This window comes from Streptosporangium sp. DT93 (assembly GCF_049844535.1).
Lineage (GTDB): Bacteria > Actinomycetota > Actinomycetes > Streptosporangiales > Streptosporangiaceae > Streptosporangium.
The window spans coordinates 290,524-346,824 of record NZ_JBNCLF010000002.1 but is presented as its reverse complement, the minus strand read 5'-3'; the positions used below and the strand labels follow the sequence as shown (position 1 = coordinate 346,824).

Below are 56,301 nucleotides of genomic sequence, written 5' to 3'. Positions count from 1 at the left end.
CTTCAGCCAGTACTGGAACGCCTGGACGAACGTGATCGACCGCATGCCGCCCGACATGACGTTCACCGCGACCACCGCGGCCACCAGCACTCCCCCGGCCCACTCGGGGGCGCCGGTGATGGCCCGCAGGACCAGGCCCGCGCTCTGGAACTGCGGCATCAGGTACAGCCAGCCGATCAGCACGACGAGCACGCCCGCCATCCGCCGTACCGCCATCGACTCCAGCCGCGCCTCGGCGAAGTCGGGCAGCGTGTACGCGCCCGAGCGCCGCAGCGGCGCCGAGACCAGCACCAGCAGGACCAGGTAGCCGCCGGTCCAGCCGACCGGCAGCCAGAGCATGTCCGCGCCGTAGGTGAGGATCAGCCCGGCGATGCCGAGGAAGCTCGCGGCCGACAGGTACTCGCCGCCGATGGCGGAGGCGTTCCACAGCGGGGAGACGGTCCGCGAGGCGACGTAGAAGTCGGAGGTGGTCCGCGACAGCCTGATGCCGAACGCGCCGATCAGCACCGCCGCGACCACCACCAGCACGACCGCCGTCATCCCGTACGCGGTGTTCATCCGGTCTCTCCCGGCGGTCGGACGGGGGACCTTCGCCCCGGGTGAGGGATCAACGGGCCCTGTCCACCAGCTCGGCGAAGTGGCGCTCGTTCCGCTCCGCCTGCCGGACGTAGAGCCAGGCGCCGATCACGAACGCCGGGTAGATCAGGCCGGCCAGCACCGCCCAGGGCAGCGGGATCCCCAGCAGGCGGACCGCGCGCAGGTCGGGCACCAGCAGGAACAGCAGCGGCAGCCCGCCCACCACGCAGCCCAGCACCGTGCAGACGAACAGGGCCAGCCGGAACTGGGTGCGGATCAGCGAGCGCATGTAGACCTCGCCCAGCCGGGTCTGCTCGTCGATCTCCCGGGTGACCGGGTAGCGCGGGTGGCGCGGGGCCAGGGTCCGGGGGCTCGTCACCACCTCGCGCCGCGGCCGGTCGGCCTCCTTCCGGGAGCGCTCGGCGTCCCTGCGCGAGCGGTCGGTCTCCTTCCGGGAGCGCTCGGTGTCCTTACGGGAGTGGTCGGGCTCCTTGCGGGAGCGCTCGGGCTCCCGGCGTGACCGGTCGCCGATCCACCGGCGCGGCTCGGCCCCCTGGCCGGGCTCGGGGACGCGGCTCACTCCGCCCGCCCCTTGCGCGCCCGGCGGACCAGCAGGTCCCGCAGCTCGCGGGTGTGGCGCCGGCTGACCGGGATCTCGGTCTCGCCGATGCGGACCACGCACCGGCCCGAGTCGATGTGCAGCTCGTCGATGTGCTTGACCGCGACCAGGTGGCTGCGGTGCACCCGGACGAACCCCGCCGAGGCCCAGCGCTCCTCCAGGGTGGCCAGCGAGATGCGCACCAGGTGGCTGCCGCCCGCGGTGTGCAGGCGGGCGTAGTCGCCCTGCGCCTCGACGTAGCGGACCTCGGTGCTGGCCACGAACCGGGTGACGCCGCCGAGCTCGACCGGGATGGTGTCGGGGTCGCCGCGGCCGGCGACCTCGCCCTCGGGCAGCTCGGCCGAGACGAACACCCGCCGGATGGCCTCGGCGAGCCGTTCGGGCCGGACCGGCTTGAGCAGGTAGTCCTCGGCCTTGATCTCGAAGGCGTCGACCGCGTGCTCCTCGTAGGCCGTCACGAAGACCACCCGGGGCGGGTTGGCGAACTGGGAGAGCAGCCGGCCCAGCACCACCCCGTCCAGGCCGCGCATCCGGATGTCGAGGAAGACCGCGTCGATCGGCCGCCCGTCGGCGATCGCCCGGTCCAGGACGCGCAGCGCGGCGGCCCCGTCCCTGGCCAGGGAGACCTCCGCGATGCGCGGGTCGTCCCGCAGCAGGTAGGCCAGGTCCTCCAGGGCGGGAAGCTCGTCGTCCACCGCGAGGACGCGCAGGCCGGTCACGCCCACCCCTCCGGATCGTTCACGTGCGAACTTCTCGAGGGTGGTGAATCAGACATCGCATGTCAACTCTTCGTGGTCGCGAGCGGAGGGTCCCGGCGGCGGGCGGCGACGGCTGACCGGGCACGGGCTCAACGGGCCGAGACACCCGGGTGGTACTTCGGCAGGCGGACGCTGACCTTCGTGCCCGCCCCCTTGGCCGTCTCCGCCACCAGGCCGTACTCGTCACCGTAGACCTGACGCAGCCGCTCGTCCACGTTGACCAGCCCCACCCCCCCGGCGCCCGAGCGTTCCTCGGCGTCACCGGCCAGGATGCGGCGCAGGCGGGCCGGTTCCATGCCGACGCCGTCGTCCTCGACGCTGATCCGGCACTCGGCCCCGGCGTCCTCGGCGACGATCGAGATGCGCCCGGTCCCGGGCTTGCTCTCCAGCCCGTGCTGGACCGCGTTCTCCACCAGCGGCTGCAGGCACAGGAAGGGAACCGCGACCGCCAGCACCTCCGGGGCGATGCGGAGCGTCACCTGGAGCTGGTCGCCGAAGCGGGCGCGTTCCAGGGTCAGGTACCGGTCGATCGAGCGCAACTCCTCGGCCAGCGTGGTGAACTCCCCGTGCCGCCGGAAGGAGTAGCGGGTGAAGTCGGCGAACTCCAGCAGCAGCTCACGGGAGCGATCCGGGTCGGAACGGACGAAGCTGGCGATCGTCGTCAGCGAGTTGTAGATGAAGTGCGGGGAGATCTGCGCGCGCAGCGCCCGGACCTCGGCCTCCATCAGGCGCGTCCTGGAGCGGTCGAGCTCGGCCAGCTCCAGTTGTGAGTTCACCCAGTTCGCGACCTCCTGGGCGGCCCTGACGAGCCCCGCAGAGGCGTGCCCGCCGTACGCGGCGAGGGAGCCGACCACCCGGCCGTCGGTGGTGAGCGGCACCACCACCGCGAACCTGATCGGGCATTCGGGAAGATCGCACGAGACGACCTCCGGGCCCAGGACCCTGGTCCGCCCCCCGGCGAGGGTCTTGTCGGCGTGGGTGAACGCGTCGCGGGCGTGGTGGTCGCCCTCCCCGTCGTAGACCAGGAGCCTCTTCTCGTCGGTGACGGCCAGCGCCGGGGAGCCCAGCAGCTCCCGCAGGTACCGCGAGGCCTTCTGCGCCCCGGCCTCGGTCAGCCCGGCCCGCAGCGGCGGCGCGGCCAGCGAGGCGGTGTGCAGGGTCTCGAACGTGGCCCGCTCCGCCGGGCTGCTGCCCAGCTCCCGGCGCCCGCGCAGCACCCGCCACAGCACCAGGGCGGGCACGCCGACCAGCGCGATGACCAGCAACACGGCGACGACGGGTTCCACGCTCCGGACCTTATACTCCCCACCCCGCCCGTGCCTCGTCCATGGAGATCACGGAGCTTTCCTGATCAGGACAGGGCCGGGCGGCCTCCCTCCCCGCGGCGGGCGGTGCGCGGTGAGGAGCGATGCCGGGCGACGACGGGCGACGACGGGTCACGGCATTCGGCGAAGGGCGGCGGGAGCGGGCCTCACACCGTTTCACGGAACGTGGCCCGGACACCCCGTGTCCGCCCTCCGGAGGCTGCGGACCACCCGGAACCTACAACAGTCCATCTGGTTTGTTACGGTGGGCGTCATGTCTCCACCGAACACCCCCGCCCCGGCGCGGGCGGGCCGTCGCGAATGGCTCGCGCTCGGCGTCCTCGTCCTGGTCGTGCTGCTCCTGACGATCGACGGGACCGTCCTCTACCTGGCGGTCCCGTCGCTGACGGCCGACCTCGGCCCGTCCGCCACCCAGCTGCTGTGGATCGGGGACATCTACTCCTTCGTCCTGGCCGGCCTGCTCATCACGATGGGCAACCTGGCCGACCGGATCGGCCGCAAGCGGCTGCTGCTGATCGGCAGCGGCGCGTTCGGCGTCGCCTCGGTGGCGGCCGCGTTCGCCTCGAGCCCGGAGACGCTGATCGCGGCCCGGGCCCTGCTGGGCGTCGCAGGTGCGACGCTGATGCCTTCGACGCTGTCGATCGTGCGGGCCATGTTCACCGACGCCGCGCAGCGCACCCGCGCCATCGCGATCTGGTCGGCCGGCGCCACCGCCGGGGCCGCCGTCGGCCCGCTGGTCGGCGGCGTGCTGCTGGAGAACTTCTGGTGGGGCTCGGTCTTCCTGATCAACGTGCCCGTCATGCTGCTGGTCCTGGTCGCCGGCTACCTCCTGCTGCCGGAGTCGCGCGGCGACGCGGACCAGCCGGTCGACCTGGTCTCCTCGGCGTTGTCGATCCTCGCGATCGTCCCGCTGGTGTACGCGATCAAGCACTGGGTGGGCACCGGGCTCGACGGGAGCGTCCCGGCCGGCGCCGCGATCGGGCTCCTGGCCGGGTGGGCGTTCCTGCGCCGCCAGAGGCGGCTGAGGTTCCCGCTGCTCGACGTCTCACTGTTCAGGGTTCCCGCCTTCGCCGGGGCGGTGATCACGAACACGCTGTCGATCTTCGCCTTCATGGGCCTGCTGTTCTTCTTCTCCCCCTACCTGCAACTCGTGCGCGAGTACGGCCCGCTGAGGGCCGGGCTGGCGGAGCTGCCCGCGACGATCGCCTCCATGGCCGTCATCGTCCTCATCGGCGTCCTGGTCTCCAGGCTGGGCACCGGGCACGCGATCGGCGCCGGCCTGGCCGCCGGCGCCCTCGGGCTCGCGGGCCTGGGCCTGACCGTCCCCCTGTCGTCGTACTGGGGCCTGGGAGCCTTCCTGGTCGTGCTCGGCCTGGGCATCGGCGTCTCCATGACCCTGTCCACCGACGCCGTGGTCACCGCGGTCCCCAGGGAGAGGGCGGGCGCCGCCTCCTCGATCGCCGAGACCGGCTACGAGCTCGGCGGCGCGCTGGGCATCGCCGTCCTCGGCTCGATCCAGGCCGCCGTCTACCGCGCCGCCCTGGACCTGCCCGCCGGCCTGTCGCCGGCCGACACCGCCACCGCCGAGGAGTCGCTGGCCGCCACCGTGGCCACGGTGGCCGACGACGGCGCCGTCGCCGCCGCCCGGGAGGCCTTCACGACCGCCGTGCAGACCACCTCCTTCATCGCCGCCGCGATCCTCGCGGTGTCCGCCGTGCTCGCCTGGCGGATCATCCCCTCCACCCCCACCGAGACGGGACAAGGGCATGGCCACGCCTGAACGCCGGACCCGCGACAAGGAACGCACCCGCCGCGCGATCCTGGACGCCGCCGAGAGGATCTTCACCGAACGCGGCGCCCAGGTGAGCCTGGCCGACATCGCCGCCGCCGCGGGCGTGACCAAGGGCGGCCTCATGCACCACTTCCCCACCCGCGACGCCCTGCTGCGGGGGGTATGCGAACGCTGCGTCGCCCGCATGTGGGAGGAGGTCCGAGCCCACGTCGACATCTCGGAGAACCGGCCGGGGAAGTTCACCCGAGGCTACGTGCGCGCCCTCACCGGCGACAGCGCGTACCTGGCGAAGGCCTTCTCCCCCACCGGTCTCATCGCCGTGCTCGGGGTCGTGATCCCGGACGAGGAGCTCAACCGGCGCGACGCGCGGGCCTGGAACGCGGCCTTCGAGGCCGACGGGCTTCCCCCCGGACGGACGCTCGCCATCCGTTTCGCCGCCGAAGGCCTGGCCACCGCGCTCTCCAGCCCGTACCTGACCCCCGAGCAGCTCGCCGTGGCCAGAGCGGAACTGCTCGCCCTCACCGAGGCGCCCCGGCGCCGGGGGGAGAGGAGCGTCGCCGGGTGACGATCACGCCGGGCCATCGCCATCGGCGTCGTGGCGGGCTCCGTCACCGCCATGATCATCTTGCTCGCCGGGTCGCTCACCCGGCCGACGTCGTCGCCGCCGCCGACCGGACGGTCACCGCTCGAACCCCGTCTCGAAGCGGGCCAGCCAGGCGGTGAGGAGCCTCTCCAGCTGGGCGGCCTCCTCGGGGGGCAGGTCGTCGAGGAGGCGGCGTTCGTTGCGCATGTGCTCGGTGAACGCCCGGTCGATCAGGTCCCTGCCCGCGGCGGTGAGCGCGACCACGCGTCCCCGGCCGTCGCTCTCGCTCGGGCGGCGGGTGACGAGCCCGTCGCGCTCCAGCCGGTCGACGCGCTTGGTCATCGCGCCGGTGGTGACCATGGTGAAGGCGGCGAGCTCCCCCGGCGCGCGCTCGAAGGGCGGGCCCCCGCGGCGCAGGGTGGCCAGGACGTCGAACTCCCCCTCCGCGAGCCCGTACCTCCGGTAGACGACGCAGAGCTGCTCGGTGAGGTGCCCGGCGAGACGGTGGAGGCGGCCGATCACCCCCTGCGGGCTCACGTCCAGGTCCGGGCGCTCGCGAGCCCATTCCCTCTGGATGCGGGCGACGTGATCCAGGGATTCGCTCATGGGACGACTATAGCTTCCCGGGAAGCTATAGTGTCTTCCATGGAAGCTAATGTACGGTGGGTCCTGGTCACCGCGACGGCGCCGATCGCGTGGGGGGCGACCTACCTCGTCACCGACCGGTTCCTCCCGCCCGGCCATCCCCTGTACGGGGCCGCCATTCGTGCCCTGCCCGCGGGGCTCCTGCTCCTCCTGCTCCGCAGGAGGCTGCCGCACGGGTCGTGGTGGTGGAGGTCGGCGGTCCTCGGGACGCTCAACATGAGCGCGTTCTTCGCGCTGATCTACGTGGCGGCCCAGTCGCTCCCGACGAGCGTCGCCTCGACGATCATGGCGACGTCGCCCGCCGTGATGATGCTCCTGGCCTGGACGATGGTCTCGGAACGCCCGCGGATCCCGCACCTGGCCGGAGCGGGCGTCGGCGTCGCGGGGGTGTGCCTCATGCTGTTCACCGGCACGGCCGCCGTCGACCCCGTCGGCGTGCTCGCGTCCGTGACGGCCATGGTGATGTCGTCGATCGGCTACGTGCTGGCCAAGCGATGGAACAGCGCGGACACCGGGGGTGCCGGGGGTGCCGGGAGCGTCGATGTGCTGTCGTCGACCTCGTGGCAGCTCATCGCCGGAGGGATCGTCCTGCTGCCCTTCGCCGTCGTCCTGGAGGGCGCGCCGCCCGCCCTGGACGTGCCGGCGGTCCTCGGGTTCGGCTACGTCACCGTCATCGCGACGGCCCTCGCCTTCGCCGCCTGGTTCGCGGGACTGCGCCACCTCCCGACGGGCACCGTGGGACTCGTGGGGCTGCTGAACCCGGTGACCGGGGTGCTGCTCGGCACGCTGGTCGCGCGGGAGGCGCTCAGCGCGCGGCAGCTCTGCGGCCTGGCGCTGACCCTCCTCGGAGTCCTCCTCGGCCGACCCGCCACGGCACGGCTGCTCCCGCTCCTGCGCGGCCGGCAGGGATGGCAGGGGCGGCAGGGGCGGCCGGAACGACCCGACCGGCCCGGCTCGACGGCGGACACCGCCGCCCCGGAGAGGGACCGGCAGGCCGGTGGGACACGGCCGGGCAGGACGCCGCCGGGTGAGGCGGAGCCAGGTCGGGTGGAGCCAGGTCGGGTTGAGCCTGGTCGGGTTGAGCCCGAAGGAGGTCAGCCGGTCGGCGGGGCCGAGCCGATGGCCTCGCGGACGCGGACGGCGTAGGACTCGGCCTCGGCGAGGTCGTCGTACTTCGTACGGGGCCAGAAGAAGCCGCGCAGGCCGTCCTTGCGGTTGCGGGGGACGACGTGGACGTGCAGGTGCGGGACGCTCTGGCTGATCCGGTTGTTCATCGCGACGAACGTGCCGCCCGCCTCCAGTCCTCGCTCGACGGCGGCGGCGACGCTGCGGACACGTTCGAAGAACGGGCCGACCGACGGCACCGGCAGGTCCGTCAGCGTCTCGACATGGGTCCGCGGGACCACCAGCACGTGGCCCTTGAAGACCGGCCGCGTGTCCAGGAAGGCCACGGTCACGTCGTCGGACAACACGACCGTGGCCGGACGCTCACCGGCCACGATGGCACAGAACAGACACTCCCCATCCGGCATCACGCCAGGATAGGGCAGGACCGGCCGCGCCCACGATCACCCGGCGGCGGGGGCGTCACCGCCAGGACCGGAGCCTTGTGAGGGCCGGAACCCCGGAAGGGCCGGAACCTCGGACGTGCCGAAGCCGCGCGAGGGTTCGGGGCGTGGGAGGGCTGGGACCATAAGGGGTCTGGGCAGTGGGAGGCCGGGACCGGCTTACCAGCCGACCTTGGCGCTGCCGGAGATGAGCGATCTGGCGATGACCATCCGCTGGATGTCGTTGGTGCCCTCCCCGATGGCCATCAGGGGCGCGTCGCGGTAGAGCCGTTCCAGCACGAACTCCTGCGAGTAGCCGTAGCCGCCGTGGATCCGCATCGCCTCCATGGTGGTGCGCAACGCGACCTCGGAGGCGAAGTACTTGGCCATGGCGGCCTCGGAGTTCACCGCGCCGCTCTCGGAGCGGACCGCCGCCCAGTACGTCAGCAGCCGGGCCGCCTGGATGTCGGTGGCCATGTCGGCGATCTTGAGCTGGACGGCCTGGAAGTCGGCGATCGGCTGCCCGAAGGCGTGACGCTCGCGCGAGTAGGTCAGCGCGGCGTCGTAGGCGCACTGGGACAGGCCGACCGCGCGGGCCGCGATGTTGACCCGGCCGAGCTCCAGCGCGGACAGCGCCTGCTGCATGCCCCGCCCCTCGGTCCCGCCGAGCAGCGCCGACACCGGGACGCGCACGTCCTCCAGGACGATCTCGCAGGTCTCGGTGCCCTTGTAGCCGAGCTTGGGCAGGTCGCGGCTGACGGTGTAGCCGGGGGTGCCGGCCTCGACGAGGATCAGCGACATCCCCCGGTGGGCCGGATCGGTCAGCGAGGTCTTGACCAGCACCGGCATCGGGTCGGCGTGCCGGGCGTTGGTGATCCAGGTCTTGGTGCCGTTGATCACGTAGTGGTCGCCGTCGCGGACGGCGCGGGTCTGGATGCCCTGCAGGTCGGTGCCGGCCGCCGGTTCGGTCAGCGCGATGCCGGTACGGCGGGCACCGGTCGCCAGGTCGGGCAGATAGGCGTCCTTCTGCTCCGGGGTCCCGTACCTGGCGATCATCCAGGAGGCCAGCGAGTGGGAGCCGAGCACCCCGGCCACACCCATCCAGCCGCGCGCGATCTCCTCGAAGACCAGGGCGAACGACACCCGGTCCAGTGCCAGCCCGCCGTACTCCTCCGGGATCGTGATCCCGAACAGTCCCATCCGCCCGAAGCCCTCGACGATCTCCGTGGGGTAGCGGCCGGTCCGCTCCCACTCGGAGGCGACCGGCACGATCTCCTTGTCGACGAACTCCCGCAGGGTCCGGCGGAACAGCTGCTGTTCCTCGTTGAGCTCGAAGTCCATCACGAGGTCCTTTCGGAAGGGGAGGCGACTCGCGGGGTTCTCAGGGTCCGCCGGGGCTCGGGGGTTCGGAGGCTCCGGAGGTCCGGGGGGTTGGGCTCCAAGAGGTCCGGGGTCCCCGGAGGTCGTCGGGGACCCGGAGGTCCGGGGCCCGGAGGTCCGCCGGGTTCCCGGAAGTCCCGGAGGCGCGAGGAGGTCTCAGGGGGTGAGCGGGCCGGTCTTGGCCCGCGGGAAGTAGTTCTTGTCGTGCGGGGCGTCGCGGCGGTAGACCATCACCGTGCGGCGCCAGGACATGATCTCGTCGCCGTCCTGGTTGAGCCCGCGGGTCCGGCAGGTGACGATCCCGGCGTACGGCCGCGAGCCCGACTCGCGCTTCTCGACCACGATCGACTCGGCGTACAGGGTGTCGCCCAGGAAGACCGGGTGGGTCAGCCTGATCTCGTCCCAGCCGAGGTTCATCAGCGCGGTCTGGCTGACGTCGATCACCGACAGGCCCAGCACGATCGCCACGGTCAGCCCGGAGTTGACGATGATCTTCCCGACCGGGGCGCGCTCGGCGAAGTGCGCGTTGAAGTGGTTCTGGTTGGTGTTCATCGTCAGCAGGGTGAACCAGGTGTTGTCGGCCTCGCTGATCGTGCGGCCGAGCGGATGCCGGTAGACGTCACCGACGACGAAGTCCTCGTAGTACCGGCCGAGGCCGGGTTCGTGCACGGTCACGGTCTCTCCCTGGACGGCGGGACCTCGACGCTAATCGTCTGACGTTTCACCGGTCAATGGCCGACCCGGTCATTTCTTCCTCCACGTCCGGTACGAAGTCCCTTGTCCGCTACACGGCCGCATGTCCGGTACGAGATCAGAGCCACCGCCGGGCAGACAGACGGACCAGGCACGAGACGGGCCGAGCACGAGACAGACCGGGCACGAGACAGGCAGAGCACGAGACAGACCGGGCACGAGACAGGCAGAGCACGAGACGGACCGTGCAGGACGTGCCCGCGGCAGGACGGGCGGCGAAAAGGTTCGAACCTCTCGGAAGTTTTCGTTATCCCCCCGTGGCCCGCGGGTCTCCTGTGTGGCGGCACGTACGAAGCCGCCGGACGTCCCCGCACGACTTCCCCACAGGACAAGGACCTCGTTCACTATGATCACAACCGCCTCGCGCGGCATCCGGGCCGGACGCGCGTCCGTCTCACGTCAGGCCCGGCGCCTGGCGATGACCGGTGTTCTCGTCGGTCTCCTGGGCACCTCCGTGGTGAGCGTCGCCTCCCCGGCCGCCGCGGCCGAGGTGCCCCTCTCGCAGGGTCGTACCGCCTACGCCTCCTCTGCGGAGCGCGCCGACCTGTCGGCCCAGGCCGCCTTCGACGGCAGGACCACCACCCGCTGGGGCAGCGGGTTCAGCGACCCGCAGTGGCTCACGGTCGACCTCGGCAGGTCCACCGCCATCAAGAAGATCGTCCTCAACTGGGAGAACGCCTACGCCACGGCGTTCCAGATCCAGACCGCCGCCGGCGGTGACGGCCCCTGGAAGACGGTGTACGGCACCACGGCGGGCAAGGGCGGCGTCCAGACCGTCGACGTGTCGGCCACCGGCCGGTTCGTCCGGCTGTACGCGACCAAGCGGTCCGGCCGCTACGGCGTCTCGCTGTGGGAGTTCCAGGTCTTCGGCACCGGCTCGGGCCCCTCGACCCCGACCCCGACCCCGACCTCGACGGCCAGGCCGACGCCCAGGCCGACGCCCAGCGCCACCCCGTCCGGCACCGCCCCGCCCGCCCGCGGCTGGGTGCCGGTGAACCAGGCCGCCTGGAAGAAGGCCCTGGAGGCGTTCGACAAGATCGCCCCCCAGCCGGTCCCCGCGGGAATCGTGAGGGTCCCCGAGTTCCAGACCAACTGCGAGGTGGCCAACCAGGCCAAGGACGACCCGGTCGTGCTGCCCGGCCTGCCCGGCGCCTCCCACCTGCACACCTTCTTCGGCCCGAAGGTGACGGCGGCCACCACGACCGAGGACCTGCTCGCGGGTACCACGAACTGCGACGCGCCCGGGGACAACAGCGCCTACTGGGTGCCGACCCTGATGCGTGACGGCAAGCCGGTCCCGATGAAGAACTTCCGGGTGTACTACGGCTCCCGGCTCAAGGACCCCTCCGACGTCGTGCCGTTCCCGCCGGGCCTGGTCGCGGTGCAGGGCGACGCGAAGCGGCAGGTGGCGACGCCGAAGAACGCCGGCGGCCAGTTCTGGTGCGCCGGCAGCGCGGAGACCGGACGCAGCGACGACGGCAACTGGCCCGTCTGCGCGCGGGGCGGCAACCTGATCTACCAGCTGACGTTCCAGGACTGCTGGGACGGCAAGCACATCGATTCGCCCGACCACAAGTCGCACATGGCGCCGATGAGGGACGGCCGGTGCTCCGGTACCCATCCGGTCGCGATCCCCAGCGTCTCGCTCATGGTCGGCTACGACTCCCTCGGCGGTGACGGCCTGTCGCTGTCGTCGGGCCTGCCGTCCTCGATGCACGGGGACTTCATGAACGCGTGGAAGCCCGAGGCGCTCGGCGCGCTCGTGAAGGTCTGCATCAACGCGAAGGCCAAGTGCGGCACCACGCCGGGCTGGGGCCGCTGACCCGTCCCGCCGGCCACGTCGCGGGCCCTGGCCCGCGCGGGCCCGCACGGGTCCGCACGGGTCCGCACGGGTCCGCGCGGGTCCGCGCGGTGCCGTCGCGCGGGCCCGCGCTCCCGCGCCCCGCGTGAGGATCCGAGGTCCGTACGGACCTCAGCCGGCCGGGGCGGGATCCCGGCTGGCCGGGGCGGGCCGTTCCACGCTCGGGTAGTAGACCGTCCTGAGGTTCTCCAGGTGCCTGCGGGTGGCCTCGCGGGCACCCTCCGCGTCCCCCGCCTCGACGTGGCGCAGCACGATCCGGTGCTCGCGGTCGATCGCGTCGAGCGCGGCGCGCGGCGCGCGGTCGCGGACGAAGCGCCCCTCCAGCACCTCGAAGACCGGGCGGGCCACGATCTCCAGGAGCGGGTTCCCCGCCGCGCGGAGCAGCACCACGTGGAAGTCGCGGTTGGGCGCGAAGACCTCCCCGGCCGCGCGTCCGCGCGCCCCGGCGATGCAGCCGCGCAGCGCCTCCAGGTCGGCCCCGCTGCGGCGGAGGGCCGCCAGCCCGGCCGCGGGGACCTCCAGCAGCTCCCTGATCTCGGTGAGCTGGTCGATGCCCGGCCGCATCATGTCGACGCTGGTCTCCAGGTAGGCGCTGATGTGGTCGGGATCGGGGTGGGCGACGAAGCTGCCCCCGGCCGTCCCGCGCACGGTCCTGATGAGGTTCTGGCTGGTCAGCAGGCGCAATGCCTCGCGGACCGTGCTGCGGCTGACGCCGTACCCGGCGCACAGCTCGGGTTCGACGGGCAACCGGTCCCCCGGCAGGAACTCCCCGGAGACGATGCGACGGCGCAGGTCCGCGGCGAGTGCCTGGTAGGCGGTCACCCGGCGATCGTAAGGGAAACCGGACATGTCCGGGAGTGCCCCGGCCCCCCGCGCGCACCCTCCCGACATGTCCGGCAGGGCCCGGCCCCCCTCGTGCCCCCGCCCCGGCGTGTTCCGCGACCGCCGCGGTCGCGGGGCGCGGACTACGATTCACGCTGACGGCGTCGCGCCGGGGACCGGCACGCGGGGACCGGCGCGCGGAGAGCCCCCGTGGGGCGGACGGTGAGGAGAAGACCGGTGGAGCAGGTCGTTCCCTACGACGAGTGGCGCGCGAGTGCCGACGACGCCTCCTTCAGCGAGTGGCTGCGCTCGCTGAGCGAGCCCGACTGGACCGCGGTGGTGAGCCATCCGTTCGCCGCCTCGATCACCCGGGGAGACGTGCCCGACGCCGCCATGCGGCGCTACCTGCTCCAGGACCTCCAGTTCGTCGACTCCTTCACGGCCCTGCTCGGCGCGGCCGTGGCCAGCGCGGACAGCTTCGAGTCGCGGGTGCCGTTCGGCCGGTTCCTCGGCCAGACCGCCACCTCCGAGGAGCTGACGTACTTCGAGCGGGCCCTGGAGGCGCTCGGCGTCACCCCCGCCGAGCTGGCCTCTCCCCGGCTGGAGCCGGTGACGGAGGAATTCCGGGCCCTGATGGACGAGGCCAGGCGCAGCCTGGACTACCCGGTCGTCCTGGCGCTGCTCTGCGTGGCCGAGTGGTCCTACCTGGGGTGGGCGAGCCTGGCCGTCGAGCCGCTGCCGAAGAACTTCGTGCACCGCGAGTGGATCGACCTGCACGAGGGGCCGGAGTTCCGCGCCTGGGTGCAGTTCATCCGCGGCGAGCTGGACCGGCTGGGGCCCCTCCTCGGCGAGGACGGACGGCTGCGCGTGCTCGACGTCTTCCGCCGTGCCGTACGGCTGGAACGGCGCTTCTTCGACATGGCCACCGACTACTGAACGGCCCGGGACGCGCGTCAGGTCCCGTCCGGTCCGGGGGCGGGCTCCCGGGCCGGTGCGGCGGAGCGGTAGACGCCCTCGGCGTCCACCTGGGCCGCGTGGACCTCCTCGTCGGGGGCGTACAGGCGGATCTGCACGCCGTCGGGGTCGGTGAAGCCGAGCGCGTGGCCGGCCGAGGCGCGGATGACCGGGCTGTGCGGGACGTCCAGGGCGTCGAGGCGGGCGACCCAGGCGTCGAGGCCGTCGCGGGTGACCTGAAGGGCGAAGGGATCGGCGTCGTGCAGGGCCCTGGCCAGGTCGGGGTTCTCGCGCAGCGCGATCTGGAAGCCCGCCCCGGGGACGGTGAAGCTCATGCCCCGGATCACGCCGTCCTCGTCCTCGAAGCTGATGTGGTGCTCCAGGCCGAGCACGCGCTCGTACCAGGATCGGCTCCGCTCCAGGTCGCTCACCCACAGTTTGAGATGGTGCACACCGGTCAGTACGGCGTTCAACTCGTCTCCTCAGGAGTCCGGCGTCATGGCGACGATCGTGGTGAAACGGTGGTTGCAGAATGTCGCGCGCGCCTGCGCGCGGGTGCGGCGCCGCTCGGACTGCCCGCGGTCGAGTGCCTCGAAGCTGTCGAAGCCGAGCCTGGCGGTGGCCGGGCCACCGGGGGCGATGCGGGCCGTGAACACGATCCGTCCCCGGTGCGGCAGGTGGCTCCCGGCGGCGCACCAGACGCCGTCGGCGTGCCTGCGGCAGGCCAGCACGGCGAGCCGCCTGCCGGTGGCGTCCAGGAGCGTCGCCGTGGTGGGCCCGCGCGCGCCGCGGGGGAAGCGGCCTCCCACCCAGAAGTCCCCCCAGTAGGGGGCGAAGGAGGGGGTCGGGGTCATGGTGTAGTCGAGCGTGTAGGAGATCCGGCGGCTCCCGGTCGCGCGGGGGACGGCCTTGGCCGCCACCTCGATGCCGATCAGCGGCTTCCCCCCGCACTTTTTGGCCTCCGTGACGCAGCTGGCCTGGGCCTGGGGTGGCGTCAGGGCGGCCGCGACGAGAACGAGGCCGACGGCGATCCCGAGAGCACGGCGCATGAGACCTCCGATGTGTCCTGCCCCCGAGAGCGTGTCCTGCTCCCCGAACGCTACAGGTGGCCGGGCGCTCGCGCGGGCGAGATCGGGATACCCGCCTTTCCAGCCAATAGGACATCGTACGCATCTTCAACTAAAAGCCATAAGGCATGACATGCCGTGGGACGTACCACAAAGAATTCGGAAGTCCCAGAAGGGGCCGGAGACCGGGAAGGCCGTGACGGCCGGGGAACCCGGGCGGGCGGAGAGGAGGGGGTCCGCCCGCCCACCCGGAAACGGTCAGAATACCCCGGCGAGCATGGACGTGCTTTACCGGGATTTTAACTCCCGATACATCCGTATAAATCCAGCGGTTTTCTGTATTTCGGAGGGACCGAAGTCAGCGCCCGCCGAGGCTGGGGACCGGGCGTCCGTGATCCGGCGGAGCGCACGGGGAAAGGTCAGCGCTCGCCGGGACCCGGCACCGGGCCCTCATCCTCGGCCTCGTCCCTGGGCTCGACGTAGGGCTCCTGCTCGGGCGGGTGACCCGCGGCGATCCGGCGCCCCCGCATGAGCTCGGCGTCGAACTCGGCCCCCAGCAGGATGGCCATGTTCGACAGCCAGAGCCACACCAGGAAGACCACGACGGCGCCGAGCGTGCCGTAGGTCTTGTCGTAGGAGCCGAAGTTGGCGACGTAGAGCGCGAACCCGGCGGAGACCACGACCCAGAGCAGCACCGCCAGCAGCCCGCCGGGGCTGATCCAGCGGAACCCCGGCTGGCGGACGTTGGGCGCGGCCCAGTAGAGCAGCATCACCAGCCCCGTGGCGATCAGCACCAGCACCGGCCACTTGGCGTAGTCCCAGATCGCGACCGCGGTCTCCCCCACGCCCAGCGCGTCCCCCGCCAGCCGGGCCAGCCTGCCGGTGAAGGTCACGGCCACCGCCCCGGCGGCCATCAGGACGACGAACACCAGCGTCAGCCCGATCCTGAGCGGGGTCAGCTTCCACAGCGGACGCCCCTCGCGGATGTCGTAGATCGCGTTCCCGGCCCGGACGAAGGCGGCGATGTAGCCCGACGCCGACCACAGGGCGACCAGCAGGCCGACGATCGCCAGAACGCCCCTGGCGCCGCCGCTGCCGCGCAACTGGGCGATCTGGTCGCTCACCAGCCTCGTGACGTCGCCCGGCGCGAGGATCGCGACCTGGGCCAGGATGCTGGAGATCACGTCCTGGCCGACCAGGCCCAGCAGGGAGACCAGCACGATCAGGCCGGGGAAGATCGAGAGCACCCCGTAGTAGGTGAGGGCCGCGGCCCAGTCGGGCAGCCCGTCCTGCTGGAACTCCGAGACGGTCCGCCTGAGCACCCCCCACCAGGCCCGCCTGGGCAGGTCCGAGGGGCTCTGGGGGACAAGAGCGAGCCGCCCCCGCGATGTTCCGGGAGCGGCTCTGCCGGTGCTGCGGGACATCTACTTCTTCTTGCCCCGCCGCAGGACCCTGAAGAAGATCAGCGCCAGCGCGGCCAGCACGGCGGCCGTCGCGACGGGGCGCTTGCCCGCCTCGGTGGTGACCTTGCCCGCCGCGTCCTTGAGCTCGACGGGGGTCACCTCCTTGACCCTGCCGACGACCTCGGGGGCCGCCTCCCTCACGCGGCCGACCATCTCCGGGGCGGCGGCCTTGACCCGCTCCACCATCTCGGTGGCGGTGGTCGCCGTCGCCGCGCCGACCTTGCGCAGGTCGTCGACCTTCTGACCGGCGGTCTCCTGCAGTCGGCCCTTCACATCGGTCTTGTGCACGAGTGCCTCCACGGTGTCGCCCAGTTCGCGGCGCGCGTCCTCGATGTCACGACGCACGCTCTCGGTGTCGTTCCCGCCGTCGCCTCCGACGGTCTTTCCGATCTTCGTCTCCGTCGCACCGGTGCCCGCGGCACCCCCGGTGCCCCCGGTGTTGGCGTACGGGGTGGTGTGCGCCGGGTCCGGGTCGGGGACCGCGGCGAGCGTGCCCTCGGAGGACCGGGACGCGCCGCCGTGCGCGGACGCCGGGACGTCACGGCCGTCGCCGCCGTCGCGGCCGTCACCGCCGTCGCCGGGCGCGGCGTCCGGCTGGTTCGGCGGGATGTTCAGCGACCCGCTCTCCTCCGGCGTCACGGGCTCGCCGACCTCTTTGCGGCGGGCTCCGGTGGTGCCGGCCTCGGCCTGGGGCCGCTCCCCGCCGGGGTCTGTCTCAGTCATCGGTGCGCTCTCTCCTTCACGGCGTCGATGTCGTCCTTGACGCTCTCGATGGTCCGTTCGGGAGTCGGTGGCACGGCCTCGGTGACCTGGCGCTTGCCGAAGAAGCCGAGCGCTCCGGCCACGACCAGCAGCACCGCGCCCACGATCGCCGCCGCCGCCCAGGCGGGCAGGACCTGCGCGAGCAGCAGGACCACCGCGGCGACCAGGCAGCCGCCTCCGAACAGGGCCACGACCCCGGCGCCGCCGAACAGGCCCACACCGATCCCGGCGTGCCTGCCCTTCTCGGTCAGCTCGATCCTGGCCAGGCGGAGCTCGTCCCGTACGAGACGGGAAACCTGCTCAGAAAGCTGCCGGATCAGCTCCGACGTCGGCAGCGCGTCCTTGGCGTTGGTCATGGCGTGCCTCCTCCCCCTACGGAGAGGCGTCTACCCACTCCGGCCACGGCAAACATCGTTCCGCGGCCGTGATCATGGGATCCTCCGGCGGCGGCGCCGCCCACCGGGCGGCGGGGCGTCCGCGCCCCCTCCCCGGCGGGCCGCGCGCCGCGGCGGGGAGCCCTCGCCGATCACGCGGACGGACGACCCCGGGACTACGTCATGATCATAGGGAGGCCCGCGTGTCCGGACGGCGGCAGGACGAGGGTGCGCGTGAGGATGAGCGTCTTGGGATACTGCGTGGCAGGGGTGAGCACGATCAGGAAGGCGGCACGCTAGAGATGGCACAGATCGTCGGCGGCGGTAACCCGGTCAACGACGCCGAGCGACGGGTCATCGCCCACCTGCGCGACCACGCCCCGCACGACTGGCTGCTGCTGCACAACATCGAGGTGCCCCGCGGCGACGACACCTTCGAGGTGGACGTGATCGTCCTGACCGGTCACTCGCTCTGCGTGATCGACGTCAAGGGCACCCGGGGCCGGATCGAGGTCGCCGGGACGCGCTGGTTCCCCCAGCGGCGCCAGGCGTTCGGCTCCCCGGTGACCAAGCTGCGCGGCAACGGGCGCGCGCTCAAGGGCCTGCTCACCCAGGAACGCCGCGAGCTGGGCCGGGTCTACGTCGACAGCCTCGTGGTGCTCACCGGGACCGACGCCGAGCTGATCGACCCGGCGGGCCGCGACTCCCGGCACGTCACCGACCTGGACGGGCTGATCGCCACGCTGGCCGACGTCTCCCGGATCAGGCGCGGTCACACCACCGACACCACCCCGTACGGCACCGCGATCATCGAGGCGCTCAACGGGAGCGTGCGGCGCTCCACGGCGCCGCCGAGGTTCGGCAGCTGGGAGGTCGAGGAGGAGCTGGGCGGCGACACCCGGGTCACCGAGTACCGGGCGATCAACGCGACGGTGCCCGGCAGCGAGACGGTCCTGCTGCGCGTCTACCGGGCCGACCCGCTGGCCGAGGAGGAGCCCAGGGCGGCCGAGCGGCGGCTGATCACCAACGCCTACCAGGCGCTCACCAGGATCCCGGCGCACCCGTGCGTGGTGCGTGCCCGCGACTTCTTCGCCGTCGACGACGAGAGCCGCTTCGTGCTGGTCCTCGACGACGTGCACGGCCGGGCGCTGCACCTGCACCTCACCGGCCGCCCCGGGGCGCCGTCGGACACGCTCCCGGCCGAGGTACGGCTGGACGTGGTGGAGGACATGCTGCTGGCCCTGGCCCACGTGCACGCCAACAACGTGATCCACCGGGCGCTCAGCCCGGCGTGCGTGCTGGTGACCGAGGAGGGCGGGGCGATGCTCACCGGGTTCGACTACGCCAAGCCGGGCCCGCGCGCCCACACCGTGGCCAACGAGCTGCCCAACGTCCTCGACACCCACTACGCCGCCCCCGAGTGCCAGGCGATGCCGGAGCGGATGACGGCCGCCTCGGACGTGTACGCGGCCGGGGTGATCGCCTTCCAGTTGCTGACCGGCAGGCTCCCGGCGGCCGACCCGGACGCCGAGCCCGTCTCCGGGCAGGCGCCGGTGGAGGTGATGGACCTGCTGCGGAGGATGCGCGATCACGCGCCGGGCAAGCGGCCCTGCGCCGCCGAGGCCCTGGCCGACCTGCGCCGGGCGCGGCGTCCTGAGCCGCCCGCCGCGCCGGAGGCCGCCGTGGCGGGACACCCGGCTTCCGGGTTCGTCCCGGTCCCCGAGCCCGCCCCGGCCCCCGAGCCGGCTCCGGTGCCCGCCTTCGAGCCCGCTCCGGTCTCCGGGGTCGCGAACGTTCCCGCCCCGGACGTTCCCGATCCACCCGGCGCGTCCGGGGTTCCGGGGCCGCCCGCCGTCCCGCCGGAACGGGAACCGCTGCTGGGCAGGCTCAGGGCGAGGTTCCGGCGGCTGAGGGGAAGCTGAGGGGCGGCCTGCCCCGCGGACGCGACGGTCATGGGACGGGCCGACGATCCGCCCGGCCCGTGACGGTCCCGGCGAGGCGGGGGAGGACGATCAGCGGTGGTGGGTGGAACCGCCGCGGAAGCGGTTGAGGAGCCCGCGGATCTTCTGCTGGTTGCGCGGGTCGCGGGCCATCGTCTTGGCCTTCTCCATGTTCCGCTGCCCCTGCGGGGTGCGCAGGTAGTTCTTGATGCGGTCGATCATCGAAGCCATGGTGTCCCTCCCTCTCGTGAGACCGGTCCACTACCCGGGAACACCGCCTCCAATCAGCGCCGATCCACGGCATCGGCCCACGGCCCCGGTTCACGCCCCGGTTCACGCCCCGCCCGGGGGCCGCTCAGGAGTCGACGAACTCCTCGGGGACCATCACCCGCAGGCCGTTCGGGACGGTGCGGATCGTGATCGGCGTCATCAGGCGGACCTCGCCGTCGACGTCGGCCGCCATCGGCGGGTCGGTCTCCAGGTGCATCTCGCGTCCGACCACGAAGGGGCCGCCCGCCACGCTCCGCCAGCGGCCTCCGGCGCCGCGCAGCAGGGTCTCCACCACCAGGCGCAGCCGCTTGCCCGAACCGAGCTGGTAGGCGACCAGGCGGCCGTTGTCGATGCTGATGTCCCTGGCGACCTGCCAGCCGCCGTGGAAGCGGCCGTTGGCGATGTTGAGCTGGTGGGTGAGCAGCTCGTGGCGGCGGCCGTCCACGGTCAGGAAGGCCCGGAAGGGCTTGTGGCCCGGCAGGACGGTCAGCGCGGTGAGCGGGTAGGCGGCGCGGCCCAGCAGGCGCTTCACCGTGTTGCTCACCGTGCCCGCCACCTCCACCGAGACCCCGAAGCTGGCCAGGTTGGCGAACTCGCGGTCCCCGGCGACGCCCAGGTCGATGTCGGCGACCTTGCCGGTGCGCAGCACCCGGATCGCCCCGGCGAGGTCGAGCGGGACGCCCAGGCTGCGGACGAAGTTGTTGGTGGTGCCCAGGGGCAGCACGCCGAGGGCCACGTCCCGGTGGGCGACGTGCTTGACGGCGGCGCTGAGCGTGCCGTCCCCCCCGCCCACCACGAGCAGGTCGGGTCCGGCGGTCAGAGCCTCCTCCAGGGTGGCGCGCAGCCGTTTGGGGTCGACCACGGGGAAGAGCCTGATCGGGTCGAACCCCGCGGCCCGCAGCAGGCGGACCACCTCGGGGTAGCGGCGCCGGCCGCGGCGGGAGCGCGTGTTGACGACCACGCAGATCCTGCCCCGGGTCCTGATCGCCTCGGTGTGCTCGGCCTTGCTTCGAAGCTCTCCCACGCTGCCCCTATCCGGTCGGGTCGTGCCCGTGAACATGGTAGGGCCCCGCCGTCGACGACGGCGGGGCCCTCCTGGGGGGTGCTCAGGCGATCAGGGGGTCACTTCTTCGGCGGGGTCACCTGGACGATCGCGCCGAGGTTGCCGGGGAACGGGGTCAGGAGCTTGATCTTCACTCCCAGCGCCTTGCCCTCGTCACCGGGGTTGCCGGAGCCGAGCACGTGGCCGTTGCCCATGTCGGTGCCGTACAGCTCGGTGGCGGGGGTGCCGTTCTCGTTGACCACGCGGGTGCTGTAGAGCTGGTCGCCCTTGGAGGGGACGACCACCGAGGCGTCGAAGTCGCGGTAGAACAGGCTGGTGCCGCGCGCCTCGAACCCGGGGTACCAGGTCTTGGCGTCGGTGAACTCCGAGACGCCGCGCAGCGCGCCCGTCTTGGTGCAGTACTCGCTGAACGGCTCCTCGGGCGCCTCGAAGCACTCGGTGAACGGGTACGTCTTGGCGAAGGAGAAGGCGGCGTTGGAGGTCTGCACGCGTCCCTGCATGTTCTTCAGGGTCGTGGGGTCCTTCTCGGCCGCGGTGCCGGTCCGCCGGAGCGGGTCGAAGTGGGAGTCGACCAGGATCAGGCTGCCCTTGGAGCCGATGCTGGGCGGCAGCTCCAGGTTGCCGGCCAGCGAGTTGTTGGTGTAGGTCGAGTCGCGGTACCAGACGAGCAGGCCGGGGGCGTTGTACTTGACCTTCTCCACCTTCCACGCGCCGTCACGCGAGTAGTTGGTGGTGTAGGTGTGCTGCAGGCCCTTGTCGAACCCGTCGAAGTTGCGCCACTCGGCGAGGTAGAAGCGGGAGATCTCGCGCTTGCCGTCGTTGATCGTCCAGCCCTGGCCGTGGGTGTTGGTGAAGGTGCCGCCCGCGGCGGTCCAGCCGTTGGCGCCGCCCTCGACGTCGTCGCTCCAGACGGTCTGGGTGCCGTTGGTGAGCGAGAAGTCGTCGGCGTGCCAGCCGCGCGGGGAGAAGGCCGCGTCGGTGTCGTAGGTCAGGCGGAGCTTGACGGCCGTGCCGGCGAACGGGGTGAGGTCGACGTAGTCGTGCCGCCAGCCGTCGGTGTTGCCGGTGAGGCCGTACTTCTTGTTGCCGAAGGTGGCGAGGTTCTTGTTGGGGTCGTCGTAGCCGTCGTCGGTGGAGACCAGGGCGCCGCCCTCGGTGTAGACCTTCTGCTGGGTCCAGGTGGCTCCGCCGTCGGTGGAGACCTCGATGAAGCCGAAGTCCCAGTCCTGCTCGATCTCGTAGTTGTTCCAGACCCAGAACTTCACGTCGGACCCGGCGGGCACCGGGACGTCGCGGGTGAGCTTGACGTCGGCCCACTCCTGGTCGAGGTTGGACCACCACGCCTTGGTGCCGCTGTGCGGCTCGACCATGCTCAGCGGGGCGCTCTCCAGGTTGACCCGGACGCCGTCCTCGGTGAGCTTGGGCGTGCGCGAGGCCTGGCCGATCGTGACGACGCGGGCGCGGTCACCGGGGTTGAAGACCTCGGGGTCGGCCCAGCCCAGGATCCACTTGTCCCAGATGCCCATGTGGGTGGGCATCGACTGGAAGATCGGGCCGCTGTGCGAGCCGCTGGACATCAGGTCCCAGAAGTCCACGGCGGAGGACGCCTGGCCGCTGGTGTCGTAGAGGTCCGGCAGGCCCAGGTCGTGGCCGTACTCGTGGGCGAAGACGCCGACGCCGGAGTCCTCGGGCTGCACGATGTAGTTGGAGATCTTCACGTTCTTGCCGGGCACCTGGTAGCCGCCGGCCACCGCGCTGGAGTGGGCCCAGATCGCGTACGTGCCCTCGGCGCCGCCGTCGGAGGACTTGTCCTTGCCGGCGTGGACCAGGACCAGGTGGTCGACGACGCCGTCGGGCTCGGCGAGGTTGCCGTCACCGTCGGAGTCGGCCACGTCCTCGACGTCGTAGTCGGCCCAGGGGAAGCTCGGGTCGGTGGCGACCAGGGTGTTCACCGCGTCGATGGCGAGCTGGCCGGCGCCGAGCGGGTTGTCCGGGTGGCCGCTCATGTCCTGCACGGGCTGGCCGCAGGCCCGGGCGCCGTAGTAGGCCTCGGAGTGCGGCACCTTGATCCACGGGCTGGCCTGCCCGGTGACGGTGTAGGCGCCCTTGGACATCTCCTCGTACATGTTCTTCATGGTGTGACGGGAGATGTCGATGCCCTTTTTGCCGTCCCGGGGGTCGGTCAGGTCGGTGCGGACCCGCTTGGTGATGCCCTCCTTGGTGTAGAGCATCTTGTTGAAGTGGTCGGGGCTGAAGTCGGGCACCCAGAAGCTGTTGTTGTCCTTGTGCGCCAGCGTCGCCGGGTTGGGGATCTTGTTGTGCAGGGGGCCGTTGAGCAGCGTGCCCGCCGGCTCGGTGACGCACTCGGCCGGGTCCTCGCTGTTGACGTCCAGCGGGCGGGAGAAGCCGGAGAAGTCGTCGTTGGCCTTGTCGTTGAACTCGACCAGCAGGGTCAGGAGCTTGGCGGTCCTGACGGTCTTGGACTTCTTGAAGATGAAGTCGATGGGGTTGCGCCCGGTCCTGATCGCCTCGGCCTCCCGGGAGGCCAGCACGCGCGCGGCGGCGGGGTTCCCCTCGGAGTACTTGCGGTCGATCTTCTTGGCCTGGCCGCCCCTGCGGGCGCCGGGCGAGGGCACGGCCGGGTCGTCGACCTCGGGCTCGTCCCTGGGCGGCGCGTAGTTGATGTAGTAATCGGCCGCGGTCGGCTGGTACCGCGCGACCGAGTCGTCACTGTTGGCCGAGGCACCGCCCACGGCCAGTCCCGTGACGGCCAGGCCGACCACGGGAACGATCGCGAGAAGGCGCTTGCGGGCGCCTGCTCTGCTGACTCTGCCGGACAACGTCGTCCCCTCCCTGTGCCGCGGGTTCCCCCGGGGCACGGACCTTCCGGCGCGTGGAATGAAGCGCGCCGAACCGGGACGTTAGACGAGAAAGTAAAGAAACAGTCAAGCGAATGCATGATGTTGTAAAACTGCAATAAAGCCCGCTTTCGCCCTGAATGGCGGACTTTCCGTCTGACCTGGCCGAGCGTGGCGGAACGGGACCCGGGGCGGGCTCCCGGCCCCGGAGCTCCGGAGCGCGGGACCGGTCCCACCTCGGGTCATGGGGGCGCGGGGCGGCCACCCCGCCTCAGGTCGTACAGTCCAAGCTGTGACCGCTATCTCCGAACTCGTCGCCGCGCTCACCCCGGAGAAGGTGCTGACCGACCCCGACGTGACCGGCTCCTACGCCCGCGACCGCACCTTCCTGGAGCCGGGGAGCCCGCTGGCCGTGGTACTGGCCTCCAGCCGCGACGACGTGGTCGCCGTGATGGCCTGGGCCACCGCGCACCGCGTCCCGGTGGTGCCCCGGGGGGCGGGGACCGGCCTGGCCGGAGGCGCCACCGCCGTCGAGGGCTGCGTCGTGCTGGCGCTGCACCGGATGACGGCCATCAGGGAGCTCTCCCCCGCCGACGAGATCGCCGTGGTGGAGCCGGGCGTCATCACCGCCGACCTGGACCGGGCCGCGCGCGAGCACGGGCTGATGTACGCCCCCGACCCCTCCTCGTACGAGATCTCCACCATCGGCGGCAACCTGGCTACCAACGCGGGCGGGCTGCGCTGCGTGAAGTACGGCGTCACCCGCGACTCGGCCCTGGGCCTGGAGGTCGTGCTCGCCGACGGGCGGGTGATCAACACCGGCAGGCGCACCGTGAAGGGCGTGACCGGGTACGACCTGACCGGTCTGTTCGTCGGCTCCGAGGGGACGCTGGGAGTGATCACCGCGGCCACCGTCCGGCTGCGCAGGGCACCGGCGGTCCACCCGACGACGATCGCGGCCGAGTTCGGCTCGCTCAGGGACGCCGCGGCCTCCGTCTCGGCGATCATCGCGGCCGGCTGCCAGCCGTCCCTGATGGAGATGCTGGACCGCAACACGCTCAAGGCCATCGACGACTGGCGGCACATCGGCCTGGAGGAGGCCACCCGGGCGATGCTGATCGGCCAGTCGGACGCGGCGGACGGCCCGGCCGTCGCCGCGCGCATGGCCGAGATCTGTACCGCCACGGGCGCGACCTTCGTGGCGGTGTCGTCGTCCCCCCAGGAGGCCGAGGAGCTCATCGCGGTCCGGCGGATGGCCTACGAGGCCAAGGAACGGCTGGGCACGTGCCTGGTGGAGGACGTGTGCGTGCCGCGCTCCGCGCTGCCGTACATGATCGAGAAGATCGAGGAGATCGCGGTCGCGCACGACGTGCTGATCGCCACCGTCGCCCACGCCGGGGACGGGAACCTGCACCCGGTGTTCGTCTTCGACCGCTCCCTGGCCGAGCCCCCGCCCAACGTGTGGGCGGCGGCCGACGCGGTCTTCCGGGAGACGCTGCGGATGGGCGGCACGCTCACCGGCGAGCACGGCGTCGGGCTGATGAAGCGGCGCTGGCTGGCGCTGGAGACCGGGCCGGTCACCGAGGAGATCCACCACGGGATCAAGGCGGTCTTCGACCCGCTGGGCATCCTCAACCCCGGCAAGGCCATCTGAGCCCGGCCCCGCGTCCCGTTCCCCGGCGGGACCGGTCCGGGGTGCGGCTCGCGTCTCCCCTGGCAAGGCCGCCCCCGTCCCCCGGCGGGGTCTCGCCCGAGATGCGGCCCTCCACCTCCGGGCAGGGCCGTCCGCGTCCCCCGGCGGGGTCGTCGAAGATCCGCCTCATCGCCCCCGCTGGTAGCGTTCCTCACCACGCATTCCATTCGCGGGGTCTTGTCAGGGGGCATCATGGCGGAGCCGCTCACGCCGGAGGACCCCCGTCGGCTGGGTGGGTTCGAGCTGCTCGGCCGGCTCGGGACCGGCAGCCAGGGGACCGTCTACCTGGGCCGGGGCCCGGAGGGCGAGCCGGTCGCCGTCAAGCTGCTGCACCACGGGTCGGCCGGCGACCCCGAGGCCAGGGCCCGCTTCCTGCGCGAGGTCTCGGTCGCGCGCAGGGTCGCCCGTTTCTGCACCGCCCCGGTCCTGCACGCCGACCTCGACGGCAGCCGTCCGTACATCGTGAGCGAGTACGTCCCCGGCCCCTCCCTGCGCCACCTGGTCGAGCGGGAGGGGCCCCGGCGCGGCGCCTCCCTGGAACGGCTGGCCATCAGCACCGCCACCGCGCTGGCCGCGATCCACCGCGCGGGCATCCTGCACCGCGACCTCAAGCCCGCCAACGTGCTCATGGGGCCCGAGGGCCCGGTGGTGATCGACTTCGGCATCGCCAGGGCGCTGGACTCGCCGGGGACGACGGCGACCGGGGTGACCATGGGGACCCCGTCCTACCTCGCGCCCGAGCAGCTGGGGACGGGCGAGGTGACGGCCGCGGCCGACGTGTTCGCCTGGGGGGTCACGATGGTCTTCGCGGCGACCGGCAGGCCCGCGTTCGGCCAGGACTCCATCGCCGCCGTGATCAACCGGATCCTCAACGCCGAGCCCGAGCTGGGCGCCCTGGAGGGGCCGCTGCGCGACCTGGTCGCGGCCTGCCTGTCCAAGGACCCGGCGCTGCGCCCGGAGGCCGAGCACCTGGTCGGCCGCCTGACGGGCGCGATCCTCCTCCCCGCCCCCGGCGGCGGTACGGCAGGTACCGGTACCGGTTCCCCGGTCGGCCTCACGACCGGTTCCACGTCCGACTCAGCGACCGGTACCGAGGGCGACTCCACAGCCGGTCCCAGGGGCGTCTCAGCGGCCGGTTCCGAGGGCGATTCCATGGCCGGTGCCACGGCCGGCGCACCGGTCGGGGACACCCGGAGCGGGAGTGTGCCGCTCGTGGACACGGCCGTGCCGGGAGGTCCCCGGGGCGGCGGGCCCACCGATGGGGAGCCCTCGCCGGAGCGGCCACGCCGGCCGATGCGGCTCCTGTTCGCCGGGGTGGCGGTGGTGGCCGCCCTCGGCACGGCCACCGGGGCCATGGTACTCCTCCAGAACGAGGAGAGCGCCGCGGCACGGGGGGCGATCCCCGGCGCGGCGGGGAACGGGCCAGGCCCGGCGGCCGCTCCCGGCGGCCCGTCCGAGGCCGGGCGAGAACCTCCCGTCCCCGCCGAGGACGGAACGACCACCGCGGCCCCGCCCCAGCGGTCCCGGCACGTCGCACAGCCGTCGCTGCGACCCGGCGGAGGCCGATGGGCGGAGGCCGGAGAGGGGGAACGGGAATCCGGCGGCGCCTCCTCCGCGAACCCGGCGGCCACGGGCACCGGGCCGGCCCCGTCCGCCGAACCGACGGCATCGGCGCGGCCGACCAGGACTCCCGGCGGCTCCCCGGCCCCCGGCACGTCGGGCGGACCGACCGCCACGCCCTCCGCGCGACCGACGGTGAAACCCACCCCCACGCCGACCGTCAAGCCGACGCCCGTGCCGACGGTCAAACCGACCGCCAGACCCACGACCAGACCGACGGTGAAACCCACCGTCAAGCCGACCCCCAAGCCCACCGTCAAGCCGAGCCCGAAGCCCACCCCGCGCAGATCCAACCCGTACACGGCCACCGGGGTGTGCGGCGGCGGCTACCGGGTGGTCGGCTCCCACGCGCTGGGCGGCGCCGCCACCGTCTACCTGCTCCACGACACCGCCGCGGGCCGGAACTGCGTCGTGACCATGTCGAGGTATGTGGTCCCCGGCAAGGTGGCGATGAACGCGACGCTCCGCGTGAAGGGCGGCTCCCGCGGGGGCAACCCCGGCAGGTTCACCGCCTACGCGGGCCCGGTACGCCTCCCGGCCGCCAGGAAGTGCGTGATCTGGGGCGGCTCGTACGGCTCGCTGTCCTGGAGAAGCGGCTGGAGCCACTGCGGCTGAACGCCGGGTGGCCGGACATCCGGGTGGCCGGGCCCCCGCGCGTCCGGCCGGTCATTCAGGCGTCCGGGCGGCCGAGTCCCCGGGTGTCTGAAGGCCATCACGAGATCAAGGGGGACGTCGACCCGCTCGGTGTCCTCGTCCCCGACAGGGGCGTCCGGGCGGCGGGGAGATTCGTCCCACCGTCCATGCCGGTCGCGTTCCTCACCGTGCGGCGCGTTCGCCCGGTCCCGTCGGGAATCGTCGTGACGCCGTAATTTTGTCGGACCCATCGGTTACCGTCGATTCTCGTCGGCTTCCGTTGATTTCCACCGGGCGCCGTCCGTGCTTTCTTCGTCCGCAACGCTCATCGGCCTTTGAAGTCACCGAGCGGTTTTTCTCGTGTTCACGATGCAACCGGCTCGCGGATTTCTCTTCGCGCGATTCCGTGCCGGATCGGCTTACCTTCAGGGGGTTTCCTTCCCAGGCGATCGCCGACCCCCGACTTTCGGGGTAAATTTTCGGCTTCATACGAAGATCGCCCTGATGTGGTGCGGCCGGATCTCCTCGACCGGACGGAGTCATGATGAATCTGGCGACCACATCTTAAGGGCTTCTACCTGCGAGATCACTCGACGGACCACGGCGTCAAGGAGAAGAAAAACGTCACACTCATCGGGAAGGCGGCCCTTTCATATTCGTCGGCAGAAGCAGCACCGCCGAGATTGTTACCTTTCGTTGACAAAGACCTGCCAGGATTCACCGGTCAAGATCGAATGAGAGGAATCCTGTGAAATCATCAACCGTGGCCATGCGCCGGATCGGCGGACTGGTGGCCGTTGTCGCCCTTGTCTCCGGCGCTTTCACATCGGGGGCGCAGGCGGCCCCCGGCCCCGTTGTCTTCGGTAAGGTTTCCGCCTCGCCGAAGGCCCATAACGGCCCCTGCCCGAAGACCGTGACGCTGTCCACCACGGTGAAGGTCAAGGCCCCGGTGGCGCTGAAGTACGCGTGGACCTTCAGTGACGGGGACAGGAGCCGCGCCAGGACCTACCGGGTCGGCGGCAAGGGCCTCAAGACCGTCCGGCTCTCCACCGCGCTCAAGGTCACCGGTGACGCCCGTGGCTGGGGTGCGGTCCGCCTGGCAGGCCCGGTGAGGAAGACCTCCGGAAAGGCCTTGTTCGCCGTCACCTGCACCGGTGACGACGAGAGCACGGGCGACGTGTGGAACAGCGTTTCCGTCTCCGCCGTGGAGGCAGGCGGTCCGGGAGCCGGCAGGCCCGAGGCCGACAGGCCGGACAGCGGGACCACCCCGCCCCCCGCCGGGCAGGACGACGACCCCGCCCGGAACACGGTGCGCAAGGTGAGCATCGCCCTTGAGCGGACCGACCCGTCGAAGTGCCCGGTGAACTTCAAGCTTCACGGCTACTTCGAGGGGCTCCCCGCCGGCGCGCAGACTTTCCGGTACCGCCTGGCCGGCACCCGGGAGTGGAAGACCGTCAACGTGCCGGCCGACCACGGGGCCGTCTTCACCACCGTGCTGGACACGTTCACCTGGGACCACGAGTCGGGCGAGAGCTCGGCCCGGATCGAGATCGACCAGCCGGACGGCCTCACGTCCAACGTCTTCCACTACTTCAAGTGCGAGCCGCGGCTCTCCGGCGTGCGGTTCGGCGTCATGGCCGAGGACGTCAAGCCGACCGACAGGGGCGGCCCGCTGGCCGAGCTGATGGCCGACTCACAGTGGGAGGCGGTCCAGGCCGTCTCCGGCGCGCAGTTCGCCCTGGTCAGCAAGCTCTCGATGAGCGCGCCCCGCTTCAGCCTGAAGGCCGGTCCCGTGACCGTCGAGGATCTGCACGGCCTCACCCCCGGAAGGAAGGTCATCGACGTGCACTCGATGACCGGCGCGCAGCTCAAGACGCTGCTCGGGCACGCGACCCCGGCGATCGGGGTGCTGACCCCCTCGTCCGCGCTCCGCTACACGCTGAAGGGCGGGACGGTCACCGAACTCACGCTGAACGGCACCCCGGTGACCGACACGCAGGTGCTCAAGATCGCGGCCAACTGGTACCTGTCGGGCGGCCAGGAGGGCTTCCCCGCGTGGCGGGGGAGCCTCGGCGTCTACCACGGCGGACCGGACGACGAGGCGGCGCTGGCGTCGTACATCGCCAATCACTCGCCGGTTCACTCCCCGAAGGGCGACCGGGTCACCGTTCGCTAGGTTCACCGCCGGCCCGCACGATCGGACGGGACGTCCGAGGGCCGGCTCGTCGCGACGGTCGCCGGGCGGAACGTGTCCCGCCCGGCGACCGTGGCGGTCGTCGACGAGCGGTTCCCTCAACTGCCCTTCTTCTTGCCGGCGCCCCATCCCATGAAGGCCGCGCCCAGCCCGGCGCCGATGGCGACGCCGATGCCGATGCCCATGGCCAGGTTGTCGAGGGCGATCCCCAGGGCCGTGCCGATGGCGAGACCTACGCCGATGCCGAGGGGGAGACCGGCGGCGTAGGAGTCGTTCTTGGACGTGTTCGATGCTTCGTCAGGCGTGTCGTTCATGGCCTGCCGCTTCCCGGCACCGTCTGCTCCATACGCGTTTTCGCTGAAATTTCTTCAGGAACCTCACCGGCCGACCACCGTGACCGACGCGATCGCAGGGACGTCCTTCGGTACGGCCGGCCGTCTTTCCGCCGCCGCTCGCCGAATCCGGAGTGTGGACCGGGTCACCGTCGCATGACTCGGTAACGGGCCGGACGGGGAGGGCCGTCCGGCATGGTGACATGGCAGTCAGCCCGGGTGCCGCTCGTGGTCGCCGGGCGGGCAGGACGGGTCGCACAGCAGGTCGACCCAGACGTCTGCGACCGGCGCGGTGATCTGCTCGACGGCCTCCGCCGGGAGCACGTCGTCGGTGATGTCGGCCCAGATCAGGCGTACGGCGGCAGCCAGCGTGACAACGCTGGTACCGCATCCCGCGCAGATGCGCACACCGCCGGGCAGGTCCAGGACGGACAGCGGGCCGTTCACCGGGATCTCCACTCCGCGCAGACGAACCAGACGGTCTTGCCATCCGGATCGCCGTTCTGCGCCGGCACGACGCCCCACCTGTCGGCGTAGGCCGTGACGATCGCCAGCCCGCGACCGTGTTCCTCGTCCGGACCGGCCGGGGTCGGGGTGGGCCATGCGGTGCCGTGGTCGGTGACCTCTCCTCGTACGATCCGTCCGTACTGGTACAGGGCGAGGGTCACCGGAGCCTTCCCGTGCAGGATCGCGTTGCTCACCAGTTCGGACACGACCATGGTCACGTTCTCCACCACGCTGGGCACGTCCCAGACGGTGAGGGTCTCACGCACGAGACCACGCGCCTTGCCCACTGTTTCGGGATGGACGGGCAGGTCCCAGTTCGCCTCCCGCGTTTTGCTGTCGGCCCTTATGGGAGGTGGAACGGCGTTAGGGTTCTTCATAGATCAGGAAACTCCGAGTTCTTGGTTCAGTCCTCGGGCGGGTGGTCGAGTCGCCACGCCCGAGGACGCCGGGGCCATACCTTCGCTTGTTGTGATCAAAACGAGCGCATGCGACGAGCGAAACGGTGGCGCGTCTGATCAGGCCTTGCACAGCGTCGTAAGTGCGCCCCCCCGTCAGCGTGATCGAGCTTCCAGCGCGGCTTTCTGTATCTCCGTGGACAACGCCCGTCTCCATGCGCGTGGCTGACGAGCCTTTCTACGAGCGAACATGATCATTCACGAGCAGCTGCCATCACACGGAGTTATGAGTGCTATCTTCATCGTGACTGATCACGTTGATACTTTCAAGGCGATAGTTTCAATATGAGACTATGTCCCATTTGCTACAAAGGGGGAACTTGTGGCAAGTCCTACGGTTCGTCGACGCCGCCTCTCCGCCGAACTCATTCGCCTGCGTGAGCAAGCCGGCCTCAGTGTCGAGGAGGCGGGGCGCCGATTGGAGTGGTCACGTGGTCGCCTCAACAAGATGGAGGCCAACAAATGGACCAGACCAGATCTGGGAAACATCCGGGCGCTTCTGGACCTCTACGCGGTCACGGATCCAGTGCAGCACGAGGCCATTCTTACGCTCGCCCGTCAATCAAGAGAGAAAGGCTGGTGGTCCAACTACCAGGACATCTGGCGCGGCTCCCTTGCGGGATTCGAAGCAGAAGCATCCTTGATAAACACATATGAGGATCTTCGCGTGCCCGGACTGCTCCAGACCAAAGACTACGCCGCAGCGATGTTCAAGGGTGGCCAGGTGATGGAGGACACGCAGATCAGTCGCCGCGTGGAGGCACGGCTGACAAGGCAGACCATCCTGCACGACAAGACGTGCCCCGCCCTCTGGGCCGTGATCGACGAAGCCGCGCTGACCAAGACCGTAGGCGGTCCGTCGGTGATGCGGCAACAACTGCGGCACATCATCGAGATGAGCGCCAGACCGAACATCCACGTTCAGGTCCTCCCCGACTCCGCCGGAGCCCATGCCGCGATGGATGGAGCGTTCACAATCCTGAATTTCCAGGACCAAGATGATCCAAGTATTGTCTACATCGAAACCGCGACAAGTGACCTGTATCTGGAGACTCACGAAGAGCTTCAACGCTATAAGCTCATCTTCGACCTCATACGGTCATCTGCGCTCAGTCCGAGCTCGTCCGTAGCGCGTATGGCCGAATTGATCGATCAGTTGAACTGAGAGGCGATCATGAACACTCCCCGAACCTCCTCGCCGACCTGGCTGAAGAGCTCTCTTTCCGGCTCGGGCGACAACTGCGTCGAGGTCGCCACACTCCCCGGTGGAGGTCAGGCCGTACGGGACTCCAAAGACCCCGGCGGCCCCGTCCTGACGTTCCCCTCAAGAGAATGGGCCGTATTCATTCGCGGTGTCAGGAATGGCAATTTAGGCTGACGTCACTCGCCATACAGGCATGATCGCGACAAACCGCCGGGCCAGGGCTGTCGTCTCGGGAGCGGCTCGGCCGGTGGCCGGTGGCCGGTGGCCGGTCGAGGAAATCCCGGTTGTGAGCTAACGTACTTGACGTGATCGTCAAGTCTGAGACGCTGGGTGACCGGGGCCGTCGCACCCGGGCCGCGCTCGTGCGGGCCGGGCGGGAGGCGTTCGAGGAGCGCGGTTACGACGCGGTGCGCGTCGACGACGTCTGCGCGCGCGCCGGGGTCTCGCACGGCACCTTTTACACCTACTTCGGATCGCGCGAGGAGCTGTTCCGCGAGGTCGCGGCCGCCGTGGTCGGCGAGATGTTCAGCGCCAGCCTGGTCGGGCCCGCCGCCGGGGACGCCCCCTACGCCCGCATCGAGGCCGCCAACCTGCTCTACCTGCGCGCCTGGGCCTCCAACTCGCGGCTGGTACGGATGCTGGAGCAGGCCGCGATCGGCGACGAGAGCTTCCGCGACCTCCTGCTCGAACTGCGCGAGGTCTTCGTGCGGCGGGGCGCCGAGGGGCTGCGGCGCCTGCAGGAGCAGGGCCTGGCCGACCCGTCGCTGGACCCGCGGCTGACCGCGGTGATGCTCGGCGGGATGGTCGAGCACTTCGCCCACGTCTGGCTGGACCTCGGCGAACGCGCCGACGAGGGGACCGCGGTCGCCCTGCTCTCGACGCTCTGGGCTCGGGCCATCGGCCTGACGCCCACACCGGCGAACCGCACCACGGACCTGACGGTGACGTCAACGGTGACGAAGGAGGCGCGGCCATGACCCTGCCGGACATCCCGGCCGACGAGTACCGGGCACGGCGCGAGGCGATGCTCACCAAACTGGCCGAGCTCGACGCCGAGCACGCCAAGGCCGTGGCGGGCGGCGGCCCCAAGTACGCCGACCGGCACCGTGCCCGGGGCAAGCTCCTGGCCAGGGAGCGGATCGAGCTGCTCGTCGATCCCGACTCGGCGTTCCTGGAGCTGTCGCCGCTGGCCGCCTGGGGCAGCGACTTCCCGGTGGGAGCGAGCGTGGTCACCGGGATCGGGGTGGTCGAGGGCGTCGAGTGCGTGATCGTCGCCAACGACCCGACCGTGCGGGGCGGCGCGTCCAATCCATGGACGCTGCGCAAGACGCTCAGGGCGGCCGACATCGCCTTCGAGAACCGGCTGCCGCTGATCAACCTGGTGGAGTCGGGCGGGGCCGACCTGCCGACCCAGAAGGAGATCTTCATCCCGGGCGGGCGGATCTTCCGCGACCTGACGCGCCTGTCGGCGGCCGGGATCCCCACGATCGCCCTGGTCTTCGGCAACTCCACGGCCGGCGGGGCGTACGTGCCGGGGATGAGCGACCACGTGGTCATGGTCAGGGAACGCGCGAAGGTCTTCCTCGGCGGGCCGCCGCTGGTCAAGATGGCCACCGGTGAGGAGGCCGACGACGAGTCGCTGGGCGGCGCCGAGATGCACGCCCGCGTCAGCGGGCTGGCCGACCACCTGGCGGCCGACGAGCACGACGCCCTGCGGATCGGGCGGCGGATCGTCAGGAGCCTGAACCGCTCCCGGCTCGGCGTCTCCCCCGGGCCGGCGCGCGACCCTTCGTACGACGAGGACGAGCTGCTGGGCATCGTGCCCGAGGACCTGAAGGTCCCGTTCGACCCGCGCCAGGTGATCGCCCGGATCGTGGACGGCAGCGACTTCGACGAGTTCAAGCCGCTGTACGGCGGGAGCCTGGTGACCGGCTGGGCCCGCCTGCACGGTTATCCGGTCGGCATCCTGGCCAACGCCCGGGGCGTGCTGTTCAGCGAGGAGGCGCAGAAGGCGGCGCAGTTCATCCAGCTCGCCAACCAGACCCGGACGCCGCTGATCTTCGTGCAGAACACCACCGGTTACATGGTCGGCAAGGAGTACGAGCAGGGCGGCATCATCAAGCACGGCGCCATGATGATCAACGCGGTGTCCAACTCGACCGTCCCGCACATCACGATCGTCATGGGCGCCTCGTACGGGGCGGGCAACTACGGCATGTGCGGCCGGGCGTACGGTCCCCGCTTCCTGTTCGCCTGGCCCAGCGCGAAGTCCGCCGTCATGGGGCCCGCCCAGCTCGCCGGGGTGCTGTCCATCGTGGGCAGGGCCGCCGCGCAGGCCCGCGGCCAGGTCTACGACGAGGAGGGCGACGCGGCGATGCGGCAGCTCGTGGAGGCGCAGATCGAGGCCGAGTCGCTGCCGTTCTTCCTGTCCGGCCGTCTCTACGACGACGGCGTGATCGACCCCCGCGACACCAGGACGGTCCTGGGCCTGTGCCTGTCGGCCGTCAACAACGCCCCCGTCCCGGAGCCCTCGGGTTTCGGCGTCTTCCGGATGTGATCGTGACCATGCCCGTGCCCGCGAACCCGCACGCGAACGCGCCGGAGAACGTGCCTGTGACGGTGATCCGCCGTCTGCTGGTCGCCAACCGGGGCGAGATCGCCCGTCGCGTCTTCCGTACCTGCCGCGACCTCGGCATCGAGACCGTCGCGGTCTTCTCCGACGCGGACGCCGGCGCGCCGCACGTGGCCGAGGCCGACCACGCGGTACGGCTCGGCGGCGCCAGGCCGTCCGAGAGCTACCTGTCCGCGGACAGGATCGTCGACGCGGCCCGCAGGTCGGGGGCGGACGCCGTCCACCCCGGCTACGGCTTCCTGTCGGAGAACGCCGCCTTCGCGCGGGCCGTACCGGAGGCGGGGCTGACCTGGGTCGGGCCGCCCGCGGCGGCCGTCGCCGCGATGGGGTCCAAGATCGAGGCCAAGGCGCTGATGGCCGGGGCGGGCGTGCCGGTGCTGCCCGGCTTCACCGCCGGTCCCGGCTACTCCATGGACGACCTGGAACGGGACCTGGACGCGGTGTTCACCCGGATGAGCGGGTCCGCGTCCGGGTGGCCCGTACCCCTGCTGGTGAAGGCGTCGGCCGGGGGCGGCGGGCGCGGGATGCGCGTGGTGCGCCTGACCGACGACCTGCCCGAGGCCGTCGAGTCGGCCCGCAGGGAGGCCCTGGCGGCGTTCGGGGACGGCACGGTGTTCGTCGAACCCCTGCTGGAGGGGGCCCGGCACATCGAGGTGCAGATCCTGGCCGACGCGCACGGGACGGTGTGGACGCTGGGCGAGCGGGAGTGCTCGATCCAGCGGCGGCACCAGAAGGTGGTCGAGGAGACGCCGTCCCCGGCGCTCTCCCCGGCGACGCGGGCCCGGCTGTTCGACGCGTCCGTCACCGCCGCGCGGACCATCGGGTACGTGGGCGCCGGGACCGTCGAGTTTCTGGTCGCGGGAGACACGGTCGCCTTCCTGGAGATGAACACCCGCCTGCAGGTGGAGCACCCGGTGACCGAGTGCGTGTACGGGATCGACCTGGTCGCGTGGCAGCTTCGCGTCGCCGAGGGCGCCCGGCTTCCGGAGGCGCCGCCCGAGCCCTCCGGGCACGCCGTGGAGGTGCGCCTGTACGCCGAGGACCCGGCGCGGGACTGGCTCCCGCAGAGCGGCACCCTGCACCGCTTCGCCGTGCCCGGCGTGGACTCCCGCTTCGCCCCGGCACCGGGCGGCCGGTACGGGCTCCGGCTGGACTCCGGGGTGGAGGACGGCTCGGAGATCGGCGTGCACTACGACCCGATGCTCGCCAAGGTGATCGCGTACGGGGCGGGCCGCGACGACGCGGTGCGCAGGCTCGCCGCCGCGCTGGCGGGCGCGCGGATCCACGGCCCGGTCACCAACCGGGACCTGCTGGTCGCGGTGCTGCGCCATCCGGCCTTCCTGGCCGGGGAGACGCACACCGGGTTTCTCCAGGAGCACGGCCTGACCGGTCCGGCGAGCGGGTCCCCCGGCGACGCGGCGGACTGTCCCGTGGCGGACGTCGGGAACGGCCTTACGGAGGGCGCCGGGGACGGCCTTGCGGAAGGCACCGCGAACACCGCGAACACCGCGAACACCGAGGACGGCAATACCGACGGCACGACGCACGAGCCGGGGGACGCCGACGGTCACGGCCCGCCGAGCGGTCCCGAGGTCGTGCGGCTGTCCGCCCTCGCCGCCGCGCTCGCGCGGGCCGCGGCCAACCGGGAGGCGGCGACCGTGCAGGCGGGGCTGCCGAGCGGGTGGCGCAACGTGGTGTCGCAGCCGCAGCGGGCGGTCTTCGCCGAGGCCGAGGCCGAGGTCCCGTACCGGATCACCAGGGACGGCCTGCGGGCCGAGGGCTTCCCCGGCACGGTCCTGGTGAGCGCGACCCCCTCGCTGGTCGTACTGGAGACCCGGGGCGTACGGCACCGGTTCGAGGTGGCGCGCTACGACGGCACGCCGGGACCGGCATCGGCAGGAACGACGGGGACGACGTACGTGGACTCCCCGCTCGGGGCGGTGCGGCTCACCCCGCTGGACCTCCTGCCCGAACCCGTGGACCACGTACCCCCCGGCTCCCTGACCGCCCCCATGCCCGGTACGGTGCTGCGGGTCGACGTCGTCCCCGGGGAGACGGTCGGCGCCGGGCAGGCGGTCGTGGTGCTGGAGGCGATGAAGATGGAGCACCGGATCACCGCGCCCGCGCCGGGTACGGTGACGGCGGTTAACGTGACGCCAGGACGCCAGGTGGAGGCCGGGGCGGTACTGGTCGTGATCGAGGAGCGGGCGTGACCCCTCCTGCCGAGCCGCGGCCCTTCGCGGAGAGGAGCGGGATGAGAACCGATGGAGGTTGGCCGGTGGATCGCCTGGTGCACGGGGAGGCGTCCGGAGGGGTGGCGACGATCACCCTCGACTCCCCCCGCAACCGCAACGCCCTGTCGGTGCGGCTGCTGGGCGATCTGGAGGAGCGCCTGGAGTGGGCGCTGGCGGAGGAGAGCGTCCGGGTGATCGTGCTCACCGCCACCGGGCCGGTGTTCTGCGCGGGCGCCGACCTCAAGGAGCAGCGGGTCGCCCCGGGCGCGGCCCACGAGGCGCCGGTGACCGCGTCGTTCCCGGAGATCATGCAGTTGATCTGGGAGAGCCCCAAGCCGGTCGTGTGCAGGCTGAACGGCACCGCGCGGGCCGGCGGGCTGGGCCTGGTGGCGGCCTGCGACTTCGCGATCGCCCCCGCCTCGGCGTCGTTCGCGTTCAGCGAGGTGCGGCTGGGCGTGGTGCCCGCGATGATCTCGGTGACCGTGCTGCGGCGGCTCGACCCGCGCGCCGCCGCCGAGTACCTGCTCACCGGCGAGACCTTCGACGCCGCCCGCGCCGCGGAGATCGGGCTGCTCACCCGGGCCGTGCCCGAGGAGGAGGTGGACGCGACGGTCGCCCACTACACCGGCATGCTGCTGCGCGGCGGTCCCGAGGCGCTGGCCCTGACCAAACAGCTGGTGCGGACCGTGCCGTCGTTGAGCGTCGAGGAGGGCATGCGCCAGATGGCCGAGCTGTCGGCGCGGCGCTTCACCTCCGCCGAGGGGCAGGAGGGCATCGCCGCCTTCATGGAGAAGCGGCCGGCCTCCTGGGTGCCGCCGGGGGCGGCGCTCTGATGCTGCGCGTCGCCAACTGCTCCGGTTTCTACGGCGACCGGCTCTCTGCCGCCAGGGAGATGGTCGAGGGCGGCCCGATCGACGTGCTCACCGGCGACTGGCTCGCCGAGCTGACCATGCTGATCCTGGCCGGGAACCGGGCCAAGGGCCGGCCCGGCTACGCGACGACCTTCCTGACGCAGCTGGAGGAGGTCCTCGGGACGTGCCTGGAGCGGGGGGTGAAGGTCGTCTCCAACGCGGGCGGGCTGGATCCGGCCGGATGCGCCGAGGCCGTGCGCGAGCTGGCCGGGCGCCTCGGGCTGCCGGTGAGGGTCGCCTGCGTCACCGGTGACGACCTGACCGGCCGCGATCTGGCGGGCGCGCCGAACGCCGACACCGGCGAGCCGCTGCCCGCCCCCGCGCTGACCGCCAACGCCTACCTGGGGGGCCGCCCGATCGCCGCCGCCCTGTCGGCCGGGGCGGACGTGGTGGTGACCGGCCGCGTCACGGACGCCGCCCTGGTCACCGGGCCGGGGATCTGGCGGTACGGCTGGGGGCCCGGCGACCTCGACGCGCTGGCCGGTTCCGTGGTCGCCGGGCACGTCATCGAGTGCGGCTGCCAGGCGACCGGCGGCAACTACGCGTTCTTCGAGGAGGTGCCGGACCTGACGCGCTGCGGGTTCCCCCTGGTGGAGCTGGAGGCCGACGGGTCGTGCGTGGTCACCAAGCACCCGGGCACCGGCGGGCTCGTCTCGGTGGGCACGGTCACCGCGCAGCTGCTGTACGAGATCGGCTCGCCCCGCTACCTCGGCCCGGACGTGGTCGCGCGCTTCGACACGATCCGGCTGGAGCAGCAGAGCCCGGACCGGGTCCGCGTCTCGGGGGTGCGCGGTGAGGCGCCGCCGGACACGCTCAAGGTGGCCGTCAACTACCTGGCGGGCTACCGCAACACGATGACGCTCGTGCTGACCGGCCTGGACATCGAGGCCAAGGCCCGCCTGGCGGAGGAGGCAATCTGGTCGCGGGTGCCGAAGGAGTCGTTCGACGAGGTCCACGTGGAGCTGACCCCGCTCGCCGGGACGGCCCTGCTGCGCGTCACCGTGATGGACGCCGACCGGCGCAGGGCCGGACGCGCCTTCTCCTCGGCCGTGGTCGAGACGGGCCTGGCGAGCTATCCCGGTTTCTACGGCCTCACCCCTCCCGGTGACGCCTCGCCGTACGGGGTCTACTGGCCGACGCTGGTCCCGGCGGAGACGGTACGGGCCCGCGTCCTGCTCGACGGCCACGAACTCCCCGGCACACCGGCCGGAGGCACCGAGGACCCGCAGGGCACGGGAGACGCCGGGAGCGTGGGAGGGACGCGGGCGGGGATCGCGGAGAACACCGGGCACGCCACCGGTGCCGTCTCCGGTGCCGCGCCCGGTGACGGCCCCGGCCACGATGCCGCGTCCGATGACGACCCCGGCCACGGACACGAGGCCGTGCCCGGTGACGAGCACGACGCCGTCCCCGGTGACGACGTCGGCCGGGACGCGGGGAGTGTGCGGGTGGCGCTGGGCACGATCGTGGGTGCCCGCTCCGGGGACAAGGGCGGCAACGCCAACCTGGGCGTCTGGGTCGCCACCCCTGAACGGTTCGGCTGGCTGAGGGACCACCTGACGACCGAGCGCCTGGCGGAGCTGCTGCCCTCCACCGCCGGGCTGAGGGTCGAACGTTTCGAGCTGCCCAACCTGCTCGCCCTCAACTTCGTCGTGCACGGCCTCCTCGGCCGGGGCGTGGCCGCGAGTCCCCGTCTCGACGCGCAGGCCAAGGCCCTCGGCGAGGAGCTCCGCGCCGGGTTCGCCGACGTCCCGCGCCACCTGCTCTGACCCTGGATCGCCGGCTCTTCCGGGCGGGGCCCCGGCGACGGCGACCGGGTGGGCGGCGGGAATCCCCCCGGGAGGCCGGCGTCTCGCCGAGTGTTCCCGCCCGTCACGGAGGGCCCGGCGAGGTCGCGTGCGGAGCAGGGACCGCCTCCGCGGTCCGGGCCGCTATTGACCGTCGCGGGCGGGAATCGTAGATTCACCCCTGCCAGAACATCATTCGGTACGGGAGGGCGTATGACGGCCGCGCACATCGACGTCACCGCGATCGACTTCGACGTGCTCGGTGCGTGGATGGACGAGCAGGGACTGCCCGGCGGGCCGTTCGAGCACGTCGCGCCGGTGACCGGCGGGACGCAGAACGTCATGGTGCGCTTCGGGCGCGGCGGCGCGTCGTACGTGCTGCGCAGGCCGCCGCTGCACCCGCGTGCCAGGAGCAACGAGGTGCTCCGCCGGGAGGCGAGGGTGCTCGCGGTCCTGCGCGACACCCCGGTGGCCGCGCCGCGCCTGGTCGCGGCCTGCGTCGACGAGGGCGTCATGGGCGCGGTCTTCTACCTGATGGAGCCGGTCGAGGGGTTCAACGCCACGGTCGGGCTGCCCGAACGGCACGCGAACGATCCCGCCATCCGGCACCGGATGGGACTGGAGGCGGCCTCGGCGCTGGCCGAGCTCGGCCGGGCCGACCACGGCGCGCTCGACGGCTTCGGCCGCCCCGAGGGATTCCTGGAGCGGCAGGTGCCGCGCTGGATGGGCGAGCTGGACGGGTACGGCGCGCTGGCCGGATATCCGGGACCGGACATTCCCGGCCTGGAGGAGACCGCCGCCTGGCTGGAGCGCAACCGGCCCGCGGGGTTCGTTCCCGGGATCATGCACGGTGACTACCACCTGGCCAACCTCATGTTCGCCCTGGACGGCCCGCGGGTGGCCGCGATCGTCGACTGGGAGATGTGCACGGTCGGCGACCCGCTGCTGGACCTGGGCTGGCTGCTGGCGACCTGGCCGTCCCCGGACGGGGTCGGCGTGATCTCCGGCGGTGTCACCGGCCTGGCCCCGACCGCGGAGCTCGTCGACTGCTACGCCGCCCTGTCCGACCGCGACCTGTCGGCCGCCGACTGGTACGCGGTGATGGCCTGTTTCAAGCTGGGCATCGTCCTGGAGGGCACGCACGCCCGCGCCTGCGCGGGCAAGGCCCCCAAGGAGATCGGGGACCTGCTCCACGCGACCACCCTGAACCTGTTCGCCCGCGCCCGCACGTTCATGTGAAACCTTCACGCGATCGCGCGCCCCGCCGGAGGTGACGCGCACGTTCGGCGGGGCGTATGACGGCAGGTCTCCCGGGACGAGGCCAAAGTTTGATCTATTTATACAAACGCCCGCTAAAGCCTCGATCGCTTGATAAGCATCTCAAGATCGTGCAATTCTCTGTCGAGACGGAGGTGACGCACGATGCTGGACACGCTGTCCTGCCTGGAGCGGTTCGTTGTCGCGATACGGCAGCACGCCGACCTGTCGGTCCGGCGCATCTCCTTCGGCGACCCCGCGTACGTCTACGTCCGCAACCGTTTCAGCAGCACCCTGGCCGAGACCGTGACCTGCTCCCCCGACGGGGGTTTCATCACCTCCTGGGGATACCGTCTCGGCAACAGCGAGAACATCGACGGCGCCGCGGCGCGCCTGGCCTTCCTCCTCGCGGCCCTGCCCACCCCCCGGATCTGAGCGCTCCGCGCGACCGGCTTCCCCGGGAACCGGCTCCCCTCCCCGGGGAGATCACGCCGATTCGGTGGGCAGGCCGGCGCCGGCCCAGTCCTCGATGCCCTCGCGGTACTTGCGGACGTCGGTGTAGCCGAGGGCGGTGAGCCGGTCGGCGACCTGCCCGCTGTTGGGGCACGCCGGGTTGGAGCAGTAGGTGACGATCGCGGCGTCACGGTCGGGGAGCAGGACGGGGGCCAGCGTGTCGACGTCGGCCCTGACCAGCGCGACGGCGCCGGGCAGGTGCCGCTGCGCGTAGTACTGCCCTCCCAGCGCGTCGACGACGGTCACGGTGCCCGCGTCGATCGCGGTCCTCAGTTCGTCCCGGGTGATGAGTGCGGTCATGTCGCTACCTCCAGAAGAATCGGACTATAGTCCGGTTGTGGCTCACGACAATAACGGACCGCAGTCCGCTTCTGCAACACCGCTGGAACTGCTGCGCACGCCGCCTCCCCGGGAGCGGGCGGACGCGGCCCGTAACCGCGCCGCGGTACTGGAGGCGGCGGCCCGGCTGTTCGCCGAACAGGGCGTGGAGGCGGTGTCCATGGACCAGGTGGCCGCCGCCGCCGGCGTCGGCAAGGGCACCCTGTTCCGCCGGTTCGGCGACAGGTCGGGGCTGGCCGCCGCCCTGCTGGACGCCCGGGAGCGCGTGTTGCAGGAGGCGATCCTGCACGGGCCGCCGCCGCTCGGCCTCGGGGGCGCGGCGGGGGAACGGCTCGCCGCGTTCGTCGACGCCTACGTCGACTACCTGCTGGAGCACCTGGACCTGATCCGGATGTCGGAGACCGCGGCGCCCGGCGCCCGCTACCGAATCGGCGCCTACCGGTTCTGGCACCGCCACGTGACGATCCTGCTCGGCGGCACGCCCGATCCCGAGCACACCGCCCATGCCGTGCTGGCCGCGCTGTCGGCCGAGCACGTGTCCGCACTCCTGCCGGAACTGGGCGAGAGACGCATACGCGCCGGCGTCCTCCGCCTCGCGCGTTCGGTGACACGGCCGCCGGACGGCGAGGGGGGACGCACGGCCGGACCGTGAGTCAGGCAGGCGCCGCCGGACGGTGGGCCGGCGACACGGCGCCCGCCCGGTCCGTACGGCGCGCAGGGCCGGTCTCTACGGCGCGTCGGCCGGTTCCACCGCGAAGACCGACAGGTCGAGACCGACCTCCCGGGCCGCGGCCACCCGGGCGTGGTGGAGCAACCGGCTGCGGGACATGGTGCCGGTGTGCAGGGTGTAGCGGACCACCAGGCCGTCGAGCATGCCGTCGATCCGCTCGGCCGAGCCCACCGGGTCGTCGCAGGCGAACTCGCCGGAGGCCACGCCCTCGGAGATCACCAGGCCGAGGATCTCGATCCAGGAGCCCTCCAGCTCCAGCAGGATCCTGCGGACGTGCTCCTCGCGCACCCCGACGGCCCAGGCGTCCAGCCAGAGGATCCAGCTCTGGTCGGACCGGGAGGCCGGGATGTAGAAGCGCAGGACCCGGTCGAGACGCTGGACGGCGGTGCCGGGCTCCGCCACGATCTCCCTCAGCCGCTGCACCTCGGAGTCGCTGGTGCTGCGGAGCATCTCGGTGATGAGATCGTCCTTGGTCGCGAAGTGGTAGTGGATCAGCCCACCGCTCACGTTCGTCGCCCTGGCGATGTCGGCGACCCGGGTGCTGGCCAGCCCGCGCTCCAGCACGACCCGCCTGGCCGCCTCGAGGAGCTCCGCGCGCCGCTGGTCGGCCTGGTCGGCGCGACTGCCGCGCGCCCCTGCTCCGCTGTGCACGGCGCAAGACTACAGCAGCCGCACCGCCCTCCCCACTACTACTGATTGGCTGATCAGTCAACCGTTTCACCCCGCCACGGGTGACCGTATCCGGTCAGCCGCAGCGGTACAGGGGTCGGCCGGTGGTGCTCCCGTACTCCGCGGCCGGGATCGCGGCGCAGTTGGCCCGAACCCACTCGGTCACCTGGGAGCCTCCCCCGTCGGGACCTCCCCGGCCGCCACCGGTCATCACATACCCGAGGGCGCCGGAGGAGAGCAGGTCCCGGAGCCGGTCCACGGTCATCGCGGGGTCGCCGCCGCTGAAACCGCCCGTGGTGATGACGGGCAGCCGCGTCGTCAGGATGACGGAGGAGGCACCCTGCGCGCCGCTCACCGCGACCAGCCAGGTCGCCCCGCCCCGGTTGCGCGTCAGGTACTCGATCGGCAGCGGGGCCACAAGCGGCAGGAAGGCGTCCAGGTCGGTGGAGAGATCCACGTCCATTTGACGCGCTCCCCGGCCCGAAGGCCGGGGATTCAGCCCGTGCCGCGTCACGCGGCACCTCTGAGGCTTCCTGCTTCGTCCCTGCCTTATGGCTGAGCGTATGAGTGTTCCACAACTTCGGGACCAACTCCGAGACCAAGGCGATCGTTGACACCGGGTGAGAAAACGACGCGGCCCACCCGTCCGGGCATGTCCGGAGGCGGGGACGCGCGTCAGGCGGTGGGGGCGCGCAGGCGGGCAAGGGTCTCGGCCTCGTCCCAGACCTCCCCGTACTTGGCCTGGATGTCGTGGAGGTTCGCCTCGTGCGGTCCCGGGGCGCGGTCGCCGACGGCCTGGCGCACGACGACGGGCAGGAAGCCGTGCTGGATCGCGTCGACCGCGGTGGCCCGGACGCAGCCGCTGGTGGACACGCCCGCGACGACCAGGGTGTCGACGCGCAGCGCGGTGAGGGTGGAGGCCAGGGAGGTGCCGAAGAAGGCGCTGGCGTACTGCTTGACGACGACGAGCTCGCCCGGGGCGGGGGCCACCTCGGGCATGAGCGCGCCGAGCGGGCCGTCGCCGACCAGGTGCCGCAGCGGGGCGACCTTGCGGAAGAACAGGCCGCCGTCCGTGCCGCCCGGCCCGTAGGAGACGCGGGTGTGCACGACCGGGACGCCCGCCTCGCGGGCCGTGGCCAGCAGCCGGGCGGCCGACTCCAGGCAGCCGCGCGACCCGAGGAACAGCTCGGCACCCGGCTCGAAGTAGGCGCGCATCAGGTCGATGAGGATCAGCGCCGGACGCTCCCCGAAGGGCAGGGTCCCCCCGAACGCCTCACCGGACCCGGATCCCGCCCTGAACCCCGAACCAGAGCCCGAACCGGAGCCCGAGCCCGAGCCGGACTCCGTCCAGGATCCCAAGCCCGAGCCCGAGCCCGGGACGGGCCCGGACTCCGGACCCGTCCCGGACCCCGTGCTCACACCCGTACCGGCGGCCGGGGGGCGGGCAGGCCGGTCTCCTCCTCGCAGCGGGCCAGGATCTCCTCCAGCGGCGGGCCCATGTCGAACACCGCGGGCTCGGGCCTGGTCTCGCGCAGCGAGGCGCGCAACTCGGCCGTCGCCCCCTCGTCCACCACGCCCTCGGCGTCGCAGGCCACGCCGTAGCGGCGGGCGCCGTCGGCGCTGACCAGCCCGCGCCGTACCTCCAGCGCGACCAGCGCGGGGTCGCGCTCGAGCGGGTCGCCCCACCCGCCGCCGCCCCAGGTGACGAAGTGCAGCAGGTCGCCCGGGGAGACCGGGACGTCGTGCACCTTGCTGGGCAGCGTCTGCACGCTCCCGTCGGCCCGTTCGATCCACTTGCGTCCCCGGGCGCCGGGGGTGCCGCCGTTGACGCCCCAGGGGTAGGTGAGCCAGCGGTCGTCGTGGATGGCGATCGTGCCCGGCTCCAGGAACCGGTAGGCGACGTCCACGCCGTTGCCGCCGCGGTGCAGGCCGGCGCCGCCGGTGTCGGCGACGGTCTCCCAGCGCTCGATCCGCAGCGGGTAGTACGACTCCAGGAACTCGCACGGGATGTTCGTGAACGACGGCCACAGCGAGTGCCCGTCGGGCCCGTCGCCGATCGGGCGTCCCGGGATGCCGCCGAAGCCGATGGAGTAGAGCTGAAACCACTCCCCCGTGCCGGTCTTGTTCCCGGAGTACATGAAGTGCGGCGAGGAGGAGAAGCCCGCGGCGTTCAGCAGCTCCGGCGTCCGCTGCCCGAGCAGCCCGCCGAACAGGTCGAAGATGCGGCCGATGCCGTGGTTGCGGGCGTTGAGCGCGGCCGGGTACTCCGGCTTCCAGAAGCTCTTCTCCGGGATGTGCACGTCCACCAGCGGGTAGAAGCCGTCGTTCCACAGGATCTGCGGGTCGGCCACGGTGATCAGGTAGATGCCGAAGAACATCCGGGCGAGGTTCTCGTTGATGAAGTAGTTGATCGGCCCCTGGGCCTGCGGGTCGCTGCCGGAGAAGTCCAGCAGCACCTTCTCCCCGGTCCGCGTCAGCGACAGCGTCAGCTTGTACGGGCCGAAGCCCACCCCGTCGTCGCAGATGTAGTCGGAGAAGGTGAGGGTCTCCCCGTCCTCGAAGAGCGTGGCCAGCAGGATCTTCATCGCGTCGTGGTTGCGCCGCAGCAGCGCCTCCAGCGCCGAGGTGTAGGTCTCGGTCCCGAAGCGCGCGCACAGCTCCTGGATCCGCCGGGAGGCGGTGCGGCAGGCCGCGATGAGGCCGTTGAGGTCGGCGCGGTTCCAGTCGGGCTGGCGCACCTGGTTGAGGATGATGCGCAGCGCGTCCTCGTTGAGCACGCCCCGCGAGTAGAGCTTGAAGGGCGGGATGACCACGCCCTCCTCGAAGATGGTGCGCGCGTCGGTCGGCATGGAGCAGGCGGTCTTGCCGCCGACGTCCGACATGTGGCCGAACATCGACGCCCAACCGACGACCCGGCCGTCCACGTAGATCGGCATGACGATCAGCCAGTCGTTGGCGTGGCTGATCGCGCCGTCGCACGAGTAGGGGTCGGAGGTGAGCAGTACGTCGCCCTCCTCGATGGTCCCGTCGAACCCGTCGAGCAGCGAGGGGATCGACAGCCCGAACTGGCCGACGACCATGCGGCCCTGGGGGTCGCCGATCAGCGGGAACTCGTCGTGCTGCTCGCGGATGCCCGGGGAGAGCGCGGTGCGGAAGAGCACCTCGTCCATCTCGTGGCGCGCGTTGCGCAGCGCGTTCTCGATGATGTCGAGGGTGACCGGGTCGACGTCCACCGCCGTGAGCGGCGCGCCGGCGGTCTCGATGATCTGGGCCATCATGCCTCCTGGGGGCGGATGAGCAGGCTGCCGCTCTCGTGGACCGTGGCGGCGTGGCCCGGCAGCACGAGGGTGGTGGAGTCCATTTCGACGACGATCGCCGGGCCGCGGACCACGTTCCCGGCCAGCAGTGCGGAGCGGTCGTAGACGGAGGCGTCGCTCCAGCCGCCCTCGACCCAGATGGGATGGGTGGAGACGACGGCCGCGGAGGCGTCCTCGCCACCGGCGGCCAGCGCGACCGCGCGGACGTTGGGGCGCGGGCCGCTGACCGCGGCGCGGGCGCTGACCAGCTCGTGCTCGTTGCCCAGCAGGAAGGAGAAGAGCCGCTCGTGCTCGGTGTCGAACGCCTTGCCCAGGGCCTCAAGACCGGTGTCGGCCTCCACCGGGATCGGGATCTCGAATCCCTGCCCGTGATAGCGGACGTCGACGTGGTAGGTGGCGCTCTGGTCGGCGCGGCCGACGCCCTCGGCCTCCAGCGTCCGCGCGGCGGTCTCGGCCAGCTCGGCCAGCAGCTCGCCCAGCTCGGTGTCGGTGAGCCGGGAGAAGCGCCGGATGTAGGTGCGGGAGGCCTCGTCGCGCAGCGAGGTGGTGGCGTCGCCGTACGCGCACAGCACGCCCGGCGAGGGCGGGATGACGACCGGCCAGGAGCCGGTGAGGCGGCCCAGCGCGTTGGCGTGCAGCGGCCCTGCCCCGCCGAAGGCGACCATGGCGAAGTCGCGCGGGTCGAAGCCCTGCTGGACCGAGACCAGGCGCAACGCGCCGAACATGTTCTCGTTGACGATGTCGACGATGCCCTGGGCCGCGGCCTCGGCCGACGGCAGGCCCATGGCCTCGGCGACCCGCGCGACCGCGGCGTGGGAACGTTCCCGGTCCAGGACGATCTCGCCTCCGGCCAGGCGGGTCGGCAGGTAGCCGAGCACCACGTTGGCGTCGGTGACGGTCGGCTCCTCGCCTCCCCTGCCGTACGCGGCCGGGCCCGGGTCGGCTCCGGCGGACTGCGGGCCGACGCGCAGCGCCCGGGTCAGCTCGGGGACGTGCGCGATGGAGCCGCCGCCGGCGCCGACGGTCCGCACGTCCACCGAGGCCGAGCGGACGGTGAGGTCGCCGACCTTGGTCTCGCGGCCGATACGCGGGCGCAGGTTCTCGACCAGGGCGACGTCGGTGGAGGTGCCGCCCATGTCGAAGGTGAGGAAGTCGGGGAAACCGGCCTGCTCGGCCACCCAGACCGCGCCGGCGACGCCGCCGGCCGGGCCCGACAGCAGCAGGTTGACCGGGCTGGCCGCCGCGGCCGGGGCGGAGGCCAGGCCGCCGTCACTGCGCAGGATGTTCAGCGTGCCCTCCACCCCGCCTGCGGCGATCTTCGAGGCGAGGTTGTCCATGTACCGGGCGACCTGCGGCTGGACGTAGCCGTTGGCGACCGTGGTGATGGTCCGCTCGTACTCGCGCAGCTCGGGCAGGACGGCCGAGGAGATCGAGACCGGCACGCCCGGCAGCTCCTCGGCGGCGATCTCGGCGATCCGCCGCTCGTGGCCGTCGAAGGCGTAGGAGTTGATCAGGGAGACCGCGAGGGCCTCGACGCCGCGCAGCCGTCCCAGGGAGGCGCGCAGCGCGTCCTCGTCCAGGGGGATGACGACGGAGCCGTCCGAGGCGACGCGTTCGACGGCCTCGATCGTGTCCTCCAGCGCGGCCAGCGGCTCGGGCTTGGGCCAGATGATCCAGCCGGCCAGGCCGCCGGGCACGAACGAGCGGGCGATCTGCAGCACCTGCCGGAACCCTGCGGTGGTCACCAGGCCCACCCGGGCGCCCTTGCCCTCCAGGATGGCGTTGGTCGCGACCGTGGTCCCGTGCAGGACCTGGCCGATCTCGGACAGGGGGATGCCGGCCTCGGCGCAGACCTTCTCGATGCCCGCCAGCACCCCCTCCGACTGGTCGTGGGGGGTCGAGGGGGTCTTGGCGCGGAAGGTGCGCCCGTTGTCGGTGTCGATGAGGAGGATGTCGGTGAACGTCCCTCCGACGTCCACCCCGAGCCGGTAGTGCATGCCGTGCTCCTTGTCAGATGATTCCTGTCGCGGCGAGCCGCGCGATCTCTTCGCCGGTCAGGCCGAGCAGGCCGCCGTAGACCTCGTCGTTGTGCGCGCCGAGCTCGGGCCCGGCGCTGCGTACGCTCCCCGGCGTGTCGGAGAGCTTGGGGACCACGTTCTGCATGGCCAGCTCGCCGAACTCGGGGTGGGGGACGCGCACGATCGCCTCGCGGGCGGCGAAGTGCGGGTCGTCGAACATGTCGGCGGCCCGGTAGATCCGCCCGGCCGGGACGCCGTCGCGGTGCAGGATCTCCAGCAGCTCGTCGGCGGGGAAGCCGGCCGTCCAGCGGGCGATCGTCTCGTCCAGCTCGGCCATGTGGGCGCCGCGGGCGCCGTGGGTGGCGTAGCGCTCGTCGGCGGCGAGCTCGTCCGCGCCCATCGTCGTGGCCAGGCGGCGGAACACGCTGTCCTGGTTGGCCGCGATGAGGACCGAGTCGCCGTCGGCGGTGGGGTAGACGTTGCTGGGCGAGACGTTGGGCAGCACCGGGCCGGTGCGTTCGCGCTGGTAGGAGGCCTGCTGCCACTCGGGCAGCATCGACTCCATCATGGCGAGCACGGCCTCGTAGATCGCCGAGTCGACGACCTGGCCCTTGCCGCTGCGTTCGCGCTCGTGCAGCGCGACGAGCGTGCCGATGCAGGCGTGGGTGGCGGCCAGCGAGTCGCCCAGCGAGATCCCGGCGCGCGACGGCGGCCGGTCGGGGTCGCCGGTGACGTAGCGGATGCCGCCCATGGCCTCGCCGATCGAGCCGTACCCGGCCCTGGGCGCGTACGGGCCGGTCTGGCCGAACCCGGTGACCCGGGTGATGACCAGGCCGGGGTTGATCTCGTGCAGCCGCTCGGGGGACATGCCCCAGCGCTCCAGCGTGCCGGGCCGGAAGTTCTCCAGCAGTACGTCGGCCCGCTCGACCAGCCTGCGGACCAGGTCCTGGCCCTCGGCGGTGCGCAGGTCGCAGGTGACCGACTTCTTGTTGCGGGCCACCACCGGCCACCACAGGGACGTGCCGTGCGGCTTCTCCCTGCCCCACTGGCGCATGGGGTCGCCCCGGCCGGGGTCCTCCACCTTGATGATCTCCGCGCCGAAGTCGCCGAGGAGTTGCCCGCAGAACGGTCCTGCGAGCAGCTGCCCGAGTTCGACGACCCGGACGTCTCCGAGCGGAAGGCCTCTCATCTGGGATTCTCCTGGTGACGGGGACCGAGCAGGGACGCGCGGGCGGAGAACAGGTGGGCGCGCATGACGGCCTCGGCCCATTCGGGGTCTCCGGCCCGCACGGCCGCGGCGATCTCGATGTGGTGGTTGACGCTGCGCCGCATCGCCTCCTCGTCGAAGGCTCCGTAGGTGCGCAGCAGGACGGGCGAGTGGACCAGGGAGCTGATCGACTGGGCGAGGACGGCGCTGCCGCCGAGGCGTACCAGGTCGCCGTGGAAGTCGGCGTTGAGGCGGTAGACCGCCTCGACGTCGCCCCGGTCGGCGTGGTCGCGCAGGTCGAGCGCGACCCGGTGCAGGCGGTCGCAGTCGTCGGCGGTGGCGACGGCGGCGGCCTGGCGCGCGGCCAGGCCCTCGATCCGCGCCCGCAGCTCGAAGATCGTCTCCAGGTCCTCGCGCGGGTACTCCACGACGCGGGCGCCGCGGTTGGCCGCGATCTCGACGAGTCCCTCGGCCTGCAGGCGGCGCAGCGCCTCGCGGACCGGCGTCCTGCTCACGCCGAGGGTCTCGGCCAGCTCGGCCTCGCCCAGTCGGTCGCCCGGGACGTACTGCCCGGCGAGGATCAGCCCACGTAGGTCATCGACCACTGACATGTATACATTCCTCCGGTCTATCTGCCACCATGATGGGGATATGCCTGGTCAATAACAAGAGGTTGCATACAATTCATGGAAATAGACGTCGTTGAGGTCGGCCCGAGGGACGGCCTGCAGAACGAGCCGATGATCGTGTCCACCGACGCCAAGGTGGCCTACATCGAGGCGCTGGTCGCGGCCGGGTCGCGCCGCGTCGAGGCGGTGAGCTTCGCCCACCCCGGGCGGGTGCCGCAGATGGCCGACGCCGAGGCGGTGATGGCCCGGGTGCCCCGCGTCGCCGGGGTCCGCTACGCCGGGCTGGTGCTCAACGAGCGCGGCCTGGACCGCGCGCTGGCCGCCGGGGTGGACGAGGTCAACGTCGTCGTGGTCGCCACCGAGACCTTCTCCGAGCGCAACCAGAACATGTCCGTACGGCAGGCCGTGGACGCCTTCGCCGTGATCGCCGGGCGGGCCCGCGAGGCCGGGCTGGGCGTCACCGTCACCGTCGGCGCGAGCTTCGGCTGCCCGTTCGAGGGCGAGGTCTCCCCCGCGCGGGTGGCCGAGATCGTGCGGCGCTGCGCCGGGGCCGGGGCCGACGAGATCGCGCTCGCCGACACCATCGGCGTGGGCGTGCCCGCCGAGGTGCGCCTGCTGACCTCGGCGGTGCGCGAGGTCACGGACCTGCCGCTGCGCTTCCACTTCCACAACACCCGCAACACCGGGTACGCCAACGCCGAGGCCGCCCTGCACGCCGGGGCGACGTCCCTGGACGCCAGTGCCGGCGGCATCGGCGGCTGCCCCTTCGCACCCGCCGCGACCGGCAACATCGCCACCGAGGACCTGGTCTACCTGCTGCACCGCTCCGGGGTACGCACCGGCCTGGACCTGCCGGCGCTGCTGGGGGCCGCGGCCCTGATCGAACCCGAGCTGGACGCGCCCCTTCCGGCGCAGCTCGGCCGCGCCGGCATCTGGCCCGCGCCAGGAACGCCCGACGCCACCGATACGTCCGACGCGACCGGCTTCTCCGGCTGAGCCGCCCCGGTCCGGCTCCCCGGCCCGGAGATCGGGCGATCCCGCACGGACCTCCGGACGGGGGCCTGAGCCCGCCGGGTGGATCTCCCCGCGGGCGCCCGGCGTTCTCGCTGCGCAGCGCGGGCTCGTCGTCCACGACCAGCACCCGCGCCGCCTCACCGTCAGCCATGGGGCCACGGTAGACGGCCATGATGAGGAGCCCGTGAAGGCCCGCGGCCGGGACGCGGGCGAGCGACCGCGATCGGGAACGTGGGGATCAGCCGAGCGCGGCCATGGCGGCGTTGTGGCCGGGGATGCCGCTGACGCCGCCGCCGCGCCGGGCCCCGGCGCCGCAGAGCAGGACGCGCTCGAAGCCGGTCTCCACCCCCCAGCTCCCGCTCTCTCCGTACGGCCAGGAAAGGTCGCGGTGGAAGATGTGACCGCCGGGCAGGCCCGTCTCGGTCTCCAGGTCCACCGGCGTCCTGACCTCCAGGCAGGCGGTGCCGTCCGGGGCGCGCAACAGGCAGTCCTCGACGGGCTCGGCCAGCACCCGGTCCATCGAGGCGAGCGTGGCGCGCAGCGCGGCCTCGCGCGCCCCCTCCGGGTCCTCGCGGAACAGCCCGGCCGGCATGTACAGGCCGAACAGCGTCATCGTGTGGGCCCCGGCCTCGCGCAGCCCCGGTCCCAGGATGGAGGGATCGGTCAGCGAGTGGCAGTAGACCTCGGCCGGGGGCAGCGACGGGATCCGCCCGGCCGACGCCTCCTCGTAGGCGCGGGCCAGATCCCGGCGCCCCTCGTTGATGTGGAAGGTGCCGCCGAACGCGGCCGCGGGGTCCACGTGCGGGTCCCGCAGCCGGGGCAGCCGCGAGAGCACCATGTTGACCTTGAGCTGGGACCCCTCGGGCAGGGGTTCGGCGCCGCCGCCCAGGAGCCGGTCGAGCACGACGGGCGGCACGCCCGCCAGGATCCGCTCCCCCGAGACCGTGTGCTCCCCGGACGCGTCGCGGAAGGCGACCTCGCCGCGGGGGTCGATCCCGAACACCTCGGCGCCGGTCAGGATCTCCGCCCCGGCCGCGAGGGCGGCGTCGGCGAGCGCGCCGGAGACCGCCCCCATGCCGCCCACCGGGACGTTCCAGTCCCCGGTGCCGTCGCCGATCACGTGGTAGAGCAGGCAGCGGTTGGCCAGCAGGCCAGCGTCGTGCGGGTCGGCGAAGGTGCCGATGAGGGCGTCGGTGAGGACGACGCCGCGCACGGTGTCGTCGGCGAACCGCTCGTCCACCACCTCGCCGATCGGCCGCTCGAACAGCTCCCGCCACGCCTCGTCCCCGACCAGGCGCCGCATCGCCGCCCGGTCCGTCAGCGGTTCCAGCAGCGTCGGCGCGACCCGCTCGGCCACGGCGGCGGTCATCGCGTAGAAGCGCCGCCAGGCGTCCAGCTCTCCGGTGCCGCCCGTCACCCGGGTGAAGGAGGCCGCCGTCCGCGCGGCGTCGCCGTTGTCGACCAGCAGGCCGCTCTCCCCCACGGGCGTGTACGAGGCGTACCGGCGGCGGCGCAGCGTGATCCTCAGCCCCAGCTCGGTCACGATCCGGGACGGCAGCAGGCTGACCAGGTAGGAGTAGCGCGAGAGCCGGGCGTCCACCCCCGGGAACGCCCGCGCCGAGACGGCGAGGCCGCCGACGTGGTCGAGGCGTTCCAGGACGAGGACGCGCCGTCCGGCGCGGGCGAGGTAGGCGGCGGCGACCAGGCCGTTGTGGCCGCCTCCGACGATCACGGCGTCGTAGCGCGAGCGGAGCACGGGGCTTCCCGGTGGGACGAGAGGGCGGATGTTCCGGCCACCCGGGGATCCGCCCCGGCGGGCGGCCCGGGGCGGGGCACGGCCGGGTCGTGATCACCCCACGCCACTCACCTTATCTGGACGTTCTCGGACGTTCCAGAACATCCCGGCAACCCCTCGCGGCTCCCCCTGTCCACCTCGCCGTCACTCCACCTCGACGACTTCCAAGAACCCCGGGCACCTCGCGCCCTCACCACCGCTCCCTGGAGAGCCTCACTGCCGTTCCCGGCCCGCGGAGAGGGTGATCCTCAGCAGGGTGGCGGCGGGGCCGCTGGGGGCGCGGCCCCGCCGCCAGATCGCGCGCAACCGCCTGGTGAGGTCGATGTCCCTGGTGGGTACCGCGATCAGGCGGCCTCCCGCCAGCTCGGCCTCCACGGCGTACCCGCTGAGCACCGCGGGGGCGGCTCCCTCGCGGGCGGCTCCCTTGACCGCCGCGTTGGAGCCGAGCTCCAGCCTGGGGGCGGCGACGGCGTGGCCGGTCAGCGCGCGGTCCAGGGTCTCGCGGGTGCCCGAGCCGCGCTCGCGGACGACCAGCGGGGTGGCGGCCAGCTCGGCGGCGAGCAGCGGTGTGCGCCGCCGCGCCCACGGGTGGCCGGGCGCGACCACCACCACGAGCCGGTCGGTGGCCACCACCCGCGACACCAGCCCCTGCGGCACCGAGGGCCCCTCCACGAACCCGAGCTCGATCTCCCCGCCGATCAGCCTCGCCACCTCGGCGGAGTTCTGCACGTCCAGGCCGACCTGAACCTGGGGCTCGCGGTCCTGGAGCTCTCCCAGCCAGCGCGGCAGCAGGTACTCGGCCACCGTCATGCTGGCGGCGATGTGCAGGTGCGCGGCCCGGCCGTGCCGTACGGCCTCCGCCCCGCGCATGAGTTCCTCGGCCGCCGCCAGCACCTGCGCGGCCCAGGCGGAGACCATCGCGCCCTGCGGGGTGAGGGTGGAGCCGCGGGGGGTGCGTTCCAGCAGCGGCAGCCCGAGGCGGCGTTCCAGCTGTGAGATCCGCTTGCTCACCGACGGCTGCGCGATGCCGGCGGCACGGGCGGCCTGGCCGAGACTGCCCAGCCGGTCCACGTCGACGAGCAGTCGCAGGGATTCGAGGTCGGGCAGCTCGCTCATAGCTCCAGGCTATGACCTCCCACCGAGGCGGCGGCTACCGGCCGTGCCGTGTCCGGCCGAGACTCGGACCATGGCCGCCTCCTCCCGGGGACGACGACGTCCAGGACGGCCCGGCCAGGAACGGCACGACCACCGACGACACGGCCAGGGACGGCACGACCACCGGCGGTACGGCCGCTGACGGCACGACCACGAACGACGCAACCTCGGACAACGCAACCTCGGACAACGGAGCCACGGACAATGGAGTCGCGGGTGACGGAGCCACGAACGACCCGATCAGGAACGGCGGAGCCGCGGGCGGCGGATTCACGGACGACGCCCTCGCGTCCGCCGGCATCACGGACGGAACCGCTCCGGCCATCGGGGCCGCAGAGGACACCCCTCCGGCCGCCGGAGTCACGGACCGCACCCCCGCGGCCCCCGGAATCACGGACGGCGGCCCCTCTCCGGCCGTCGACGTCACCGGCTGACCGTCCCGGCGCCGCGAGATCGTCGGCGACGGGATCACCGGCGGCGGGAACGGGGACGTCAGAGCCACGAGTTGCTGGAGCACGGGCTGCGGGCCCCTGGACGGCAAGGGTGTGGACGGCGCACCTGTGGCCGCTGGTGCCCGGGCTCGCCGTCGTGATCGCGGCGACGGTGCTGGCCACGGCGGCGAGCCGGGTCGTCACCGGGGTGAGCGCGGCCGTGCTCGCGGTGGGACTGGGGGTGGCGCTCACCAACCTCGGCGGCCTGCGCCCCCGCCTGGCACCGGGCCTCAGGTTCGCCTCCCGGCGGGTGCTTCGTGTGGCGATCGTGCTGCTCGGCCTGCAGATCGCGCTTCCGGAACTGCTGGCGCTGGGCGGGGGCGCGCTGGCGGTGGTCGCGGTCGCGACCGGCGTCACGTTCGGCGCGACGCGCTGGATCGGCGTCCGCCTCGGGGTGACCCCGCGCAGGTCCCTGCTGATCGCGACCGGCGTGTCCGTCTGCGGGGCGGCGGCCGTGGCGGCCATGCACGAGGTCGCCGGGAGCGACGACGACGACGCGGCCGCCGCGGTCAGCGTGGTCGTGCTGTACGGCAGCGCCTCGATCGTCGTGCTGCCCCTGCTCGCCGGCGCGCTGGGGCTGACCCCCCACCAGCTCGGCCTGTGGGCCGGCGCGTCGGTCCACGAGGTCGCCCAGGTCGCGGCCATCGGCGCGGCGGCCGGTGCCGGGGTGCTGGCGAGCGCGGTGGCCGTCAAGCTGGCCCGGGTCCTGCTGCTGGCCCCGATGGTCGGGCTCACCTCCGCCGCCCTGCGCCACGGCGCCGCGGGCCGTCCGGCCGGCGAGTCCGGGCGGCGCCCGCCCGTGGTGCCGCTGTTCGTCGCCGGATTCGTCGCGGCGGTGGCGATCCGGAGCCTGGGCGTCGTACCCGCCGGGATCACCGGCGCGGTCCCCGGCCTGACCTCGGTGCTGCTGGCGGCGGCCCTGTTCGCCCTGGGCACCGGCGTCGATCTGCGCCGCCTCGCGCGGGGCGGGCGATCGCTGCTCCTGGGCGGCATCGCCACGGCCCTCATCGGCGGGATCTCCCTGGCCGGAGTCATGATCATCAGCTGATCCCCGGGCGGCGCCCCACGGCCCCCACGGGGCGCCGCCCGGCGGGATCCGGCCGGCCGGACGCCGTGGCCGCCGGGCAGTGCCCGAGCGCTGCCCGAGCGCTGCCCGGGCGGCGTCCCGCGCTTCTCGCACGCTCCCCACCGGCGGGATCGCCCCGGCCGGACACCGTGATCGCCGACTGATCGCCGACTGATCGCCGGCTGATCGTCGAGTGGACGTCTCCCCGTAACCGCCGTAACCTGCTCTTTCTGGGAAGACGGTGTCGTTTACCCCGTTCCAGAAGCGAACAATGGTCATTACCGCGGACAGGAAGACAGAACCGCCTCATGGGTACCACCCGACCGGCCCTCACCGACCTGCTGCGTCCCTCCGAGGAGGTGGCCGAGGCGCTGGACCGGGGTGCCCCGATCGTGGCGCTGGAGTCGACGATCATCTCGCACGGCCTGCCGCGGCCCCGCAACCTGGAGGTCGCGGTCGAGCTGGAGCGGATCGTCCGCGACACCGG

The 56,301-nt window shown here is 72.3% G+C and carries 52 protein-coding genes (2 of these 52 cut by a window edge); 22 read left to right on the top strand and 30 right to left on the bottom strand.

The window, feature by feature from the left end; all coding sequences use genetic code 11:
• The 4 genes from ACLQ2R_RS06765 to ACLQ2R_RS06750 all read right to left on the bottom strand — a co-directional run.
• Positions 1–558, bottom strand: partial view of a cation acetate symporter gene (locus ACLQ2R_RS06765; protein ID WP_425958456.1) — the start only. The gene continues 942 nt to the left of window position 1, outside the view; 558 of the gene's 1,500 nt are visible here — the first part of the coding sequence; it begins with the start codon at positions 556–558; the stop codon falls past the left edge of the window.
• Positions 559–607: 49 nt separating this feature from the next.
• The gene (locus ACLQ2R_RS06760) at positions 608–1,156 is read right to left on the bottom strand and encodes a hypothetical protein (protein WP_425958455.1); all 549 of its coding nucleotides are present in this window, start codon (positions 1,154–1,156) and stop codon (positions 608–610) included.
• On the bottom strand, positions 1,153–1,914 hold the full coding sequence (locus ACLQ2R_RS06755) for a LytR/AlgR family response regulator transcription factor (RefSeq protein WP_425958454.1): 762 nt from the start codon (positions 1,912–1,914) through the stop codon (positions 1,153–1,155). The genes ACLQ2R_RS06760 and ACLQ2R_RS06755 overlap by 4 nt, the downstream gene beginning before the upstream one ends.
• 128 nt (positions 1,915–2,042) lie before the next feature.
• Entirely contained in the window at positions 2,043–3,239 is a 1,197-nt protein-coding gene (locus ACLQ2R_RS06750; RefSeq protein ID WP_425958453.1) for a histidine kinase, read from the bottom strand.
• 292 nt (positions 3,240–3,531) lie between these two features.
• Here ACLQ2R_RS06750 and ACLQ2R_RS06745 point away from each other — a divergent pair, with 292 nt between their 5' ends.
• Positions 3,532–5,058 (top strand): MFS transporter, encoded by a 1,527-nt coding sequence (locus tag ACLQ2R_RS06745; protein ID WP_425958452.1) that lies wholly within the window; start codon positions 3,532–3,534, stop codon positions 5,056–5,058.
• Positions 5,045–5,635, top strand: a complete 591-nt coding sequence (locus ACLQ2R_RS06740) for a TetR/AcrR family transcriptional regulator (protein WP_425958451.1) — start codon at positions 5,045–5,047, stop codon at positions 5,633–5,635. Before ACLQ2R_RS06745 ends, ACLQ2R_RS06740 begins: the two co-directional genes overlap by 14 nt.
• Before the next feature lie 114 nt (positions 5,636–5,749).
• Here ACLQ2R_RS06740 and ACLQ2R_RS06735 read toward each other — a convergent pair whose 3' ends face one another.
• Positions 5,750–6,259 (bottom strand): MarR family winged helix-turn-helix transcriptional regulator, encoded by a 510-nt coding sequence (locus ACLQ2R_RS06735; protein ID WP_425958450.1) that lies wholly within the window; start codon positions 6,257–6,259, stop codon positions 5,750–5,752.
• Between the two features lie 39 nt (positions 6,260–6,298).
• Here ACLQ2R_RS06735 and ACLQ2R_RS06730 point away from each other — a divergent pair, with 39 nt between their 5' ends.
• Positions 6,299–7,444 (top strand): EamA family transporter, encoded by a 1,146-nt coding sequence (locus tag ACLQ2R_RS06730; RefSeq protein WP_425958449.1) that lies wholly within the window; start codon positions 6,299–6,301, stop codon positions 7,442–7,444.
• On the opposite strand, the gene ACLQ2R_RS06725 is transcribed toward ACLQ2R_RS06730, so the two are convergent.
• The 3 genes from ACLQ2R_RS06725 to ACLQ2R_RS06715 all read right to left on the bottom strand — a co-directional run bounded on the left by ACLQ2R_RS06725 (position 7,393) and on the right by ACLQ2R_RS06715 (position 9,900).
• The gene (locus ACLQ2R_RS06725) at positions 7,393–7,830 is read right to left on the bottom strand and encodes an HIT family protein (RefSeq protein WP_425958448.1); all 438 of its coding nucleotides are present in this window, start codon (positions 7,828–7,830) and stop codon (positions 7,393–7,395) included. The two genes, ACLQ2R_RS06730 and ACLQ2R_RS06725, sit on opposite strands and share 52 nt — an antisense overlap.
• Positions 7,831–8,025: 195 nt before the next feature.
• A complete protein-coding gene (locus tag ACLQ2R_RS06720) occupies positions 8,026–9,186 on the bottom strand; it encodes an acyl-CoA dehydrogenase family protein (protein WP_425958447.1) in 1,161 nt (386 codons plus the stop codon).
• 195 nt (positions 9,187–9,381) lie between these two features.
• Complete coding sequence (locus ACLQ2R_RS06715) at positions 9,382–9,900, bottom strand: MaoC family dehydratase (protein ID WP_425958446.1); 519 nt, start codon at positions 9,898–9,900, stop codon at positions 9,382–9,384.
• A gap of 424 nt (positions 9,901–10,324) precedes the next feature.
• Between ACLQ2R_RS06715 and ACLQ2R_RS06710 the strand changes: the two genes are divergently transcribed.
• The gene (locus ACLQ2R_RS06710; RefSeq protein WP_425958445.1) at positions 10,325–11,800 is read left to right on the top strand and encodes a DUF1996 domain-containing protein; all 1,476 of its coding nucleotides are present in this window, start codon (positions 10,325–10,327) and stop codon (positions 11,798–11,800) included.
• 150 nt (positions 11,801–11,950) lie between these two features.
• Here the strand turns inward: ACLQ2R_RS06710 and ACLQ2R_RS06705 are convergent, their stop codons facing one another.
• Positions 11,951–12,661, bottom strand: coding sequence for a FadR/GntR family transcriptional regulator (locus ACLQ2R_RS06705; RefSeq protein ID WP_425958444.1), 711 nt, complete (start codon positions 12,659–12,661; stop codon positions 11,951–11,953).
• 237 nt (positions 12,662–12,898) lie between these two features.
• On the opposite strand from ACLQ2R_RS06705, the gene ACLQ2R_RS06700 reads away from it, so the two are divergent.
• A complete protein-coding gene (locus ACLQ2R_RS06700) occupies positions 12,899–13,597 on the top strand; it encodes a TenA family protein (RefSeq protein WP_425958443.1) in 699 nt (232 codons plus the stop codon).
• Positions 13,598–13,614: 17 nt separating this feature from the next.
• On the opposite strand, the gene ACLQ2R_RS06695 is transcribed toward ACLQ2R_RS06700, so the two are convergent.
• The 5 genes from ACLQ2R_RS06695 to ACLQ2R_RS06675 all read right to left on the bottom strand — a co-directional run bounded on the left by ACLQ2R_RS06695 (position 13,615) and on the right by ACLQ2R_RS06675 (position 17,263).
• A complete protein-coding gene (locus ACLQ2R_RS06695; RefSeq protein ID WP_425958442.1) occupies positions 13,615–14,088 on the bottom strand; it encodes a VOC family protein in 474 nt (157 codons plus the stop codon).
• A 9-nt stretch (positions 14,089–14,097) separates the two neighbouring features.
• Positions 14,098–14,664, bottom strand: coding sequence for a hypothetical protein (locus ACLQ2R_RS06690; RefSeq protein ID WP_425958441.1), 567 nt, complete (start codon positions 14,662–14,664; stop codon positions 14,098–14,100).
• A gap of 437 nt (positions 14,665–15,101) precedes the next feature.
• Positions 15,102–16,106 (bottom strand): YihY/virulence factor BrkB family protein, encoded by a 1,005-nt coding sequence (locus tag ACLQ2R_RS06685; RefSeq protein ID WP_425958440.1) that lies wholly within the window; start codon positions 16,104–16,106, stop codon positions 15,102–15,104.
• Positions 16,107–16,868: a DUF3618 domain-containing protein gene (locus tag ACLQ2R_RS06680; protein WP_425958439.1), complete on the bottom strand. Its 762-nt coding sequence runs from the start codon at positions 16,866–16,868 to the stop codon at positions 16,107–16,109.
• Positions 16,865–17,263 carry a phage holin family protein gene (locus ACLQ2R_RS06675; protein WP_386238011.1) on the bottom strand — a complete coding sequence of 133 codons (399 nt, stop codon included), beginning with the start codon at positions 17,261–17,263 and terminating at the stop codon, positions 16,865–16,867. Before ACLQ2R_RS06675 ends, ACLQ2R_RS06680 begins: the two co-directional genes overlap by 4 nt.
• Positions 17,264–17,583: 320 nt before the next feature.
• On the opposite strand from ACLQ2R_RS06675, the gene mads6 reads away from it, so the two are divergent.
• Positions 17,584–19,203 (top strand): methylation-associated defense system protein kinase MAD6, encoded by a 1,620-nt coding sequence (gene mads6, locus ACLQ2R_RS06670; protein ID WP_425958438.1) that lies wholly within the window; start codon positions 17,584–17,586, stop codon positions 19,201–19,203.
• A 90-nt stretch (positions 19,204–19,293) separates the two neighbouring features.
• On the opposite strand, the gene ACLQ2R_RS06665 is transcribed toward mads6, so the two are convergent.
• From ACLQ2R_RS06665 to ACLQ2R_RS06655, 3 genes are all read right to left on the bottom strand, one after another.
• A complete protein-coding gene (locus ACLQ2R_RS06665) occupies positions 19,294–19,452 on the bottom strand; it encodes a hypothetical protein (RefSeq protein ID WP_425958437.1) in 159 nt (52 codons plus the stop codon).
• A gap of 124 nt (positions 19,453–19,576) precedes the next feature.
• Positions 19,577–20,515 carry a diacylglycerol/lipid kinase family protein gene (locus tag ACLQ2R_RS06660; protein WP_425958436.1) on the bottom strand — a complete coding sequence of 313 codons (939 nt, stop codon included), beginning with the start codon at positions 20,513–20,515 and terminating at the stop codon, positions 19,577–19,579.
• A 98-nt stretch (positions 20,516–20,613) separates the two neighbouring features.
• Positions 20,614–23,394, bottom strand: coding sequence for an immune inhibitor A domain-containing protein (locus tag ACLQ2R_RS06655; protein WP_425958435.1), 2,781 nt, complete (start codon positions 23,392–23,394; stop codon positions 20,614–20,616).
• Positions 23,395–23,704: 310 nt separating this feature from the next.
• On the opposite strand from ACLQ2R_RS06655, the gene ACLQ2R_RS06650 reads away from it, so the two are divergent.
• The 3 genes from ACLQ2R_RS06650 (at position 23,705) to ACLQ2R_RS06640 (ending at position 29,534) form a co-directional block, all read left to right on the top strand.
• The gene (locus ACLQ2R_RS06650; protein ID WP_425958434.1) at positions 23,705–25,066 is read left to right on the top strand and encodes an FAD-binding oxidoreductase; all 1,362 of its coding nucleotides are present in this window, start codon (positions 23,705–23,707) and stop codon (positions 25,064–25,066) included.
• Between the two features lie 231 nt (positions 25,067–25,297).
• The gene (locus tag ACLQ2R_RS06645) at positions 25,298–27,340 is read left to right on the top strand and encodes a protein kinase domain-containing protein (RefSeq protein ID WP_425958432.1); all 2,043 of its coding nucleotides are present in this window, start codon (positions 25,298–25,300) and stop codon (positions 27,338–27,340) included.
• Positions 27,341–28,271: 931 nt separating this feature from the next.
• Positions 28,272–29,534: a 5'-nucleotidase C-terminal domain-containing protein gene (locus ACLQ2R_RS06640; RefSeq protein ID WP_425958431.1), complete on the top strand. Its 1,263-nt coding sequence runs from the start codon at positions 28,272–28,274 to the stop codon at positions 29,532–29,534.
• 116 nt (positions 29,535–29,650) lie between these two features.
• Here the strand turns inward: ACLQ2R_RS06640 and ACLQ2R_RS06635 are convergent, their stop codons facing one another.
• The 3 genes from ACLQ2R_RS06635 to ACLQ2R_RS06625 all read right to left on the bottom strand — a co-directional run bounded on the left by ACLQ2R_RS06635 (position 29,651) and on the right by ACLQ2R_RS06625 (position 30,768).
• Positions 29,651–29,866, bottom strand: coding sequence for a hypothetical protein (locus ACLQ2R_RS06635; RefSeq protein WP_425958430.1), 216 nt, complete (start codon positions 29,864–29,866; stop codon positions 29,651–29,653).
• Positions 29,867–30,094: 228 nt separating this feature from the next.
• Positions 30,095–30,331 (bottom strand): hypothetical protein, encoded by a 237-nt coding sequence (locus ACLQ2R_RS06630; protein WP_425958429.1) that lies wholly within the window; start codon positions 30,329–30,331, stop codon positions 30,095–30,097.
• Positions 30,328–30,768, bottom strand: a complete 441-nt coding sequence (locus ACLQ2R_RS06625) for an ATP-binding protein (RefSeq protein WP_425958428.1) — start codon at positions 30,766–30,768, stop codon at positions 30,328–30,330. The genes ACLQ2R_RS06630 and ACLQ2R_RS06625 overlap by 4 nt, the downstream gene beginning before the upstream one ends.
• A 400-nt stretch (positions 30,769–31,168) precedes the next feature.
• Here ACLQ2R_RS06625 and ACLQ2R_RS06620 point away from each other — a divergent pair, with 400 nt between their 5' ends.
• From ACLQ2R_RS06620 to ACLQ2R_RS06580, 9 genes are all read left to right on the top strand, one after another.
• Positions 31,169–32,011, top strand: a complete 843-nt coding sequence (locus ACLQ2R_RS06620) for a helix-turn-helix domain-containing protein (RefSeq protein ID WP_425958427.1) — start codon at positions 31,169–31,171, stop codon at positions 32,009–32,011.
• A 9-nt stretch (positions 32,012–32,020) separates the two neighbouring features.
• Positions 32,021–32,224 carry a DUF397 domain-containing protein gene (locus ACLQ2R_RS06615; protein WP_425958426.1) on the top strand — a complete coding sequence of 68 codons (204 nt, stop codon included), beginning with the start codon at positions 32,021–32,023 and terminating at the stop codon, positions 32,222–32,224.
• Positions 32,225–32,355: 131 nt separating this feature from the next.
• Positions 32,356–33,027: a TetR/AcrR family transcriptional regulator gene (locus tag ACLQ2R_RS06610; RefSeq protein WP_425958425.1), complete on the top strand. Its 672-nt coding sequence runs from the start codon at positions 32,356–32,358 to the stop codon at positions 33,025–33,027.
• Positions 33,024–34,607 (top strand): acyl-CoA carboxylase subunit beta, encoded by a 1,584-nt coding sequence (locus ACLQ2R_RS06605; protein WP_425958424.1) that lies wholly within the window; start codon positions 33,024–33,026, stop codon positions 34,605–34,607. The genes ACLQ2R_RS06610 and ACLQ2R_RS06605 overlap by 4 nt, the downstream gene beginning before the upstream one ends.
• A gap of 8 nt (positions 34,608–34,615) precedes the next feature.
• Positions 34,616–36,895: an acetyl/propionyl/methylcrotonyl-CoA carboxylase subunit alpha gene (locus ACLQ2R_RS06600; protein ID WP_425958423.1), complete on the top strand. Its 2,280-nt coding sequence runs from the start codon at positions 34,616–34,618 to the stop codon at positions 36,893–36,895.
• Between the two features lie 65 nt (positions 36,896–36,960).
• Complete coding sequence (locus ACLQ2R_RS06595) at positions 36,961–37,749, top strand: enoyl-CoA hydratase-related protein (protein WP_425958422.1); 789 nt, start codon at positions 36,961–36,963, stop codon at positions 37,747–37,749.
• Entirely contained in the window at positions 37,749–39,596 is a 1,848-nt protein-coding gene (locus ACLQ2R_RS06590) for an acyclic terpene utilization AtuA family protein (protein ID WP_425958421.1), read from the top strand. The genes ACLQ2R_RS06595 and ACLQ2R_RS06590 overlap by 1 nt, the downstream gene beginning before the upstream one ends.
• 231 nt (positions 39,597–39,827) lie before the next feature.
• The gene (locus ACLQ2R_RS06585) at positions 39,828–40,853 is read left to right on the top strand and encodes a phosphotransferase family protein (protein ID WP_425958420.1); all 1,026 of its coding nucleotides are present in this window, start codon (positions 39,828–39,830) and stop codon (positions 40,851–40,853) included.
• A gap of 183 nt (positions 40,854–41,036) precedes the next feature.
• Entirely contained in the window at positions 41,037–41,306 is a 270-nt protein-coding gene (locus ACLQ2R_RS06580; protein ID WP_386238047.1) for a hypothetical protein, read from the top strand.
• A gap of 51 nt (positions 41,307–41,357) precedes the next feature.
• On the opposite strand, the gene ACLQ2R_RS06575 is transcribed toward ACLQ2R_RS06580, so the two are convergent.
• A complete protein-coding gene (locus tag ACLQ2R_RS06575) occupies positions 41,358–41,684 on the bottom strand; it encodes a rhodanese-like domain-containing protein (RefSeq protein ID WP_425958419.1) in 327 nt (108 codons plus the stop codon).
• Positions 41,685–41,721: 37 nt separating this feature from the next.
• On the opposite strand from ACLQ2R_RS06575, the gene ACLQ2R_RS06570 reads away from it, so the two are divergent.
• Entirely contained in the window at positions 41,722–42,375 is a 654-nt protein-coding gene (locus tag ACLQ2R_RS06570; RefSeq protein WP_425958418.1) for a TetR/AcrR family transcriptional regulator, read from the top strand.
• Between the two features lie 75 nt (positions 42,376–42,450).
• Here ACLQ2R_RS06570 and ACLQ2R_RS06565 read toward each other — a convergent pair whose 3' ends face one another.
• The 7 genes from ACLQ2R_RS06565 to ACLQ2R_RS06535 form a co-directional block, all read right to left on the bottom strand.
• Positions 42,451–43,104: a TetR/AcrR family transcriptional regulator gene (locus ACLQ2R_RS06565; protein ID WP_425958417.1), complete on the bottom strand. Its 654-nt coding sequence runs from the start codon at positions 43,102–43,104 to the stop codon at positions 42,451–42,453.
• A gap of 94 nt (positions 43,105–43,198) precedes the next feature.
• Positions 43,199–43,585: a hypothetical protein gene (locus tag ACLQ2R_RS06560; RefSeq protein WP_425958416.1), complete on the bottom strand. Its 387-nt coding sequence runs from the start codon at positions 43,583–43,585 to the stop codon at positions 43,199–43,201.
• 212 nt (positions 43,586–43,797) lie between these two features.
• Positions 43,798–44,481 carry an isochorismatase family protein gene (locus ACLQ2R_RS06555; protein ID WP_425958415.1) on the bottom strand — a complete coding sequence of 228 codons (684 nt, stop codon included), beginning with the start codon at positions 44,479–44,481 and terminating at the stop codon, positions 43,798–43,800.
• A 56-nt stretch (positions 44,482–44,537) separates the two neighbouring features.
• Positions 44,538–46,400: a hydantoinase B/oxoprolinase family protein gene (locus ACLQ2R_RS06550; RefSeq protein WP_425958414.1), complete on the bottom strand. Its 1,863-nt coding sequence runs from the start codon at positions 46,398–46,400 to the stop codon at positions 44,538–44,540.
• Positions 46,397–48,436, bottom strand: coding sequence for a hydantoinase/oxoprolinase family protein (locus ACLQ2R_RS06545; protein WP_425958413.1), 2,040 nt, complete (start codon positions 48,434–48,436; stop codon positions 46,397–46,399). The genes ACLQ2R_RS06550 and ACLQ2R_RS06545 overlap by 4 nt, the downstream gene beginning before the upstream one ends.
• A 13-nt stretch (positions 48,437–48,449) precedes the next feature.
• Positions 48,450–49,646, bottom strand: coding sequence for a CaiB/BaiF CoA transferase family protein (locus ACLQ2R_RS06540; RefSeq protein WP_425958412.1), 1,197 nt, complete (start codon positions 49,644–49,646; stop codon positions 48,450–48,452).
• Positions 49,643–50,275: a GntR family transcriptional regulator gene (locus ACLQ2R_RS06535; RefSeq protein WP_386238063.1), complete on the bottom strand. Its 633-nt coding sequence runs from the start codon at positions 50,273–50,275 to the stop codon at positions 49,643–49,645. The genes ACLQ2R_RS06540 and ACLQ2R_RS06535 overlap by 4 nt, the downstream gene beginning before the upstream one ends.
• Positions 50,276–50,350: 75 nt before the next feature.
• Here ACLQ2R_RS06535 and ACLQ2R_RS06530 point away from each other — a divergent pair, with 75 nt between their 5' ends.
• Complete coding sequence (locus ACLQ2R_RS06530; RefSeq protein ID WP_425958411.1) at positions 50,351–51,289, top strand: hydroxymethylglutaryl-CoA lyase; 939 nt, start codon at positions 50,351–50,353, stop codon at positions 51,287–51,289.
• Positions 51,290–51,545: 256 nt separating this feature from the next.
• Here ACLQ2R_RS06530 and ACLQ2R_RS06525 read toward each other — a convergent pair whose 3' ends face one another.
• On the bottom strand, positions 51,546–53,063 hold the full coding sequence (locus tag ACLQ2R_RS06525) for a phytoene desaturase family protein (RefSeq protein ID WP_425958410.1): 1,518 nt from the start codon (positions 53,061–53,063) through the stop codon (positions 51,546–51,548).
• 252 nt (positions 53,064–53,315) lie between these two features.
• Complete coding sequence (locus ACLQ2R_RS06520) at positions 53,316–54,218, bottom strand: LysR family transcriptional regulator (RefSeq protein WP_425958409.1); 903 nt, start codon at positions 54,216–54,218, stop codon at positions 53,316–53,318.
• A gap of 582 nt (positions 54,219–54,800) precedes the next feature.
• Here ACLQ2R_RS06520 and ACLQ2R_RS06515 point away from each other — a divergent pair.
• Positions 54,801–55,796, top strand: coding sequence for a YeiH family protein (locus ACLQ2R_RS06515; RefSeq protein ID WP_425958408.1), 996 nt, complete (start codon positions 54,801–54,803; stop codon positions 55,794–55,796).
• Between the two features lie 326 nt (positions 55,797–56,122).
• A protein-coding gene (locus ACLQ2R_RS06510) for a pseudouridine-5'-phosphate glycosidase (RefSeq protein WP_425958407.1) crosses the window boundary here: on the top strand, positions 56,123–56,301 show its 5' portion. 760 nt of this gene lie beyond the right edge of the window; 179 of the gene's 939 nt are visible here — the first part of the coding sequence; it begins with the start codon at positions 56,123–56,125; its stop codon lies off the right edge, out of view.

Coding starts and splice junctions, on each gene's coding strand:
- ACLQ2R_RS06725 (WP_425958448.1), bottom strand. CDS start 7,830: ATGCCGGATGGGGAGTGTCTGTTCTGTGCCATCGTGGCCGGTGAGCGT.
- ACLQ2R_RS06735 (WP_425958450.1), bottom strand. CDS start 6,259: ATGAGCGAATCCCTGGATCACGTCGCCCGCATCCAGAGGGAATGGGCT.
- ACLQ2R_RS06665 (WP_425958437.1), bottom strand. CDS start 19,452: ATGGCTTCGATGATCGACCGCATCAAGAACTACCTGCGCACCCCGCAG.
- ACLQ2R_RS06720 (WP_425958447.1), bottom strand. CDS start 9,186: ATGGACTTCGAGCTCAACGAGGAACAGCAGCTGTTCCGCCGGACCCTG.
- ACLQ2R_RS06550 (WP_425958414.1), bottom strand. CDS start 46,400: ATGATGGCCCAGATCATCGAGACCGCCGGCGCGCCGCTCACGGCGGTG.
- ACLQ2R_RS06590 (WP_425958421.1), top strand. CDS start 37,749: ATGCTGCGCGTCGCCAACTGCTCCGGTTTCTACGGCGACCGGCTCTCT.
- ACLQ2R_RS06535 (WP_386238063.1), bottom strand. CDS start 50,275: ATGTCAGTGGTCGATGACCTACGTGGGCTGATCCTCGCCGGGCAGTAC.
- ACLQ2R_RS06530 (WP_425958411.1), top strand. CDS start 50,351: ATGGAAATAGACGTCGTTGAGGTCGGCCCGAGGGACGGCCTGCAGAAC.
- ACLQ2R_RS06545 (WP_425958413.1), bottom strand. CDS start 48,436: ATGCACTACCGGCTCGGGGTGGACGTCGGAGGGACGTTCACCGACATC.
- ACLQ2R_RS06615 (WP_425958426.1), top strand. CDS start 32,021: ATGAACACTCCCCGAACCTCCTCGCCGACCTGGCTGAAGAGCTCTCTT.
- ACLQ2R_RS06645 (WP_425958432.1), top strand. CDS start 25,298: ATGGCGGAGCCGCTCACGCCGGAGGACCCCCGTCGGCTGGGTGGGTTC.
- mads6 (WP_425958438.1), top strand. CDS start 17,584: ATGGCACAGATCGTCGGCGGCGGTAACCCGGTCAACGACGCCGAGCGA.
- ACLQ2R_RS06540 (WP_425958412.1), bottom strand. CDS start 49,646: ATGAGAGGCCTTCCGCTCGGAGACGTCCGGGTCGTCGAACTCGGGCAG.
- ACLQ2R_RS06745 (WP_425958452.1), top strand. CDS start 3,532: ATGTCTCCACCGAACACCCCCGCCCCGGCGCGGGCGGGCCGTCGCGAA.
- ACLQ2R_RS06635 (WP_425958430.1), bottom strand. CDS start 29,866: ATGAACGACACGCCTGACGAAGCATCGAACACGTCCAAGAACGACTCC.
- ACLQ2R_RS06710 (WP_425958445.1), top strand. CDS start 10,325: ATGATCACAACCGCCTCGCGCGGCATCCGGGCCGGACGCGCGTCCGTC.
- ACLQ2R_RS06580 (WP_386238047.1), top strand. CDS start 41,037: ATGCTGGACACGCTGTCCTGCCTGGAGCGGTTCGTTGTCGCGATACGG.
- ACLQ2R_RS06680 (WP_425958439.1), bottom strand. CDS start 16,868: ATGACTGAGACAGACCCCGGCGGGGAGCGGCCCCAGGCCGAGGCCGGC.
- ACLQ2R_RS06740 (WP_425958451.1), top strand. CDS start 5,045: ATGGCCACGCCTGAACGCCGGACCCGCGACAAGGAACGCACCCGCCGC.
- ACLQ2R_RS06675 (WP_386238011.1), bottom strand. CDS start 17,263: ATGACCAACGCCAAGGACGCGCTGCCGACGTCGGAGCTGATCCGGCAG.
- ACLQ2R_RS06605 (WP_425958424.1), top strand. CDS start 33,024: ATGACCCTGCCGGACATCCCGGCCGACGAGTACCGGGCACGGCGCGAG.
- ACLQ2R_RS06560 (WP_425958416.1), bottom strand. CDS start 43,585: ATGGACGTGGATCTCTCCACCGACCTGGACGCCTTCCTGCCGCTTGTG.
- ACLQ2R_RS06520 (WP_425958409.1), bottom strand. CDS start 54,218: ATGAGCGAGCTGCCCGACCTCGAATCCCTGCGACTGCTCGTCGACGTG.
- ACLQ2R_RS06730 (WP_425958449.1), top strand. CDS start 6,299: ATGGAAGCTAATGTACGGTGGGTCCTGGTCACCGCGACGGCGCCGATC.
- ACLQ2R_RS06585 (WP_425958420.1), top strand. CDS start 39,828: ATGACGGCCGCGCACATCGACGTCACCGCGATCGACTTCGACGTGCTC.
- ACLQ2R_RS06575 (WP_425958419.1), bottom strand. CDS start 41,684: ATGACCGCACTCATCACCCGGGACGAACTGAGGACCGCGATCGACGCG.
- ACLQ2R_RS06600 (WP_425958423.1), top strand. CDS start 34,616: ATGCCCGTGCCCGCGAACCCGCACGCGAACGCGCCGGAGAACGTGCCT.
- ACLQ2R_RS06690 (WP_425958441.1), bottom strand. CDS start 14,664: ATGCGCCGTGCTCTCGGGATCGCCGTCGGCCTCGTTCTCGTCGCGGCC.
- ACLQ2R_RS06685 (WP_425958440.1), bottom strand. CDS start 16,106: ATGTCCCGCAGCACCGGCAGAGCCGCTCCCGGAACATCGCGGGGGCGG.
- ACLQ2R_RS06625 (WP_425958428.1), bottom strand. CDS start 30,768: ATGAAGAACCCTAACGCCGTTCCACCTCCCATAAGGGCCGACAGCAAA.